Source organism: Bradyrhizobium sp. 142 (assembly GCF_023074015.1).
Taxonomy (GTDB): Bacteria; Pseudomonadota; Alphaproteobacteria; order Rhizobiales; family Xanthobacteraceae; genus Bradyrhizobium.
Map to the genome: position 1 here is coordinate 1 of NZ_JADPKQ010000059.1, position 55,675 is coordinate 55,675.

Sequence of the window (55,675 nt, forward strand, 5' to 3'; positions counted from 1 at the left end):
CGCACGCTCCGGCGCCGCAGCCAGACCGATGGCATGAGGTGGGAGACGATCAGTCGCCTCGCCTGTGACTGCCTCCCCAGGCCCAACATCCGTCATCCTTGGCCGCGAGCACGCTTCGCCGTCACTCACCCGAGGTGGGAGCCGTATGCGGGAAAGCCGCACGTACGGATCTGTGCGGGGGGCGCTCAGCAATGAGCGTCCCTACCGCGACCGCTGCGCTCGCAATGACGGAGAAACATCAGGAGCCCAACATGTCCATCACCGTGTTCATCCGCTACCAGCTCGATCCGTTCCAGCGCGCGCAGTTCGAGGAATATTCAAAACGCTGGCTCACCATCATCCCGAAATGCGGCGGCGAGCTGATCGGCTATTTCATGCCGCACGAGGGCACCAACAACATCGCCTTTGCGCTGATCAGTTTCGAGAGTCTCGCCGCCTACGAGGCCTATCGCGCGCGGCTGCGGCAGGACGCCGAAGGCATGGCGAACTTCCACTTTGCAGAGGAGCACAAATTCATCCTCGCAGAGGAGCGCACCTTCCTGCGCAAGGTGGTATCGTAGGCGAACCACGCATAGCAGGAGACGCCCAATGATCGCCGTGATTTTCGAGGTCTGGCCTAAGCCGGAACACCGCCAGAATTATTTCGACATCGCAGCCGACCTGAAGCCGATCTTGCAAACCATCGACGGCTTCATCTCGGTCGAGCGCTTCGAAAGCCTGACCGAGAAGGGCAAGATCCTGTCGGTGTCGTTCTGGCGCGACGAGGCGGCGGTAGAGGCCTGGCGCAACACGATGGAGCATCGTCGCAGCCAGGCCATGGGCCGCGGCCAGATCTTCGCCGACTACCGCCTGCGCATCGCCAGCGTCATCCGCGACTACGGCATGAACGATCGCGAACAGGCGCCAAAGGACAGCCGCGCCGTGCACGACGCGCACTAGCGCACGCGAAACAGCGTGCCTATGTCTGCGCCGCCAACAATCAGGGAGAGAAACATGCAGGTCACGACCGCGGACAAGCGCGCGACGTTCAGGAAGATGCACGACAGCGGCTGCTTCATCCTGCCCAATCCGTTCGACGTCGGCAGCGCCAAGGCGTTGCAGCATCTCGGCTTCAAGGCGCTTGCGTCGTCCAGCGCCGGCTTTGCCTGGACCATCGGCAAGGCCGACAACCACGTCACCGTCGAAGACGTTTGTCAGCATCTGGCAGCATTGTGCTCGGCCGTCGACATCCCCGTGAACGCCGATTTCGAGGGCGGCTTTGCCGTCGAGCCCGATCGGGTCGGGGAAAATGTCGAGCGCGGGGTGCGCACCGGCGTCGCCGGCCTCTCGATCGAGGATTCCACCGGCGACAAGGACAAGCCGATCTACGAGCGCGCGCTTGCGATCGAGCGCATCAAGGCGGCGCGCAAGGCGATCGGCGACAGCGGCACGCTGCTGGTTGGCCGCTGCGAGGCGTATCTCTGGGGCGTCGCCGACCTCAATCTCGTCATTGACCGGCTCACCGCCTATGCGGACGCCGGCGCCGACTGTCTCTACGCGCCTGGCCTGAAGAGCCGCGAGGATATCGCCGCGGTGGTGAAGGCGGTGCATCCAAAGCCGTTCAATCTCTTGATCGGCGGCTCCGGGCTGTCGTTGCAGGAAGCCGCCGATCTCGGCGTGCGCCGGATCAGCGTCGGCGGTTCGCTCGCGCGCGCCGCCTGGGGCGGCTTCATGCGTGCTGCGAAGGAGATAGCGGAGAAGGGAACTTTCGCCGAACTCGGCAGCGGCTATTCCGGCGGCGAGCTCAACAAGATGTTCAACTAGCGGCAAATGAAAGCGGCGGGATTTCGCCCCGCCGCTTTATTTCGCTCTCCACGTCATGCCTCGCCACCGGGTCTCGCCCTCGGCGAGCCCATAACAGGCTCCGGCGGAGCATCCAATACGCGGCGTCCACTCGACGTAATCTCGACCGCCTCGGAATACTGGATCGTCCGGTCAAGCCGGACGCTGACAGTCGCCGTGTTACTTGGCGCCGTCCGACGGCGCCTGCGTATCCGGGGCCGGCTTGCTCGGCGCTGCACCCGTGGTCATGCCCGGCTGGGTATTGTTGCGCGGCGAGGCCGGATTGGCCGGATTGGTCTGGGCGGACTGTGATGTCGGCGTATTGCTCGCCTGGTTATTGGTGGTCGTGTTGTTCAGGCCATAGAACACGGCGCCCAGCACCAGGGCGACAGCCACGGCAAACAGCGCGACCTTGCCGCTCGAGGCGGGGCCTTCGCCCAGCTCTGGGTCGGCCTGTAGGTTCGCATCCCGCCGCGCCGCACGGAGATACTCATCGTCGGCGAAGTTCGGGCGGTACGGATCGTTGGGAAAACGGTCGTCGGCCATCGATTGGTCTCCTCGCTTATGAGACAGGGACAACCCGTGGATGCGAGATTCAGTTCCGCGGCCTTTATGCTTTCGTCGCATGTTGCTCCCGGGCCGGGAATCGGGGAACCGTTCGTCGGGGAACCGCGGACGTAAGTTCCACGGGATGGGGGAACAGATCGATGTGGAGCGTGCCACCGAGCGATAGCGTGCTGCATGTCTTGGCGCTGGTTGCCTTGACGGCGCAAGGTATGACGGCCGCGCTGGCGGCGGGGCGCCGCAGCATGGACTATGTCGGCGTCTGTCTTCTCGCCTGTGTCACGGCGCTCGGGGGCGGCACGCTGCGCGATCTGTTTCTCGGGCACTATCCGCTGGCCTGGGTCGCGAACCCGATCTACCTCGCTCTGCCGGGTGGGGCGGCGCTGCTGACGATCGTGATCGCGCGGCTGGTGCATCGGCTTAGCCTCGCCTTCATCGTGCTCGATACCATTGGCCTCGTCGTCTTCACCATGACCGGCTGCGATATCGCCTGGCAGATGGATGCCACCCTGCCGATCGTCATTGTCTCCGGCATGGTGACGGGCTGTGCCGGCGGCGTGTTGCGTGACGTGCTCTGCAACGACGTGCCGCTGCTGTTTCGCTCCGAGCTCTACGCCAGCGTCTCGGTGGTGACCGGACTGTTCTACGCCACCGCGTTCGGCCTCAATCTCAACGCCGAACTCTGGACCATCCTGACCTTCATCCTCGGCATCAGTTTCCGCCTGCTCGCGGTCCGCTACAGATGGGAGATGCCGAAATTCTTGTTCACGGAAGATAAGCGGTAGCGTTTCTTTCACCTCTCCCCGCCTGCGGCAGGGCCCTCGCTACGGCTCCTGCTTACGCGCCTTCGCCACCTGCGCCGGCGTCACCAGCGGCGCCGCATTGCCCCAGGAATTGCGCATGTAGTTCGTCACCGCCGCGACCTGCTCGTCGGACAATTGCTTGGCGTAGGCCGGCATTTCGCCGGTATTGGGTGCGCGGGGCGTCGTTACGGTCTTGGCGCCGTCGAGAATGATGCGCAAGGTCGAGGATGGGTTGATCGATTGCAGCAGCGCGTTGGCGGGCAGCGGCGGATAGATCCGCGGCGCACCCGAGCCATCAGCCTCATGGCAGGCGATGCAAAGCCGCGCATAGACGGCCTGGCCTGCCTTCATCTCGGCATCATCGGGCGGCGTCACGATCGGCTCGCGCCGTGCCGGCGGCAGGCTTTTCAGGTACACGGCGATCGCTTGCACATCGGCATCGCTCATCTTCGAGGTCGAGCCCACGACCACCTCCGCCATCAGCCCGCCGGCATGGCTTTTGGCATTGCGTCCGCTTTGCAGATACTCGGTGATGTCCGCGGCGCTCCAGGATTTCAGCCCGCTGCGCGCAGCACCGTCGAGCCGTGGTGCGAACCAGCCGCCGATCTCGCTGCCCGCCAACGCCTGCGCGTCCTTGTCCGCACCAAAATAGTTCTTGGGCGTGTGGCAGGCGCCGCAATGGCCGAGCCCGGTGACGAGATAGCCACCTCTGTTCCACGCCGCGCTCTTTTCCTGGTCCGGCTCGAACAGGCCGGGCTTGAAGAACAAATAGTTCCAGGCCCGCATCAGGCCGCGATAACCGAACGGCCAGCGCAGCTCCGGCAGCTTGTTGCGGCTGGCGACGGGCGCGAGCGTTCCGAGATAGGCGCGGATCGCCAGCGTGTCGTCCTTCGTCATCCTGGTGAAGTAGGGATAGGGGAAGGCCGGGTAGTAGTTTGAGCCATCGGGCGCCACGCCGTAGCGCAGGGCGCGGGTGAAATCGGCATCCGTCCACGCGCCGATCCCGGTCTCGCGGTCCGGCGTCAGGTTCGGCGCATAGATCGCGCCGAAGGGCGTGTTGATGCGCTTTCCACCCGCGAACGGTTTGGCGGGATCGGCGGTGTGGCAGCCCGCGCAGTCGCCGGCCTCGACCAGCGCCTTGCCAGAGGCGATCAACTCGGGCGACGGCTCGCTCGCCGAAGCGGCCTTCGCAACCGCACCGGACAACAGCACGGCAGCCAGAATCGTCCGCATCATCGACCTTCTCCTGCGGCCAATCGCCCCCAGTCGCATGATGGGCGCGTCACGTCGTTTCGCGGTGGCGGGGGTATGGTGACACAAATTGAAAATGGCCGGCACCTTCCGGGCACTAAATTGCGATTTTTACCCGGCGCCGCCGAAGGGGCAGATTTGTGATGCGCAACGTGAAATATCCGACATAGAGTGGCGAAGATGGTCGGCGCGCCCTAGCTAAAAACGATGGGCATCAACGGCTTAACTGGCCAAGCGCCAAAAAGGGCGGAAGAGGACATAATGGGCATCAACCAGGGTCCGATCAGTCTCGATCAGAAATACACCCAGGACACTGGACACGTCTTCACCACGGGCATCCAGGCGCTGGTTCGTTTGCCCATGGCCCAGATCCGGCGCGACCGCGCCAATGGCCTCAACACCGCGGGCTTCATCTCCGGCTATCGCGGCTCGCCGCTCGGCGGCTACGACCAGCAGCTGTTCGCGGCGCGCAAGCATCTTGAGCAGTACAACATCAAATTCCAGCCCGGCGTGAACGAGGACCTTGCTGCCACCGCGGTCTGGGGTTCGCAGCAGCTCAACCTCTCGCCCGGCGCCAAATACGATGGCGTGGTCGGCATCTGGTACGGCAAGGGCCCCGGCGTCGACCGCTGCGGCGACGTCTTCCGCCACGGCAATGCCGCAGGCTCGGCCAAGAACGGCGGCGTGCTGTGTCTGGCCGGCGACGACCACGGCGCAAAATCCTCCACCGTCCCGCACCAGTCCGACCACGCCTTCATGTCGGCGCTGATGCCCTATCTCTACCCGTCCAGCATCCACGAGATGATCGAGATGGGCCTGCTCGGCATCGCGATGTCGCGCTACTCCGGCTGCTGGGTCGGCATGAAGGTGATCACTGAGACGGTGGAAACCACCGCCGAGATTGATCTCACCGACGAGATGAAGCCCTTCATCATCCCCGCCGATTTCGAGTTGCCGCCCGGCGGTCTCAACCTGCGCTGGCCCGACGATCGTTTCGACCAGGACCGCCGCCTCCAGGACTACAAGGGCTTTGCCGCGATAGCCTTTGCGCGTGCCAACAGGGTCAACCGGGTCACCATGGATTCGCCGAACGCCCGCTTCGGCATCATGGCGTCCGGCAAGAGCTATGAGGATGTCCGCCAGGCGCTGCGCGAGCTCGGCATCACCGAGGAGGTCGCCGCCAAGATCGGGCTTCGGCTTTACAAGATCGGCATGCCCTGGCCGCTGGAGCCGGAAGGCGTACGCCAGTTCGCGGTCGGCCTCGAAGAGATCTTCATCATCGAGGAACGGCGCGAGATTGTCGAGAACCAGGTCAAGCAGGAGCTGTTCAACTGGCGCGATGACGTCCGCCCGCGCATCGTCGGCAAGATGGACGAGCACGACAAGCGCTTCCTGACCTTCTCGGCCGAGCTCAGCGTCGCCTCGCTTGCGACCTCGCTTACCGAGCGACTTCTCCGGCTTAACCTCAACCCCGAGATCGCGGAGATGCTCCGCGTCAAGGCCGACTGGTTCAACGGCCGCCAGGCCACGCAAATGCAGGCAACAGCGCCTGTCTCCCGCACCCCGTATTTCTGCTCCGGCTGTCCCCACAACACCTCGACCAAGGTCCCCGAAGGCAGCCGCGCGCTCGCCGGCATCGGCTGCCACTTCATGGCGCTGTGGATGGACCGCTCGACCGAGACCTTCACCCATATGGGCGGCGAGGGCGTGCCGTGGGTCGGCATCGCACCCTTCACCGACGAGAAGCACATCTTCGCTAATCTCGGCGACGGCACCTACTTCCACTCCGGCCTGCTCGCGATCCGCCAGGCGGTCGCTTCCAAGACCAACATCACCTACAAGATCCTCTACAACGACGCGGTGGCCATGACCGGCGGCCAACGCCATGACGGCGATCTCTCGCCGCAGCAGATCACCTATCAGCTCCATGCCGAAGGCATCCGCGAGATCTACCTGGTCTCGGAGGCGCCCGACGCGTATCCCGCCGACACCATCGCGCCCGGCGTGAAGAAATATCATCGCGACGAGCTCGACAGCGTCATGAAGATGTGCCGCGAGTTCAAGGGCACCTCGGCCATCGTCTTCGTGCAGACCTGCGCCGCCGAAAAGCGCCGCCGCCGCAAGCGCGGCCTGATGGAGGATCCGGCGCGCCGCGTGATGATCAATCCGGCCGTCTGCGAAGGCTGCGGCGACTGCTCTGTGCAGTCGAACTGCATCTCGGTCGAGCCGCTGGAGACCGAGTTCGGCCGCAAGCGCGCCATCAACCAGTCATCCTGCAACAAGGATTATTCCTGCGTGAAGGGCTTCTGTCCGTCCTTCGTCACCGTCGATGGCGGCAAGCCGCGCCACCGCGCGCCGGCCGATCTCAGTGACATCGGCGCGCTGCCGGAGCCTGCCTCGCGCCCGACGCTGGACAAGCCCTACAACATCGCCGTCGGCGGCGTCGGCGGCACTGGTGTGCTCACTATCGGCGCGCTGCTCGGCATGGCCGCGCATATCGAGGGCAAGGCCTCGATGATCCTCGACATGTCCGGTCTGGCGCAGAAGGGCGGCGCGGTGCTCAGTCATGTCCGGCTGTCGGATCATCCGGCGGAGGTGACCTGCTCGCGCATCGTCACCGGCACGGCCGATGTCGTGCTCGCGGCAGACGAGGTGGTTGCGGTCGCTAAGGACACCATCTCGCTCTGCGACACCAGCCGCACCCGCGGCATCATCAACAGTCACGTCATTCCCACCGCCGACTTCGTCCTCAACCGCGACTTCAACTTCCAGACCCTCAAGCTGAACGGGCTTTTGGAAACTGCACTGCACAAGGACTCGGTGTTCTTCGATTTCACCAAGCCGGCCGAGCAGCTGCTCGGCGACAGCATCGCCACCAACATGATGATGATGGGCTACGCCTATCAGAAGGGTCTGTTGCCGCTGTCCGCCGAAGCGATCGAGCAGGCGATCGAGGTCAACGGCGTCTCGATCAAGATGAACAAGGAAGCTTTCGGCCTCGGCCGTCTCGCGGTCGCCGACCCCGCGCGCCTTGCGGAGATGCTGAAGGGGACCGACGAGGTCGTCGCGCCCAAGGCACTGAACGCAATGACGTTGGACGAGGTCATCGAGCATCGCACCAGGCATCTGACCGCTTATCAGAACGGCCGTCTCGCCAGGCGCTATCGCAAGCTGGTCGACCAGGTTCGCGATGCGGCGCTGAAGGGCGGCTACGACGATGCGCTTCCGCGCGCGGTCGCGATCAACTACGCAAAGCTGCTGGCCTACAAGGACGAATACGAGGTCGCGCGGCTCTTCACCGACGGCGCCTTCGAAAAGCAGCTCCGCGACCAGTTCGAGGGCGATTTCAAGTTCAACTTCAATCTCGCCCCGCCGATTTTGGCGTCTGGCGTCGATGCGCTGGGACGCCCGAAGAAGCGTGCCTTCGGCCCGTGGATGCTCGGTGTGTTCCGCACGCTCGCAAAGTTCAAGTTCCTGCGCGGCACGCCGCTCGACATCTTCGGCTATAGCGCCGACCGCAAGCTCGAGCGCGACCTGATTGCCGGCTACGAGAAGGACGTCGCCACCGCGCTCGGCCTGTTGTCGCCGCTCACGATCGACACCGCGGTCGAACTGCTGTCGTTGCCCGACCGCATCCGCGGCTACGGCCCGGTGAAGGAGAAAGCAGTCGCGGACGCCAAGACCCGCTACGCCCAACTCGCCGCCGACCTCACGAGCCCACCGCCCGCGCCAAGGCAGATCGCGGCGGAGTAGGGCGTCCTCGTAGGGTGGGTTAGCCGTGCGACTGCGCCAAGCGCAGACCGCTCGGTGTAACCCACCACTTCTGTTGACCGCGGAAAAACGAAGAGGTGGGTTACGCTACGCTAACCCCACCCTACGAATTCCTGTTTAAAATCAACCACCATTCTACTGTGCATGGGGTTGTTTTCGCAAAAAAGAAAGCCCGCTTGTGTCGTCGGGCAAAACACCTTTACGATTTTGCCCGTCGCGAGGCTGTCTAACCGTCACCCTGAGGTGCGAGCGGTGCGGTGCGTAGCACCGCGCTGCGAGCCTCGAAGGGCGACGGCCCGGCTGCATCTCGGCCGTTCATCCTTCGAGGCTCCCTGCACGGTGCTACCCACCGTACAGCTCGCACCTAAGGATGACGGATTAAGCGAAGCACTTGCGCCAACCTGCTGCCTCTCGCCCGACGGAATATTTCCGCGCTTGCCAACAGGACAGCGGCGGTTCAGAAAAAACTGGAAGCAGGAAACGCCAGCGGAGACCTTATTTGACCATCAAGGGCAAGGCCTACATTGCCGGGATCTACGAGCACCCGACCCGGCATGCGCCGGACAAATCCACCGCCCAGCTCCACGCCGAGGTCGCCAAGGGCGCGATCGAGGATGCCGGGATCAGCAAGGACGACGTCGACGGCTATTTCTGCGCCGGCGATGCTCCCGGCGGCGCCTGGCCGATGGTGGATTATCTCGGCCTGAACACCAAAAAGCTCCGCCACGTCGATTCCACCGAAACCGGCGGCTGCTCCTACATCATCCATCTCGGCCATGCCGCTGAAGCTATTGCCGCGGGAAAATGCTCGATCGCGCTGATCACGCTCGCCGGCAAGCCGCGCACCGGGGCGATGCCGCTACGCGCGGCCGGCGCGGAAGCCGACTTCGAGTCCGCTTACGGTGCGACCACCCATAATGCCTATGGCATGTGTGCCATGCGCCATATGCACGACTACGGCACCACCTCGGAGCAGCTCGCCTGGATCAAGGTCGCGGCCTCGCATCACGCGCAATACAACCCGCATGCGATGCTCAAGGACGTCGTCACGGTCGAGGAGGTGCTGAACTCGCCGATGATCTCCGATCCTCTGCATCGCATGGATTGCTGCGTCGTCTCCGACGGCGGCGGCGCGCTGATCGTGACCACGCCCGAGATCGCCAAGAGCCTGAAGAAGCCGCTGGTCAAGCTGATCGGCCACGGCGAGGCGATGAAGGGGCCGCGCGGCGGCAAGGATCTTGACCTCACTTACTCCGCCGGAATCTGGTCCGGCCCGCGCGCCTTCGAGGAAGCCGGCATCACCCCGAAAGACATCAAATACGCCTCGATCTACGACAGCTTCACCATCACGGTGCTGATGCAGCTCGAGGACCTCGGCTTCTGCAAGAAAGGCGAGGGCGGCAAGTTCGTGGCCGACGGCAATTTGATCTCGGGCGTCGGCAAGCTGCCGTTCAACACCGATGGCGGCGGCCTGTGCAGCAACCATCCCGTCAACCGCGGCGGCATGACCAAGATCCTCGAAGCCGTCAGGCAGTTGCGCGGCGAGGCGCATCCGAAGGTGCAGGTCAAGAACTGCGACCTCGCCATCGCCCACGGCACCGGCGGCCTTCTGGGCGTGCGCCACGCCGCCTCGACCGCCATTCTGGAGCGCGTGTGATGAGTGAAGCCAAGAAATATCCCGCCCCGCTGACCAACCCCGAGACCGCGCAATTCTGGGAAGCGGCCAGCCGCGGTAAGTTCATGATCAAGCGCTGCACCGCCTGCGGCGAGGCGCACTACTTCCCGCGCGCGATCTGCCCGTTCTGCTATTCGGACAAAACGGTGTGGGAGGAGAGTTCGGGCGAGGGCACGATCTACACCTACAGCCTAATGCGGAAATCGCCGACCGGTCCTTACGCGATCGGCTACGTCACGCTGAAGGAAGGCCCGTCGCTTCAGACCAATTTCGTAGACTGCGACCTGACGACACTGAAGATCGGCCAGAAGGTGAAGGTGGTGTTCAAGCCGACGGATGGCGCGCCGCTGCCGTTCTTCACGCCGGTCTGACTTCTTCCTTCTCCCCTTGTGGGAGAAGGTGGCGCGAAGCGCCGGATGAGGGGTCTGTCTCCGCGGAGAGACCGTCTGTCTCGAGCCAACCCCTCACCCAAACGAGTTTGTTGCTGATGCCGGTGCAGCCCTCTCCCACAAGGGGAGAGGGCACAGCAACGGGCAGCGGCGCAGAAGAAATCCGGGGAGGTAACCAAGAAAATGTCCGCCAGATACGACGAACTCAAAGCCCTGAAAAACCTGGGTCAGAAATACGCGTACAGCGATCGCGAGGTCATGCTGTACGCCTATGGCATCGGCCTCGGCGCCGATCCGATGGACGAGAACGAGCTCGCCTTCGTCAACGAAGGCACGCTGACGCCGCGGCCGCTGAAGGTGGTGCCGACGTTTGCGTCGGTCGCCGCCTGGGGCGCAGGGCCGGGCGAGATGAATCTCAACCGCGTCATGGTGGTCGACGGCGAGCGCGATATCACGTTCCATCAGCCATTGCCGGCCGCCGCCCACATCATCGCCGACTCCTCGGTGGTCGAGGTCTATGACAAGGGCAAGGACAAGGGCGTGGTGATCAGCCACCAGACCGTGCTGAAGAACGAGAAGGGCGACAAGCTTGCAACCCTCGTTGCCGCGCGCTTCGCCCGCGGCGATGGCGGCTTTGGCGGGCCGAACCTGACCCAGCCCGATCCGCACAAGATTCCGTCGCGCGAACCCGACAAGACCATCGACATCACCACGCGGCCTGACCAGGCGTTGGTCTATCGCCTCTGCGGGGACCGCAACCCGCTGCATTCCGACCCCGAGTTTGCGAAAAAGGCCGGCTTCCCGCGCCCGATCCTGCACGGCATGTGCACCTACGGCATCACCTGCCGCGGCGTGCTCCAGACCTATGCCGATTACGACTCGTCCGCCTTCCGCCAGCACGTGGCGCGGTTCTCCTCGCCGGTCTATCCCGGCGAGACCGTGACCATGGACCTCTGGAAGGATGGCAACGTGATCTCGTTCGAAGCCAAGGTGAAGTCGCGCGGCGTCACGGTGATCAAGAACGGCAAGACGGTGCTGGGTTAGGAGCGCATCGGCGGCCGACTCCGTCGCCCCGTTCTTACGGGGAGAGGGTGGGATGAGGGGAGTCTCCACGAGACCGCTGAAGATCAGTTCGCGGAGACTCCCCCTCACCCGATCGCTACGCGATCGACCTCTCCCCGCAAGCGGGGCGAGGTGAGAAAGAAACAAAAACATGGAGAGGCCACCATGGGACTACTCGACGGCAAGGTCGCGCTGATCACCGGCGCGGGCGGGGGGCTCGGTGAGGCCTACGCAAGGCTGTTCGCGCGGGAAGGGGCATCCGTCGTCGTCAACGATCTCGGCGGCCCCCGCGACGGCTCCGGCGCCGACACCTCTATGGCGCAGCAAGTGGTCGACGCGATCAAGGCCGAGGGCGGCAAGGCGATCGCCAACGGCGCCGACATCTCCACCATGGAAGGCGGCCAGTCGGTGTTCGACGACGCCATCAAGCACTTCGGCCGCGCCGACATCCTCGTCAACAATGCCGGCATTCTGCGCGATCAGACCTTTGCCAAGGCGACCGAGTCCGACTGGGACAAGGTGATCAAGGTGCATCTGAAAGGCACCTTTTGTTGCACTTTGCCGGTGTTTCGCTGGATGCGGGAAAACGGCGGCGGTGTCATTGTCAACACCTCCTCGACCTCGGGCCTGATCGGCAATTTCGGCCAGGCCAATTACGGCGCGGCCAAGGGCGGCATCTGGGGCCTGTCCAACGTGCTGGCGATCGAGGGCCGCAAATACAACATCCGGATCTGGACGCTGGCCCCGGGCGCGCTGACCCGCATGACCGCAGACCTGCCCCGCTATAAGGAGAACCCCGTCGCGGCGCTGGGGCCGGACGGCATCGCGCCGGCCGTGCTATACATGGTCAGCGACTTGTCGGGCGACCAGACCGGCAAGGTGCTGGGCGTGTCCGGACCCCGCGGTGTGCGCGAAATGCGGATGATGGAAATGGAAGGCTGGAAACCGCCGCACACGGGCTGGAAGGCCCAGGATATCGCCGATCATGCCAAGGAGATCTTCTTCTCCGAGGAGCAGATCAAGATGGGCGCGCGGCGGTTTTAGGCCACACTGTCATTTCCGGGCACGACGAACTCGCGAGCCCGGAATGACGAAAGACGACAGGACAGAGAGACCCAATGAAGCTTACCGCCGACGCCAAGGGCACCTTCGCAATCGCGCCGACGCCGTTCCACGACGACGGCCGGATCGATGAGCGCTCGATCGACCGCCTGACCGATTTCTACGAGGAGGTCGGCTGCGACGGCGTGACTGTGCTAGGCATCCTCGGCGAGGCGCCCAAGCTCGATGCCGCCGAAGCCGAGCAGGTCGCTGTGCGGTTCATCAAGCGTGCCAAGAAGATGCAGGTGATCGTCGGCGTCTCGGCGCCGGGCTTTGCCACCATGCGCTCGCTGGCGCGCGCCTCGATGGATGCGGGTGCTGCCGGCGTGATGATCGCGCCGCCGCCGTCGCTTCGCACCGACGACCAGATCGTCGGCTATTACAAACAGGCGGCCGAGGCCATTGGCGCCGACGTGCCCTGGGTGCTTCAGGACTATCCGCTGGCACTGTCGGTGGTGTTTACGCCTGCAGTGATCCGCAAGATCGTCATGGACAATGCGAACTGCGTGATGCTCAAGCACGAGGACTGGCCGGGCCTGGAGAAAATCTCCACGCTGCGTGCCTTCCAGAAAGACGGCTCGCTGCGGCCGCTTTCGATCCTCTGCGGTAATGGCGGCCTGTTCCTGGATTTCGAGATGGAGCGCGGCGCCGACGGCGCCATGACAGGCTACGCCTTCCCCGAGCTTCTGATCGATGTCGTGCGCCTGTCAAAGGAGGGCAAGCGCGACGCTGCGCATGATCTGTTCGATGCGCATCTGCCACTGATCCGTTACGAGCAGCAGCCCGGCGCCGGCCTTGCCGTGCGCAAATACGTGCTGCAAAAGCGCGGCGTCATCGCCTCCAGCGCGCAGCGCAAGCCCAGCGCAACCATCACGCCGGCGGCAAAGGCCGAGGTCGAGTATCTGCTGTCGCGCGTGGCCCGCGTCGACAAGCGTGCCAATCTTGGGCCGCAATCCAGCGCCGCAGGTTAGTTGCATGGCCGAGACATCAGCATCGCGCCCGCGCCCCGCTTCGACCATCCTTCTGCTGCGTGACGGCGCGGGTGCCGACGGCAAGAGCCGCGGCGAAATTGAAATCTTCATGATGGTCCGTCACCATCAGATCGAGTTCAACTCGGGCGCGCTGGTGTTTCCGGGCGGCAGCGTCGATGCCGGCGACAACGAGATCGTCGCCCGGTCCGATCTGTATTCGGGCGGCGAGGGGCTAAGCGAGGCGGACCGCGGTTTTCGGATCGCCGCGATCCGCGAGACCTTCGAGGAAAGCGGCATCCTGCTGGCACGGCCGAAGGGCTCGTCATCGCCGGTCGATGCCAAGCGCGCCGGCGAGATCGCGGACGCGCATCGGGTCGCGCTCAACGAGCACAAGATCAGCTTCCTCAGCATCCTGGCCGACAACGGCCTCCAGCTCGCGCTCGACACGCTCGTGCCCTACGCGCACTGGATCACGCCCGAGGGCATGCCGAAGCGGTTCGACACCTGGTTCTTCCTCGCCGCCGCACCGCCCGACCAACTCGGCGCCCATGACGGCAGGGAATCGACCGACTCGATCTGGGTGTCGCCGCGCGAGGCGGTGGAGGGCGGCGAGAGCGGTCGCTTCAAGCTGCCATTTCCGACCACGCGCAATTTGATCCGGCTTGCCAAGCAGGGCAGCGTCAAGGCCGCGCTCGATCATGCCCGCGGCATGTCCATCGTCACGGTAATGCCGGTCATGACCAAGACCGAAAGCGGCCGCCAGCTCCGCATTCCCCGCGACGCCGGCTATGACGGCGAGGTGTTCGAGGTCGGCGCGCTCGGCTAGAACACTTCGATACGCAACGAACTGTAGGGTCCCTGGCCGCTGTATGGTTCCGTCCCCTGACAGAGGGACGGGCCATGGACAATCGGCAGGATACCAACATCGCCGTCGAGCTCGCGCTGCTGGTCGCGCTCGCAACGCTCTGGGGCGGCTGCTACACGTTCATCAAGCTCGGTGTTGCCACCATTCCACCGATCACGCTGATCGCGGCGCGCACCGCGATTGCGGGCCTCTTGCTGCTCGTCGTGATGCGGGCGCGCGGCATCAGGATGCCGACCGATGCGGCGACCTGGCAGCGCTTCGCGTTCCAGGCCGTGCTCAACAGTGTCATCCCCTGGACGCTGATCGCCTGGGGCGAGCGCCATGTCGACGCCGCGCTCGCCACCATCCTCAACTCTGCCGCGCCGATCTTCACCTTCCTGCTCACGGCCGTGGTCACCCGCCACGAGGCGACGACGCCGCGCAAGCTCGTCGGCGTTGTCGCCGGCATGGCCGGCATCTTGCTGATCGTTGGCGTCGACGCTTTCCATGACATCGGAAGCGGCCTTGTCGCGGAGGCAGCCATCGTCGCTGCCACCATCTGCTACGCCTGCGCCGCGATCTTCGGTCGCAGCTTTAGGGGGCTCGATCCGATGGCCCGGCCGCCGGCTCGCTGCTTGCGGGTGCGGCGGTCCTGATCCCGGCTTCGTTCGTGTTCGAACAGCCCTGGACGGTGTCGCCCTCGCTGAGCTCGATTCTGGCGCTCCTCGCGCTGGCCGTGTTCTCGACCGCGGCTGCCTTTGCGATCTACTTCCGCCTGATCCAGACCCTCGGCTAGTCGGCACCACCGCGCAGGCATATCTCCGTGTGCCGATCGGGGTCGCCATCAGCATCGCCTTCCTTGGCGAAAGCCTCAGCCAGACCGCCTGGATCGGGCTTGCCTGCGTCGTCGTTGGCGTCGCCGCCATGACGATCCCGGCCCACGGGCCCGCCAGCGTTAAAACCTCGTAAATCCGGCAGAAGGGGCCAGCCGAGGACCGCAATTTTAAGGGTTTGCGGCGGCCGAAGCCATGTTCCCCCGGGGCCGCAATACGTCGTATATTGGGCTTCCAGTAGCCCGGTCCCTAAAGCACCAATGCCCGCCGAATCGACGCCGACCCCCGAGAAAAAGCGAATATTTTCGCTCTCCATCGGCCAGCTCACGTTCGGCAGCTTCCTGCTGGTGCTGGCGGTGATCATTGTCACCTCGACCGCGAGCGTGATCGCGATCAGGCACATCGATACCACCTTCGCCGAGTTGCAGCGGCTCCAGAGCGTCGGCGACCTCGCCGAGGACATCGACCGCCGCATGAACGAGCTGCGCCTCGCCGCGCGCGACTTCGTCACCGACCCCGGCGCCGGCATCCAGTTCAAGCAGGTCGGCGAGGCGGCCTCGACGCTCAGCGACATCCTTAAGAAGACCCGCATCGAGCTTGCACCCGAGCAGCAGGACATGATCGACGGGGTCACCGAGCGGCTTGCGACCTATCGCAGCGGCCTGGAGCGGATCTCAACCCTGATCGACCGGCGCGCCCAACTGCTCGCCGGCCTACCGCCGCTGCGCGAACAGTTCGATGCGGCCGTCTCCGGCACCGCCGACCGCGAGCTCGCATCCCGCCTGTCGGAAGCGCAGAGCCGGATCGCGCTCGGACTGCTCGCGCGCAACCCGTCCGCGGCCGAGCAGGCAGCGGAGGGCATGCGGGCGATGGACATCGGGGATCGCGGGCTGAAATCGGCCGTGAACGATTACGCCGAGGCCATCATCGCGGTGGCTGTCAGGGAGCGGCAGATCGCCGACATCGATCGCGAGGTGTTGGGAACCGAGGGCCGGCTGATCGGACGCGTCACCGAATTGCTGCGCGAGGTCAGCGCACGGCGCGGCCACGTGCTGTCGCGCGACTTCGCGCGCACGCTGACCGAGGCAAGGTGGCAGAGCATCGTGCTCGGCACGATCGGCGTGCTGATCGGCATTGCCGCGGCGTTGTTCGTGGTGCGCAGGACGGTGCGACCCCTCGCCCAGATCGCGCGATCCATTCGCGCGCTTGCGGCCGGCGAGAAGGACACCTCGATCCCGTCGGCCGATCTCGACAACGAGATCGGCGACATCGCGCGAGCGGCCGAAGTATTCCGCCGCGCTCTGGAGGAGGCCGACACCGCGCGCGAGGCGGCGGTGCGCGCGCTCACCGAGCAGCGGCTGGCCGAAGAGAGCTACCGCAAGCTGTTCGAAGGCTCGGTCGACGGCATCTATGTGACCACGCCGGCCGGCGACCTCCTCAACGCCAACCCGGCGCTGGCGCGGATGATGGGCTATGACAGCCCGCAGCAGCTGATCGACAGCATCAACGACATCGCTCACACGATCTACGTCCATCCCGAGGCGCGCGCCGAATATCAGCGCCTGATGGCGCGCGACGGCATGGTGCGCGAGTTCGAGTACCAGGTGCGCCAGCGCAGCGGCGATATCCTGTGGCTCTCCGACAGCGCGACCGGCGTGCGGGATGAGGCGGGCAACATCGTCCGCTACGAGGGCACGCTGCGCGACATCACCGACCAGAAGCGCGCCGAAGACGCCATCGCCGAAGGCCGCCGCCTGCTGCAGCAGGTCATCGACACGGTGCCCGCGGTCATCAACGTCAAGGACCGCAATCTGCGCTATGTGCTGATGAACCGCTATATGGCCGGCATCTTCGGCATCGAGCCCGGCGACGCGCTGGGCCGCACCACCGCCGACCTGATGTCGCGCTATGGTGCGGCCAAGACCGACGAGAACGACAAGCGTGTGCTCAGTTTCCGCAAGGGCCTCGGCTTCTACGAGGAAGAGTACAAGGACGCCTCCGGCAACATGCGGCAATGGCTGGTCAACAAGCTGCCGCTGCTCGATGCCGAGGGCGAGATCGAGCGGATCGTCACCGTGGCGCTGGACATCGGCGAGCGCAAGCGCGGCGAGCAGGAGATGCGGAAAGCCAAGGAAGCCGCCGAGACCGCGCTGCGTAATCTGCGCGAGACCCAGGCGTCGCTGATCGAGGCCGAGAAGCTCGCCGCGCTGGGGCGGCTCGTCGCCGGCGTCGCGCACGAGGTCAACAATCCCGTCGGCATCAGCCTCACGGTCGCCTCCGCGCTTGAGCGCAAGACCGCGATCTTCACCGCGGAGCTCGAACGTGGCGAACTGCGCCGCTCCACGCTTAACGACTATCTCCACACCAGCCGCGACGCCTCCTCGCAGCTCGTCGCCAATCTCAACCGCGCCGCCGAACTGATCCAGTCGTTCAAGCAAGTTGCGGCCGACCGCAACTATTCGGATCAGCGCAGCTTCGATCTCGGCGACCTCACCGAACAGGTGGTGATGAGCCTGCGGCCGGGCTTGCGCAAGCACAACCTGACCCTCAACGTCGAATGCCAGCCCAATCTGATCATGAACAGCTATCCCGGCCCGTACGGGCAGGTGCTGACCAATCTGTTCCTCAACGCGGTGGCGCACGCCTTCCCCGACGGACGTCCGGGACTGATCGATATCCAGGTGCGCGAGTCCGGAAAGGACAATGTCGAGATCATCTTCTCCGACAATGGCTGCGGCATGTCGCTCGACGTGCGCCGACGCGCCTTCGACCCGTTCTTCACGACACGGCGCGACCAGGGCGGCACCGGTCTCGGACTGCACATCGTCTACAGCATCGTGACCAACCGGCTCGGCGGGCGGCTCGATCTCGATTCCGAACCGGGCAGCGGCACGCGGATCCAGATGATTTTGCCGCGCACAGCGCCGCTCGAGCAGGCTGCAGAATAGCTAATCGACGTCGGCGAGCTTGTGCAGTGTGGCACCGAAGATCTGGCTGGCCTTGCCGACCAGAGCGGTGCCCGTCATCTCCGCGCGCGTGTCGGTGAAAGTGCCGCTGACGCCGATGCCGACCGGGGCAGGCCCGCCGAACAGCGGATTGTCGTCGGCCCGCGGAGAGGTGTGCCGCTGCACCAGCACCTCGCCCTTGAAGGTGTTGTCCTTCACGCTGTAGCTGCCGGTGTAATAGAGATAGGCATCACCGCCAAGGATCTTGCCGTCGCGAAAAAGAATCACGCCGCTGCCCTTGCCGGCTCGACCATCGAGCAGCGTCACGTGAATCGAGTAGAGGCCGTTCTTCATAACGTCCCGCAGGTCGGTGACCGTCGCCCGAGGCACACCGGTGAAGCTTTTATGCCAAAGCCCACTCCCTGGCGCAACGCGGCAGTTTGCCGTTTGGCAAGCCGGTCGGGACCGTAATTGTCCCGGCTTGTTTGTGACGGCGTTATGACGGTCTCATCAAGAGGCGAGGCCGGTCGTTGCGAATCAGAGTTGGCCCGCGAAATGCATAACCATTGTTGCACTGGCCGCGGGGTGCTGGAGCAAGACCAACGTGAGCAACTGGATCGATTCCGGCGGCGATGAGCCGCGTCTGTACAGTGTGCGTCCCACGAATTGCAAAGTAGAACATCGGCGAATTGGTTGTGCGACACGCTGGCGAAGCGTGGCGAGGCTGGGCTGCGCATTAGCCCTGATTGCCATCGCTGCGCCGTTCGGTCACGCGCGCGACCGCGGCCAGTTCGTCAACACCAATGCCGAATTGAAGGCCTGGTTCGACGGACTGCGAAGCGGCAAGGGGCCATGTTGTTCCGATGCCGACGGGTCGGCGCTCTCGGACTCCGACTGGGACAGCAAGGACGGGCATTATCGCGTCCGCGTCCCGCGCCTTGGCTATGTGCTCGAAGGCCAGAAGCAGGAACTGGTCTGGGTCGACGTGCCCGAAGAGGCTGTCATCTCGGAGCCGAACCGGGTCGGGCGGACCATGGTGTGGCCGATCTACGGCTACACGGGCGTCACCATCCGCTGCTTCATGCCGGGCAGCATGACGTAACCGCGCCGGGCGCCCGTTCGCCCGGCTGACGCCCGATGCGGTTCGCGCCGCGTCAGGTATATTTTTTGTCGCGCTCGAGCAGCTCGATGGAGATGCCTTCGGGGCCTCGGAGGAAGCAGATGCGAACGCCCGGCCGGATCGTGGTCGGCTCGCGCGTGAACGTGACACCCTTGGCCTTGAGCTCCGCAGCAACCGCGTCGATGTCTTTCACGGTGAGGCCAAAATGGTCGAGGCCCTGATGCGGGTGCGGTGGTGGTGGGCTGACGGCGTTGTCGCCCTCCAGCGGAGCGATGAAGATCCTGGCGCCGCCAAGATTCACGTCGATTCGTCCCGGCGCGCGGACGATCTCGCCACCGAGGATGTCTCGCAGCCAGGCTGCGGTGGCCTCCGGATCGGGGCTGCGCAGATGGACGTGATCCCAAGTGACGACTGGCATTTCATTTCCTCCCGGCGGGGTCTTTGCAATGTTGCAGCGCATGGTAGCGAGCCCGGCCGGTGATCGCCACCGTTGTTGCCGGATTCGCATGCGCGCGGGAACCATAGTTTGTCTGCTAGCTTAAAGTAAGCAGTGGCTGGGTCCGCCGTGGAATTGTCGCATCGGTGTTGGACGGATGCACAGGGAAGTGCCTCGGTCGCTGTCGGTGACGCACCCATGAACGCAGGGTTTAACCGGATGGGGTGGGGACGCTGCGCTGGGATCGGCGAGCGTCTGGCGCGCGCGATGATCGCAAGCGTCTCATCTGGCCGAAGTCTGCTGTGGCTGCTGGCGGCCTTCATCGTCGGCTGCGGCGTGTGGATGCTGTTGCCTCTCTCCAAGGGAAGCTCCGCCCAGGGCGAGCCAATGATTCAAGGCGAGCCGATCAACGCGGAGTTGGCCTCTGTCGAGGCGGCGGCTTCGGTCAATCCTGCGGCGGAATTGCCGCCCGCCGCGGCTCAGGCAGCGGCAGAGCTCGATCTCCTCAGGATTTCATCGCAGACTTGGCGCCGTGGCGGCCTCGGCTCGAAGGCGCTGGTAACGTTTACCCTGCGAAACGACAATGATTATGCCATAAGAGATGTCGAAATCGTCTGCGCCTTTACGCGGCGCGATGGCAGCCGTCTGACCGAGCGCACCCGCGTGCTGGCCGACATCGTCAGCATGAAAAGCCGTAAGACTTTTGCGCACGTTCCTGTCGGCTTCGTCAACGTCAATGCCGATCAGGCGAAGTGTTCGCTGGTTACGGCGCGGCGAGCGTAAAGGGCTGTCCAATTCGATAGCGGAAAAGTGACCATCCCGGGCCTTGGTCCAAAAACTTGGCGTTGCCATTTGAACCGAACTGCCGGTGCAGGAACCAATTGATAGAGCGCCGGTTAAGGCGGAGAGCCCGCGCGGGGATGCGGGGGCGGAGCGTGGCCAATGCCCATCTTTCGGTATTTCATTTTTGTCGGTGGAGCGTTGCTCGCGCTGCTGTTCGCGGCGAACTTCGCCCTGCCGGCCTCTCCCGTAGCGGAAGCGGTTGCGACCGCAAACAACGAACAGCCGATGATCCGGATCCGGTCCGATCGCCACCTGCCTGAACGCGTCGTGCTCGACACCACTCAGCCGACGATCGCTGCGCCGGTGGTGAATATGGCCGCTGTGGCTGCGCCCCAGCAGCCGGTCCAGGCCGACGTCCTGGCCGAGATGTCGGCAAAGGCACGGGTGCGCGAGACCTTCGCGCAGTTCACGCAGACGGTCCCGAAGGCCGATGCCGCCTCAGCCAAGAAGACGGACGCCAGGCCGCAGGTTCTGGCTCAGGCTCCGCAGGCCCAGTCCCGGCGCAGGGGCGCCAGGATGCATCCGGCGCCGCAGCCCGGCAGGTCGATGATGCTGGTGGCGCAGCAGCCGCACTTCGGCCTGTTCGACACCACCTGGTGAGCGCTACGTTCTGCACCGGGAGGGGCGAGTAGGGCTTTTTATTGTCGCGCCTCTCTGCTAATTCGAACGCATCGGAACGCTCCCCGCTGCTGGTCCCACAGCACGGTCGGACGCGGTTCAATAGCGGCCCGTCTCCGGGCCAAGGCGCTCGTAGCTCAGCTGGATAGAGCATCGGATTTCGATTCCGAGGGTCGGGAGTTCGAATCTCTCCGAGCGCGCCATTTTGCGATTTTGTAAGACATCGTCGCCGGGCGCCGGAACATGCCGCATCATGCCGCTGACAGCCGCGTGAATCTTGCGGTCGGTCGCCTGGACTAGAAGCCGCTAATCCGCGAGCCCCATGACAAACGCCAAGGCAATTCCGAGCCGAGCCATGTCCTGGTCGCCGATACGCCCGATCCTCTGCCCGATCCGTTCGCGTCTTACGGTGACCGGCTTATCGGCCATCACCTGCGACGTGAGCCGCAATCCGTTTTCAGGCTTGGGCTCAACGGTGACGCGAAAATCCGGAGCGTCCACCAGATCGGAAGTCAACTGGCAAAGCACTACAGAGGCATGGCTCTGCGGAAAGGCGTCAGTCTGCACGATGACCGCTGGGCGGGGCTTGCCATAGTCACCGGCCGCGGCAACAACTACCACGTCACCGCGTTGCATCTGCATCAAACTCTGAGACCGACTCGATCCACTCCAGCGCGTCGCGTTCGCTATCAGGATCGAGACGGGCAACCTGCTTCGCCACCCGTCGTCGCACCGCCCGCGAGCGGGGGTCGGCGACTACGAGACGCAACTCACGCAGGCCCCGTGCGCGCCGCCGCTGCCGCATCATCTTCATCCTCTCGGCTGCCGCCGCCATTGGACTTCTCCATCCGTAACGCGTTACAATGTAACGCGTTACGGACCCGGAAGGCAAGGGTCGGGACTCAATTCGAGACCCAGGGCGTCTCCGCGGGGCGAAGCGCAAGATCGCACCGTCGCAGGTTATCCGGCCGGATCGCCTGCTCGGCCGCAACGTCATAGCGCCACGGCGAACGAGTAGTGCTCATCGTCATGGGCGTGGCGCGCCCACCTTCTCGGGCAAAAGAGCTTCCGCGCCTCCAGCTTTTCGCGGCGGCGTGGTCACCGGCACGTCCTTCGGCCAATCGTCCGTCACCGCCCATGTCACTGAAGCGCGCTTCGCTCGTCGCTGGCCAGGACGCGCGGGCGCACGCGCATAGTCGTAGAAATCGCCAAGTGGTGCGCGATCCGACGAATGCCGCGACTGCGATTTGTGAGGGGGAGCTATTGCGCCAATCAATTGCGGCCATTGCGGCGCTTCCCGCGGCTTACCGGATCCTTGCCACGACGTTGGGCCGATTTTTCTCGAGCCAGGCGACCGCCTCGGGTCCATCGATGACACATTCGAAGGTTTCCCAGGTTGGGTCCTCCAGGGATTCCGATTGCAGTCGCTTCGCCGCATACTCAACGAGGTCGTGCAAGCCTTCGTATCCTCGTCGGCGCTCGAGGGAATCCGCAATCGCCGTACTGGTCCATCCTCGTTGGGCCAGATCGATAATGCTCGGAGCATCAGCTTCGCTGAACCACGGTGTGGCATCGAACTCGATGCAGCGGGCGTTGTCGGCGGTATGGCAAGTGGCGTGGATCATTGGATTCCTCCGTTCGGGCCTGCAGCCTGCGCTGGCATTGAACTTCTTACATCGCTGCTTCGCACGCTCAGGCTTTGACCAAGTCCCCCAGCAGGTTCGCCGCCACCGTCAGCTTGGCGAGCGTCAGGCCGCTGGCAGCAATTTCCTCGACCGAGCGGCGGATACGCGTCGCTTCGGGGTGAGCCGCGAGCCATCTCGCGACGGCCGCATGGCCGGACTGGCCGGTTGCCAGCATATCCGCGGCCAGCCTTCTTTCGGCGCCAGCGATCTGCTCAACGGCGCGATCGATGGCCATACGTTCGAAATAGTCGTTTGCCGGCACGCCGCGCGCGGCGGCGATGATGCGGTCGAGACGGAAATTCGCCTCGACGGCGAAGAAGGTCGCGGCAGCGTCGCCGATGGGGCGCGTGGTGCGCTCGGCAACCGTCACGATGTCGGGTGCCGAGACCAGAGCGTCGAGATCGGCGAGCTCGCCGGCGAGGCCGGCCGGGATACCGGCCTCAGTGAGTTCTTGCCGCCGCTTGCCCCGCCCCGCCTGTAAGTCCGGCGGCAGGGCGGTGTCGAGCCCGGCGACGATCTGGCGGATAGCCGGGCCGAAGCGCGCGACGACGGCCTCCAGTCCGTCCTTGAAATCGACATGGCGCACGTACCAGACCATGCGGGAGAGCAGGAGGTCCTGCACAGAAGCATAGAGGGACAGCTGCAGCTGCCCGTCGATGCAGGTGTCGAGTGCATCGATCGCGTCATTGAGCGATTTCAGTCCGTAGCATTCATCGACCGCCACATAGGCCATGACGATGGTCGGGATATCGGCGTCCGTCTCGTCGATCAGGCGCACGACACAGGCCGGGCCGCCGCGGTTGATCACCGCATTGGCGAGACTGGTCGCGATGATCTCCCGCCGCAGGCGATGCAATTCGGCCGCTCTCGGGAATTTGTCCTGAACCTCGCGCGGAAAATATTGAGATAGTTCGCGGGCAAGATGGGGATCATCGGGCACGCTGGTGGCGAGCACGTCATCGTAGAGGGTCAGCTTGGCGTAGGCGAGCAACACGGCAAGCTCCGGCCGCGTCAGGAACTGGCGGCGCCGTGTGCGCTCGGTGAGCGCTGCGTCGTCGGGCAAATACTCCACCGCGCGGCTGAGCAAGCCACGCTGCTCGAGCGACTGCATGAGGCGGGCGAGGAAGCCGGTCTCGGCCACGCCCTTGCGTTCGGCGAGCGAGAGCGCCAGCGTCTGCAGATAGTTGTTGCGCAGCACCAGCGTGCCGACCTCGTCGGTCATCGCGGCGAGCAGGCTGTTGCGGTCAGCGGGGCTGAGGCGTCCCTCGCGCTCGGGGCGCGCCAGCGCGATCTTGATATTGACCTCGATGTCGGACGTGTTTACGCCGGCCGAATTGTCGATAGCGTCGGTGTTGAGCTTGACGCCCTTCTGCGCCGCTTCAATGCGGCCGCGTTGGGTGACGCCGAGGTTGGCGCCTTCGCCGATCACCCGGGCGCGGACGTCGGCGCCGGTGATCCGAATCGGATCATTGGCGCGGTCCCCGACCTGATCGTCGCTTTCCGCCGATGCGCGAATATAGGTGCCGATGCCGCCAAACCACAGCAAGTCCGCGCGAGCCTTCAGGATTGCCGTCATCACCTCGAACGGCGTGGCTTGCGGCTTGTCGAGATCGAGCAGAGTGCGCACTTCCGGAGCGAGCGGGATCGCCTTGAGCTGGCGCGAGAACACGCCGCCGCCCTGCGAGATCAGCGACTTGTTGTAGTCCTGCCAGCTCGATCGCGGCAGATCGAACAGCCGCTTGCGCTCGGCGAAGCTGACGGCCGGATCGGGCGACGGATCGATGAAGATGTCGCGATGATCGAAAGCCGCGACCAGCTTTGTCGCCGGCGAGAGCAGCATGCCATTGCCGAAGACGTCGCCGGACATGTCGCCCACGCCGACCGCGGTGAACGGCATGGTCTGAATGTCGGTGCCAAGCTCGCGGAAGTGGCGCTTGACTGCTTCCCAGGCGCCGCGCGCTGTGATCCCCATCTTCTTATGGTCGTAGCCCTGGCTGCCACCGGATGCGAAGGCATCGCCGAGCCAATGGTTCTTCTCGGCCGAGATTGCGTTGGCGAGGTCGGAAAAGGTGGCGGTGCCCTTGTCGGCGGCCACGACGAGGTAGGGATCGTCGCCGTCGTGACGCACGGTGGATTCGGGCGGCACGACGATGTCGCCGTCGAGATTGTCGGTGAGCTCGAGTAGCGAGCGAACGAAGACGCGATAGGCTTCGGTGCCTTCCGCGAGCCAGGCGTCGCGACTGGAAGGCGGCGGCAGGCGCTTGGGCACGAAGCCGCCCTTGGCGCCGACCGGCACGATCACGGCGTTCTTGACCTGCTGCGCTTTCACCAGGCCGAGGATCTCGGTGCGGAAATCCTGCGGCCGATCGGACCAGCGCAAGCCACCGCGCGCAACCTTGCCGAAGCGCAGGTGAATACCTTCGACACGAGGTGAATAGACGAAGATCTCGTAGAGAGGTCGGGGAGCGGGCAAGTCGTCGATCCGGCGCGCCTCGAACTTGAAGGAGATCACCGGACGCGGATGTCCATCCTCGCCGATCTGCCACAGATTGGTGCGAACGGTTGCCTGCACCAGGTTGGTGAAGCGGCGCACGATGCGGTCTTCATCGAGCGAGGCGACGGATTTGAGCTGCTCCTCGATCTCGGCAAGCAGAGCCGTCTCGCGCGCCGAGCGCTCGGCATCGGTCGAGGCGAGGCGCGGATCGAGGCGGGCCTGGAACAGCGCGACCAGGGTGGCCGTGATCGCGGAGTTCTTGCGCAGGGTCTCCCACATGTAATCCTGGGTGAACGGCGCGCGGATCTGGTGCAAATAGCGCGACAGCGCCCGGATGGTCGAGACTTCCCGCCAGCCCAGGGCGGTGCGCAGGATCAGGGCATTGTATCCGTCGGATTCGGCGCGATCGGTGACCACCGCCATGATCGAAGCCTCAAGGCGATGGCTGAATTCCGGGTTGATCTCGATGGGCTGGCCGTCACTGGTCTCGATCATCATGTCGTGCAGCCAAACCGGCTCCGGCCTGTTACCGGGCACGATCTGATAGGTGCGTTCGTTGACCACGCGCAGGCCGTGATTTTCGATCACCGGCACGCGGTAAGACAGCGACAGCGGTGCGGCGTCCGAAAACACCTTCAGGCCGAAGCGTCTGGGATCGTGCTCGTCTTCGACGCGGTGCACCGAAATCGTCACCGGGCGGGCTGGCGTGAGCTTTTCGACGGTTGTGATATCGGTGATTGCCTGTTCCGCGCCGAACACCTCGGTATAGCCGCCGCTAAAGGCCCGGGCATATCGGTTGGTGAGCATGCGCGCCCGCATGCCATCGGTTGACGCAGTGAGTGCGGCCTTCAGCTTGTCGGCCCAGGTCGCAGCAATGGCGCCGATCCCGGCTTCGAGCGTGGTGCGCTCGACGACGGGAGTTTTGCCTTCATAGCGCCCGATGATGTAGTGGACGCGCGCAAGCGCCCCTTCAGGGAATGATACGTAGGAGGCGGCCAGGGCCCCGTTGTAGGTCTGCGCCAGGAAGGCAGCGACTCGAGTACGGACGTCGGTGTCGAATTTCTCGCGCGGAATAAAGGTAAGGATGGAGACGAAGCGATCGAACTTGTCGACCCGCGCCAGCGCCCGGACGCGCGGGCGCTCGTAGAGGATCAGGATTTCCATGACGAAATTGTAGAGAGTGTCGACATCGACCTGGAACAGTTCGTCACGCGGATATTCCTCGAGAATATGCATGAGCGCCTTGCCGGAATGGCTGTTCGGGTCGAAGCCGGCGCGCTGCAGCACCCGCGAAACCTTATGACGGACATAAGGGATCTGTCGTACTGAGCGGGTATAGGCACCTGAGGTGAACAGGCCGACGACGCGCAACTCGCCCTCAAGCCGGCCGTCGGGCGTATAGAGCTTGATGCCCACATAGTCCATCCGGATGCGGCGATGGACGCGGCTGGAGACATTGGCTTTGATGACAATCAGCAGGGTCGGTTCGCGCATGAACTCGCGAATTTCCGTCGTCATCACCACCATTTCGCTGCCGCGGCGCAGCACCTTGACGTCGGGATCGCGTAGGATGCCGAGGCCTTCGCCGGTTGTAATGTCGTCGGACGCATCGCTGTCGGGCGAGAAGCGATATTCGCGCACGCCGAGGAAGGTGAAATTGTCCGCGCAGAGCCATTGCAGGAACTGGTTTGCTTCGGCGACCTCGTCGATCGGCAGCGGCGGCGGATTGGAAGAGTAAGTCTTGATCGCTTCCTCGACGCGGTCGCGCATAGCGCGCCAGTCGGTGACGCAGGCGCGGACGTCGTTCAACGTCCTGGTGAGGCCGTCGACCAGCTTCTGGCGATCGGAATCGGCGTCCAGGCGAGTGATGTGGAGATGAATCAGACTTTCGCGCGTGCCCTTTGCTCCTTCCGGCAGTGCTTCGCCGTAGAAGCGCAGCAGCTTGCCCTGATCATCGCGCTCCACGGCGATGATCGGGTGTGCGACAAGGGTGACTTCGATGCCCTGCTCGGCGAGCTCCGTCATGGTGGAATCGAACAGGAAGGGCATGTTGTCGTTGAGAATTTCGAGCACGGAAATCTCGCGTCCGTCGGGCAGCATCGGATTGATGACGCGGATATCGGCGCGGCCAGCCGTGCGCCGCTGCACGTGTTCCCAGGCTTGCTCCGCCAGGAGGGCAAGCGAGACTGCATCGTAATTGGCGAGGTCCTCGTTATTGGTGTAGCCGAACAAAGGTTCGGCAAAGGCCCGGGGGCTCCTGCCCGGCTGCACGTTGCCCGCTGCATCGCGGATCAGAGTTGCCCGTGCCTTGTCGTCACGCCACGCCATAATGTCCTCCATTTGCCGCGCTGTCCGACCGCAGCTGCGATCATCAGCTTGATTCTGGAGTGCAACTCTTCGAGCGCCGCGATCGAGTGTTAGACGAAATCCTCGGTCTCGAAGCTTCGACGGCTTCGGACGACAATACTACGATCCCGCATCGAAAGGCGCACGCTGTCGTGAGACGTGCGGAAATCCTCTGCGACAGCGGGTGAGGCCGAACTCGGCGGCCGACGGCCGTCGAACCATTGGGCAGGAAAAATCACAAGCAATTTCAATTATGTATGAGTGCGCGGTTTGTTCTGAATGGCGCGCCACTCTACGATTTTGCAGGATGCGGCGCGATTTCGCCACCGTCTGCCACTCAGGCGCCAATTGAGCTCATGGCTCCATTGTGTAGGAGCGTCCAGGTTCGAGCACGTAGATGGTCAGAAAGCGGAGCGGGCCTTCCGGGTCACAATTGCGAAAGAGGGTGTGTGGAATATCGGCCCGATCCTGCAATGTCTCGCCTGCTCGATACTGTCGCGGATCATCGCTGCCATAAGCTGACTCGGCAACACCTTCGATGATGAAGACCACTCCCCCAACGGGATGTCGGTGAAGCGGAGCTATGCCACCGGGTGGATAGGTCACCTCAACCACGACGAGTTCCCGATGATCGCCGGGGCAATGGAAGACGTTCGAGAACCTTACGTGTGACACCGGGAAACCCGGCCTGTTGGACACTTGCCTGACCGTCGATGCTTTCACCCATTTGGACACCCTTTCCCGTCGAGCGTCGAGTCGTTGTACGTCGATCAGATCACGGTGCGAATGACCATGCGGACGCCTCACCAAAGCAACAAGGTACCCGAGCGCTGGTTCCGAGCGCGCCAGTGTCTCCGAGGCATCAGTCCCCGAACGATGGCGGTCCAAGCCATGTGGGCCAGGCAGTGGTGTTCGTCGATAGGTGCGATGCGGACATTACGAAGTCGCATGTCCTTGGTGCCGATTCGGCGATAGTTTTCGAATCCCTGCTGCATCACCTGCTTCAGGTGCTCGTCATTCTGACGACACTGACGCCCGCCGGAGACGCAGCGACGAACTTGGCGGTGTATGACGATGCCACCTTGTCCATGTCCACTTCACCCGTGAGCGTCATTCGGAACAGCTTCTCGTAGCGCTCGAACAATTGCTTTACGTTATTCTCCATATGGCGCCTCCCGAAGATCGCTGGCGGCAAGCCAGCGCATTAAGATCACGAAAGGAGAAAGCACATGCTAAAGGACGCGAAAGTGGCAACCCGGCTTCCAGCCAAAGACCTGAATCGCGCGCGGGCGTTCTATTCGGAGAAACTCGGGCTCGAACCGGTCGAACAGCGCGCGGGCGGGCTGCGCTACGTCTGCAGGGCCGGCGAGTTTGCGATCTTCGTCTCGGCGGGAGTGCAATCTGGCTCGCACACCCAAATGGGCTGGGAAGTCGACGACATCGAGGCGACGGTGCGCGAGCTTCGCGCGCGGGGAGTCGAGTTCGAGGAGTATGACCTGCCCGGCCTGAGTACCGTCGATGGGATTGCGGAGATCAGAGGCAACTACCCCAGCAAAGGCACCGGTGAGCGGGGTGCGTGGTTCCGCGACAGTGAAGGAAACCTCCTGGGAATCGGGCAACCGGTTCGGTCTTGATGGTTCGGTTTGGCCGAGGTTTCACGTCGCATCGCGAAATTGATCGGCCAGCCGCCGTGGATCGCAACTGCCGGGCGAGAGGATGATCATCGCATGCAGATTGGTTCTGGGCTCGACGAAATGGCAATCGTCGTTGCCGCGCAGGGCCACGAAGAAGCGCGAGTCCAGATCCACGCCGTTCAAATTGGCCCGCAGGTCATCGGCCATCGAGAGGATCACCATGCCACCCGGCGCGCGATAGGCCGTATCGAGGATGCGCGCAAACGATCGCATCAGGATGATCCGGCACGCCGGCAAGCAGACCACCGCGCGCGCCGCCGCAAATCGCGCAATGTCGAGCGGGATGCTCCTGGCATCCTCCATCAGTTCGGCCGGCTTGAACGCATCGATATCGGCGAAGGTCGCCAGTTGAAGTGCGGAGGAAGGTGTCAGGGCACTGAACAACATTTCGTCAAGCCCGCAGCCGCCGCAATGATGGAGATCATATCAATGGTGAAACATCTTGATTCCGTAGATCATGAAGCAGGCCGTAATATTACGGCGATCATGCGATGTGGCCTGGACTTGAGGCTGTTCGAACGGCCTCGAACACATGGAGCTGGATATGACGGAGACCTCGTGCGTCAACGATCTCCGACCATCGGCCGGCCCAAGGCCAGATCGATGAAATGGACCCGCGTGCACGCAGGGCAGCTGAACGCTTCGAAAGGTCAACCTTCGAGTTTCGGCTGTCTTTCCAGGTGGGTTTGAACATTCATACCCGTCTGAGGGCATTGAAAAACGATGAGGTCCGCCATCGGCAGAGAATGCCCGACGGCGGATTCTTTTCTTTGATCTAGATCAGTTTCCTTAATCTAGATCAGTTTGGAATCGGTCTCAGCGGTCGTGCGGGCCGAATGCGCATCTCTCACATGCGAAAGGGGCCCGAGGGCCCCTCCAGATTTCACCAGCGGCGATAGCGCGGCCCATAATAGCGCGGCCCATAATATCTCGGGCCGTAATAGCGCGGCGGCCCATAATATCCCGGGCCGTAGCCGTAACCATAGGCGTAGTTCGGCCGCCACCAGCAACGCCCCCATTGATTGCAGACCATGCGGACCTGCTCGACGTCCGAGACCTGCGATGTAGCAGGTGCAGGCGCGACGGGCATGGCGGACGCCGCCGACGATGCCAAGACGGCACCGAACATGGCCACGGCGACGAGGCCCATATTGAACTTCATGATGTCTTCCTCCGCTTACGCCTTGCAGGATATCGAAGATGTTCTGCCCAAATTGTGGCGGAACCGAAATGTAATGCTGATGAACAAATCTTCAGCCAGTTCGTCTCAGGCCTGAGCCGGCTTGTCGCAAGCTACCTCAGCTTCGGCCATGGCAAACATCGCCACCATCCTTGATCCTGCGCAATTCACGCTTGGCTTCGTCCCTAGTCTTTTCGCCGTGGGCAGTTCTCTCGAGGCATTCGAGGGAAAGCATCTCCGGCGGTTGCTTCGCCTCCGTCGGAGGGCTGTGTCCGCGGATCGTTTGGAGCAGCGCAATGAACAAGATGAGAATCGACAAGGGCGACTGGCTGGTGGTGTGTGATGGCCGCAAGGCGTCGATTCTGGAGAATCTCGGCGACGGGATTTTTCCGAACCTTCACACAAGGGAGGTGCATGAGCAGTCCAACCCTGCCACCGCCGCGCAGGGGACCGACGCGCCCGGCCGGTTGCATGCCGCGGTTGGCGGTGCGCGCAGTTCGGCCGAGCAGACCGATTGGCACGACGAGGCCGAGCGCGCGTTCCTGCGAAGCCTCGCCGGACGGCTCGATACCGCCGTCAGTTCTGGCGAGACCACGGCTTTGACCATGGTGGCCTCGCCGCGCGCCCTCGGAATGATCCGCGCGGACTATTCGGACGCCGTGCGCGCTCCAGGGCGAAGTCGGCAAGGACCTCGTGAAGTTGCCGGTCTACGAGATCGAGAAGCAATTGCTGCTGTCGGGAGCCGCCAGTTAAGGCTTCCCCCGGGAGACGACGCGCCGGTACCCCTCAGTTGCAGGGATGTCGGCGGCCGTCCTGGCCGACATAGGCAGCCGCGCTCTGGTAGCAGTGGTTGGTCGACGGGCCGTCGTAGTAGGCGAAGGTGCCGGGGGTAACGCCGGGCCCGTAATTGTGCAAATAGCTAATCGGGTAGGGCAGCGGGTTGGTGGAAGAGCGGTGATGCCGGTGATGCCGCGCCTCCGCAAGGCTGGGGGCGAGGGTCACGGCCGAAAGGGCCGCAACCATGGCAACAAGCTTCAACTTGCTCATCTCGATTCTCCGAAACCACACTTAGAGGTCAGCTCGTTATAGCGATTTTCGGCGGGCTGGGCACCCAAGCGGCGGGAAAACCCGGCGATTTCCGTGGATTCCCGGGCGGTGTGACCGAAATGCCGGTCCGCCCCGCGGCCTGCCCATTTTTGGCCTTTTCGGGATGCTTAACGAATTCCCCACACAAGTATGACCAAAGAGAATCTGGTCAAAGATTCCTGCCGGCCCCTTGGGGGTCCTTCGAGGCCGGTCCATTCCTGCAAGGTTTTCACCGTCCCTTTGCCATGCGCATCACGCTCCTGAGCCTGCTGTTGCTCTCCGTTGCTGTCGCCACGCCGGCGCGGGCGGATCTGCACATCACGCGCGACCACGGCGGCTATGTCGAGGAGTACAAGGCCAAGTACGCGCGCGTCCGCGACAAGCGCGAGCGCGTCATCATCGACGGCATCTGCAACTCGGCCTGCACGCTGGTGCTGGGCATCGTGCCGATGAACAAGATCTGCGTGACGCCGCGCGCGAGCCTCGGCTTCCACCAGGCCTATTACGACAAGGCCTTTACCTTTGGCATCAAGGTCACCAGCTCGGAAGGGACGTCGGATCTGATGTCCTACTATCCCGACACGGTGAAGGACTGGATCCGCCGCAACGGCGGGCTCACGACCGACATGAAGAAGATCAAGAACGGGGTCGAGCTCTGGAAGATCATCAATCCCTGTCCGGAAGAGTGGTGAGCGGCTGATCTGAGCTGCCGTTTCCTCTGTCCGTCGTCGTGCAGCGCAACATCTGAGCGCCGCAAATTCGCGTTGCCGCATCGCCTCTGGTCGGGCAATGAAGACGGCAATGAATCATAATCAAGAAAACATGGCCGCACGCGCGGCGCCGATCCTGTTCGTCGTGCTCTGGAGCACCGGCTTCATCGGCACCAAATACGTCATCAACAATGCCGATCCCTTGACCTATCTCGCGATCCGCATGGTGATCGTGGTCGGCTTGATGGCGGTGATCGTGGCGATTGCGCGCCCGAAATGGCCCGACCGCATCGGCATCGCGCACAGCGCGGTCGCCGGTATCCTCGTTCATGGTTTCTATCTCGGCGGCACCGCGATTGCGATCGCGCATTCGATTCCCGCAGGGCTCTCAGCGCTGATTCCGGGCCTGCAGCCGATCCTGACCTCGACCATCGCCAACCGCTGGCTGGGCGAACGGGTGACGCCGGTGCAATGGGCCGGGCTCGTGCTCGGCCTCGGCGGGGTGGTGCTGATCCTGCACAACCGCCCCCTGACCGGCGAAGCCGGGCTCGGCTGGCTCGCCTCAGTGGTCGCCCTGATCAGCATCACGCTCGGCACGCTCTATCAGCGCCGCTACTGCAGCCGCATCGACTGGCGCTCCGGCAACCTGATCCAATATGTCGCTGTCACCATCTTCTTCGCGGCCGGTGCCTTCCTGTTCGAAGACCGCGTGGTGCGCTGGACGCGGGAGTTCGTGCTCGCGCTGGCCTGGCTCGCCGTGGCGCTCTCGATCGGATCCATCGGGCTGCTGTACTGGCTGATCCGCCATGCCGCGGCGACCTCGGTCGCGAGCCTGTTCTACCTGGTGCCCGCGGTCACGGCACTGATGGCTTACGTGCTATTCGGAGAGAAGCTCGACGCGCTTGCGATCGCCGGCATGGCGATGTGCGCGGCCGCGGTGTTCGTGGTCAACCGGCGCCTTTAGCATTTTCGGCGGACACATCCCTGACGTGTATCGGCCGTTTCGTGCTAGGCTGGGACCATTCAATCCCATTTCCTTTTCAACACGGTGATGTCCATGAAGAAGGCGAGACGCGCACTGCTCGGCCGGTCCATGAAGCCGGTTCGGATTGCCTGCATCAACTACGCGGAGCCAACGATCAGCGGTCGCAAGATGAGCGCGCTCACTGCAGCGCTTCAGAAGTGCTACGACAAGCATTTCCTCCCCGTGTGGGGCTATCCGGTCGATCTCTATGCCACGCAAAAGCCGAAGCCGACCGATTGGCAGTTGGTCTATTTCGACGAAGCTTCCCACAAGAACATGCTCGGCCGCCATGAGCTGACGCATCGCCGCCAGCCGATCTCGAAGATCTTCGTCAAGGCCCTGGGCGAAGAGCCCATCAGCGTGGCCGCCTCACACGAGCTGTTCGAGATGGTGCTCGACCCAATGGCCAATCTCTGGGCGGATAAGAACCGGAACACCCAGTATGCCTACGAGGTCTGCGACGCCGTGGAGGAGGATTCTTTCCCGGTCAACGGTCTCCCGATGTCGAACTTTGTCTATCCATCCTGGTTCGAGCCGTTCGAGCATCCCCGCGGCACCAAGTTCGACCACATGGGATCGCTGAAGGCGCCGTTCTCGATGACCGAGGGCGGCTACGTCATCAAGAAGGTCAATGGCAGACGGGTGATCAAGGCGTTCGGCTCGCCCGAGAAGCGGCGAAAGTTCGCGAAGGAGGACCGGCGCGGCCATCGCAGCGAATTCCGCGATCCGCGGGGCGAGCATCATCCAGGCCGGCGCGCATCCAAGCGGCGAGAGTAGGCACTTCGCCGCAAGCCTCCGGGTGCGCCCGCACCCGGAGGCTTGCTCTGCCTATCCTTGGGCTGCGATCAGCGCTTGGCCTTTTTCTTCTTGGCGGCTTTCTTCGGAGCTTTCTTCGGAGCTTTCTTGGCAGCCTTCTTGCCCGCCTTCTTCACGGTCTTCTTGGTCGCCTTCTTCGACGATTTCTTTGCGGCCTTCTTCGAAGCCTTCTTGGCAGCCTTCTTCTTGGAGGCCTTCTTCGGCGCTACTTTCTTTGCGACCTTCTTGGCGGCCTTCCTGACCTTCTTGACGGCGGTGACAGCGGCGTCCTTGGTCGCTTCCACGGCGGTGGTGATCGTCTCCATCGCCTGCTCGGTCACGGGTTTATCGTCGTCCATATCGTCCCCCTCGGTTTGAATGCAGCAACGACGATAGCGGGATTCGAAATTGTGTCAAAGCAACGCTCAAACCTTTGCGGATCTTTGCGTAGGCACCTAACGCCCATTCGCGTGCTTTCGCATGATCGACGATCATCCGGATAGGGCTTGGCGGGTTCGACGCCGACTCGCCAGTACGATCAGTGTCGCCCGCCAGGAGAGTGGATCCGCTTTGCCGGCAGCGCTTGACGCGAGGCCTGGGGCGATCCCGTTCCAGTCGACGGCACCGGCGCTGCTGCCGCGCGCCACGCCCGGGATCACTCTTGCTCCGCCGCCCCCTGGAAAGGGTCGGCGATCCCCGATCTTGGCAAGGCCGGCATCGAGCATCCGCAGCGACCACGCCAGCCATCAGCGCGCCGCGCCGCCCGGTGCCCCTCGTTTACAATTTGTAAAGCATTCCGCGTGCGTTTGGTGCGAACCCTCGTTAATGCGGCCGTAAGCCGATTGCACGAATATGCAGGAATTACGGGGGTGATTCCATTCATGTCTAAACTTGCGACGGCGAAACTCCTGCCGCAATTCAAGCTGGGTACCAAGGCCGTCCTGTGCGCCGTGCTGCTGATCGCCGTGAATACGGCGCTGGTGGTCGGCGCCGGCTATTGGTCGCTCACCACGGCTATCAATGATCGAGCGTTGCGCGACATCGAGGTCAATTTGCGCACGCTGGCGCTTGCCTTTGCCGAGACCGCTCCGGACGCCAGGATCGCCATGAAGGATGGCGCGGTCGCGCGCGCCGAGATCCCCAAAATGCCCGACTTCAGGGATCACGCCATCGTCGATCGCGCGGTGTCCTATGTCGGCGGTAACGCGACCCTGTTCGCGTTCGACGATGCGAGCGGGCAGTTCGTCCGCCGCTCGACCAACGTGAAGAAGGAAAATGGCGAGCGCGCCGTCGGCACCCAGCTTGCCGCCGACCATCCGGCGCAAGCCCTGCTGCGCCGTGGCGAGGCCTACAAGGGGCCGGCCACGCTGTTCGGCAAATCGTTCATGACCGCCTATTTCCCGGTCGCAGATGCAACCGGCAAGGTCGCCGGCATCCTCTACGTCGGTATCCCGATGGCGCAGTTCGAGAGCATGCTGGCCCAGGCGATCGAGAGCATGGGGGCCGCAGCCGGCATCGCCGCGCTGCTGGTCCTGGCCCTCACAATGCTGGTCGTCCGCCGCATTACCCGGCCGCTCACCTCTGTCACGCGCTCGCTGACCGCGCTCGCCGACGGCCAGAACGACGTCGCGAACGATTGCGAGGAGCGCGCCGACGAGATCGGCGAGATCGCCCGCACGGTCGCGGTGTTCAAGAGCAATTCGCTGGAGCGGGCGCGCCTGCGGAGCGAGCAGGCGGCGGCCTCTGCGGCTGCTGCGGAGCAGCGCAAATCCGAGCTGCGTAATTTCGTCGAGGAGTTCCGCGGCAGCGTCGGCGGCATTCTCGACAAGGTCCTGAACTCATCCGGCGAATTCGAGCGCGTGGCCCGGCAACTGACCGACACGGCACGTTCCACGGCCGATCTATCGGCGCAGTCGGCGGGGGCGTCCGAGAACGCCTCCGAGCACGTGCGTTCGGCGGCGACGGCTTCGGACGAACTGAGCCAATCGATCTCCGAGATCACCCGCAGGGTGCAGGAATCGAGCGAGATCTCCGCCGAGGCGGTGCGCCAGGCCGAGGCCACCGACCAGCGCATCGCGCAGCTCTCCGAGGCGGGCGCGCGCATCGGAGACGTCGTCAAGCTGATCACCTCGATCGCCGAGCAGACCAATCTCCTGGCGCTGAATGCCACGATCGAGGCCGCGCGCGCGGGCGATGCTGGCCGCGGCTTCGCGGTCGTCGCCCAGGAGGTCAAGACGCTCGCCGGCCAGACGGCCAAGGCGACCGATGAGATTTCGAACCAGATCGCCAGCATGCAGCTTGCGACCGAGGAGTCGGTCATAGCCATCAAGGCGATCGGCCAGACCATCGAGCGCATCAGCGGCATCGCCGGCTCGATCTCGGCCGCGGTGGAGCAGCAGCGCAGCGCCACCCACAACATCGCCGCCAGCGTCCGCGCCGCGGCCTCCGGCACCGCCGACGTCGCGGTCAATGTCCGTCATGCCGCCAAGGGCGCCAGCGAGACCGGCGAAACCTCGAGCCGGATGTTTGCCTCCGCCCAGGCGCTGTCGGGTGAGAGCGTGCATCTGAAGGCCGAGGTCGACAGCTTCCTCGACCGCGTGGGCGCAGCTTGAGGGCCGGACGTGTGGTCTGACGTCGTCAAGATGGACTGAAGGACCGGTCCCAATGCGCAACGCGCATTGGGGATCTCGACATCCCGGGTTCGTGCTTCGCGCGCCCCGGGATCACTTTTTGGCGGTTGCCAGAGGCAACCGCCAGACGTCACTTCGGCTGTGGCACGATCCGGATGTAGGGTTTCGGCTCCTTCCAGCCCTGCGGATAGATCGTCTTGGCCTCGTCGTTGGAGACCGAGCCTGCGATGATGACGTCCTCGCCCTGCGACCAGTCGGCCGGCGTTGCGACGCGATGCTTGGCGGTGAGCTGGAGCGAGTCGATGGCGCGCAGGATTTCTTGAAAATTCCGGCCCGTGGTCATCGGATAGACCAGCACCAGCTTGATCTTCTTGTCCGGCCCGATGACGAAGACATTGCGGACGGTCTGGTTGTCGGCCGGCGTGCGGGTGAGGGGATCGCCCGAGGTCGAGGCCGGCAGCATCTCGTAGAGCTTCGAGACGTTGAAGTCGGTATCGCCGATCATCGGATAGTTCGGGGCGGCACCTTGCGTCTCCTTGATGTCCTCCGACCATTTGGAATGGCGGTCAACCGGATCGACCGAGAGGCCCATCAGCTTGACGCCGCGCTTGTCGAATTCGGGCTTCAGCTTGGCCAGCGCGCCGAGTTCCGTCGTACAAACCGGCGTGAAGTCCTTCGGATGCGAGAAGAGAAGCGCCCAGCTGTTGCCGATCCAGTCATGGAACTTGATCTTCCCTTCGGTGGTCTCAGCTTCGAAGTCGGGGGCGGTGGCGCCGATCGGGAGTGTCATGGTTTTGCCTCATCGCATTGAATTTGCTTATGAATTCACATTTTGCCGTCACGGGTAGTATAGGGTGTCGTCGCGCTCAAGTGAACCGATTCAAGTAAAATGTGAATTCCTTCTCTGAAAGACCGATTTTCTAGCACCTTTCTGTCACAGGGGCGCGTGCGGCGAAACATCCCCGCCGGAGCCACACGGTCTCGATTGCCCCGACAAAGCCTTTTATGATCCGCATCACGCTCGCCCGAGTTTGATGGAACCAAAATGGTCCTGATAGCGACCAATTGGCAACCATTGGAAAAAGTCGCGATCCCCGTATCGAATCGTTAATCACCCCTTTACGCCCGCATGAAAATGCTGGTCGATCAGAAGAAATCTGGAAGTGAACTATGTCTGCCGCTGCGCCCAAGTCTCTTGAGAAGTCCGCTGAGAAGCCTGTTGAGTTGCCGTCCCTCGAACCGTCTTGCCGCGATACTGCGGCTCACGCGCTGACCATCGTCCGCGACGGTGTGATCACGGGCGAAGGCCCGACGACGAAGGGCCGGGTGCACTTTTCCCGTTCGCTCGATGCCGACGATACCGCCTGGTGCGCCCGCATCCTGACGGCCACAGCCGTCAACGATCAGCCGGTCAGCCGCTCCGAAGCCGAGACGCTGTTCGAGATCAACGAGGCCGCGACCGAGCGTACCGATGGCGGCCGGTTCGACGATTTGCTGGCCAAGGCGGTCGCCCACTATGCCGCGAGCGCGTCGGGCCTGAAGGTGCCGCCGCGCAGCGTCGCGCTGTCGGCAGAGTCCGACATCGAGAGCTGGGCGCCGGCCTATGCCTCCAAGGTCAACACCGAGATGCTGGAGTGGATCGCGGGCCAGATACGCGGCAAGCGCCAGAACAACCGTCGCCTGATGGCGATGGTGGCGACCTTCCTGGGCGCCACCGCGCTGCCTCTGGCGGGCCAATTGCCGAACGTGTTCGACATTGGAATGTGAGATTATCTCGTCTCTTTTGAGGGCAAGAGAAAGCGGCGGGGTTATTTCCCCGCCGTTTTTTGTTTGCCGGGGTTCGGCTCGAGGCCAAGCGTGCGGCCCGGGAAGCCGGCGGAGTCGAAATAGCGCTGGCTGCCGACGCGCTGGACGTTGAGCACGGTCTGAAGACCGTTCTCGGACATCTTCGACTTCTCAACGGCCTTGTAGGCCTTCGGCACGATGCCGTTGGGCAGGGCCTCCGACATCACCCGGCCGACGAGGCTGCCATTGGGTGAGGCGCGCAGACCCATCAGCTGGGCGGCGGTCATGCCGACATCGGCATTGCTGACCGGCAGTTCGCTGACGAAGCCGGCCTTGAAGTCCGGTCCGATCGCGGCCATGAAATTCATGGTGTCGCCGCGGCTGAAGCTGCCATGCATGCCCTGGCCCTGGCGCAGCACGGTGTCGGCCACCTGCACCGAGCAGTTGGTCGGCGCCTCGCCGCAGTCGCTGGCATAGGAGCGGAAATTGACGACGATCGCCGGCGTCGGCGTCGCCGCCTTGCCGCGCAAATTGATGCTCGACAGCGGCAGGGTGCCGGGAAAGCGGCCGAGCTGGTCGTCGATGAACAGGCCGGAGACGTAGTCCTGCTCGAGCAACGCCTTGATGGTCCTGGCCGCCAGCTTCTTATCCTTGCTCGGCAGGTAGATCAGATCCGAGCCGCCATTAGTGGCGACGACGAGGTCGGGCTTGGTCGGATCCTTGCCGAGCACGCCGTTGCCGGCCTTGGGGTGCTTGTTGCCTTCAATCTTCGCGTTCTTGTCGTTGGGGTCGAACAGCGGCAGGTCGAGCGCCTTGGCCAGATCAAGCGCCAGGAAGCCCATCGGCAGAAAATCGTTCGGCGTGTCGTCATAGCTGACCTTGGCCGAGGGGCTGGTCTTGCTCTCCTTGGAGATGGTCGAGAAGCCGTGGTCGGCCTGGATCATCATGTTCGTGCTCGCCGCAAGGCCGAGCTCGTCCAAGGCCTTGCGCAGCTGGGCGAGATTGTCGTCGGCGTTCTTGATGCTCGCCATCGTGCTCGGACCGTTGATGCCCGGCTTGATCTGGTTGAGGCTGTCGCCTTGGTTATGCTGGGTACCATCAGGGTCGCGTGACCAGAACACCAGCACGAACGGCTTGTTGCGCGCCTTGAACATCGGCAACACGACTTTGGTGGCGACATCGGCAAAGTAAGCCTGTTGCGCGACGTTGGCGACCGTGGTGCCGGGCGTCTTGGCGTCGCCCGCCTTGCTGTTGTCGCCGCGCGGCGGGGCGGCGAGGGGAAGGCCGGCCTTGGTGAGCGCTGCCTTCACCTCGTCCGACAGCGCCACACCGTTCTTGCCGCCGGTCGAGTCGTCGAACACGACCGAATGCAGGCCGGGCTGTTCGGGTTTGTCCTTGTGGTCGAACTGGTAGGTCGGACCGACTTTGCCGATCGCCGCGGTGCTGAGGCCCTTGTCGCGGGCCATCTTCAGGATGGTCTCCTCGTTGAGATAGTCGCCCTTGAAATGCTCGTCGATGTCGCCGAGCACGACGTCGTTCTCGATAAAGGGGACCACGGTGTCGCCGGCAGGCGCGGAGGTGTAGTTGGTCCAGATCGTGTTGGAGAACACGCCGGTGTCGCCGAGATAGTGTCCGGTCGACATCGCCGAGCCGTTAGCCATGGTGAAGGTCGGGAACAGCGAATGCGGGTTCTTGAAATTGACGCCCTTGTCGCGGACCTCGGCCATCGCCGGCGCCGTCTCGGGCGTGACCTTCAGGGCGCGCAGCCCGTCTGGGATGAACAGGATCAGGTTACGGGGCGTGTTGTTCTGGGCGGAGGCAAGTCCAGCGCAAAGTCCGGTGGACAGCACTGTCAGTCCGGCGGACAGCAACACCAGTGAACGGCGCATCAAATCTCTCCCTGCGGTGAGGCGGCTCGGTGGCCAACCGCGGCCCCCGCCATCGTTTAGTTTTGCCGCATGACAGTCTTGTTACAGGGGCGGGTCGTCATGCAAGAGGGGCTTGGGAGAGTGAAGAACCCGCCGCTCGTTGGAGCGGCGGGTCCTGTAGTCGAACCTCTACCAGTTGCGGTAGATGCCGGTCAGCGTACCATTGTTATTGCCTTCAGGGCCGACATCGCCCTGCGTCGAGCTAGGCGTGGGATGATTGGCGCCGTTGAGCGCACCGTACGGTGCCGCCACGCCAGGATCGTACATCACGTGCGGCTGCATGGACTCATAGCGGGGACCCCATCCCACGGGATTTCCGAACCGATCGTAGGTCTGCGCCGATGCGGCTCCTGTTCCCGCGATGACCGACGCTGCGATCAGGCATGCGAGCTTCGTTGCATTCTGCATTTCGATGCTCCGTGCTGGTGTCTGGAGCCAACGACCGCACCGCAGCGGCGTTCCCCGAATTCAGCGATCAACTCGAGATCGACTGACGATCAAATGTTTCGGAATTGGGTTGAATTGATGTGGGTGGTAGCTGCCGCATTCTCTCGTGACCGCTAGAGAAGGCGAGGCCTGCCAAGTGCATTCTCCGCGTTTTCGGTGTTCAAGGATGTGTTCGAGAAGCGGCTGCGGTGACGCCGGACGTGAGCGGCCCGTGTGTCTTTGTCGCAGGTCGCGTTAAGATTGGGTCTTAACCAATAATTAATTATATGTTTGCCGAGGCCCGATGGCCCGGCCTAGCGTCACCTCGGGGAGCTGCCGTGTAGCCAACGAGTTGGTGCGTATCATGACGTATAGAATGCACGGGGCGTTACTCGCCTCGCTCAGCGCCGCCGCGCTGCTCCTTGCCGCCAGCGACAGTTTTGCAAGACCCGGCGGCGCCGCGCCGCATGGCGTTGTGGCCACTGCCGCGCCGCCGGTCGCAGCCCGCCCAGCGATCGCGCCGGGCAGCCGGTTCCACCGACGGAACAATCCGTGGGTGTATTGGCCGGGCGGCGGGTTCTTCTACAACGGTGCGGGCTACAGCCAGCCCTTCGCCGATGCAGGGCAGCCGCTCTCCAACGACGTGCGCTACAACTATACCTACGACGTTCCCTGGGACTGGACGCATCGCTTCCCGCCGAACGTCGTACCGTCCGATCGTCCCTATGTGCCGAGCTGTCCCACCGAATCCGTAACGGTGCCCGGCCGCGGCGGCGGTGAGCACACCGTCAACATCATGCGCTGCTACTGAGCGGCGTATTCGCTAGCCCAGCTCAAAGCTGGTCACGCCGAAGACGCGGTCGATCCGCAGCGGCGGGGCCGCTGCGGTGTACATCCGCGCCGTCTCGAACACCGGCTTCAGTCCGAACGACTCCGCAAGTGCGATTGCCTCGCGGTTGACGGCGGGGACATCGAGGAAGATCTCGCCGCTGCCCGCGCTTGCCAGCAAGGCCTGCACGACCGGCTCTGCTGCCGCGCGGTCGTCGGCGACGAGCGGGCCGATCTTGTGGCCTGTCCGGCACTGGCGGATCACGCCCCATCCAGCGAGCTTGCCGTCGCGCAGCAGCGCGCGGCCGTGATGGCCGGGCGCATTGATCCAGGCACGTAGGAAGGCGATGCGCGGGGCCGGGAAGACGGTCGCGTCATCCGTCTCCACCATGGCGAACGGTATTTTGTCCAGCGCGACGATGTCGGTAGGCGGCGGTAGAGATGGTGCCGCAATGGCGCCGCCATGGCGGATATTGGCGTAAGCAAGCTGGAAGCCGGATTTCCTGTAATTGTCCTGCTGCGCCACGACGCCGTCGAGCCCGATCACGCGGGACCCCGCATGCGCAATCGCCGCGTTCCAGATGCGCACGCCGTGACCCGCGCCGCGAAACCCTGCGCGCACGATGTAGAAGCCGAGGAAGGCGAAGCGATCATCGTAGTTGACGCAGGAGACGGTCGCCACCGCCTCGCCGTCGATCTCACCGACGAAGAAGCCCTGCGCATCGGGGATCGCGAAGCAGGCCGCATCCGCAAGGCCCGGATTCCAGCCTTCGGCGGCAGCCCAGTCGACGGCGCGGGAAATCTCCTCTGGGCGAAGGTTGCGGATCTGCAAATCAGTCATGACGGATGCCTTCGACGGTGGACCTGCCGACAAGCCTGGCTGTAGAAGGCCTCATGATAGGCCGGGCCTGCGGCTCGCCTCAACTCCATCGCAAGGGATCATCGGTCATGGCAACAGAGAAAGTCGCACTCGTCACCGCAGGCGGCAGCGGCATGGGAGCGGGGGCTGCGCGGCGGCTCGCGGCCGACGGCTTTCGCGTCGCGATCCTGTCGTCATCGGGCAAGGGCGAGGCGCTGGCCACCGAGCTTGGCGGGATCGGCGTCATCGGCTCCAACAAGTCGAATGACGATCTGAAGCGCCTCGTCGACGGTGCGCTGGCGAAGTGGGGTCATATCGACGTGCTCGTCAACAGCGCCGGTCACGGCCCGCGCGCACCGATCACCGAGATCACCGACGAGCAGTGGCACACCGGGCTCGACACCTATCTGCTCAACGTGATCCGTCCGACGCGGCTGGTGACGCCAGTGATGCAGGCACAAAAGGCCGGGGCAATCATCAATATCTCGACCGCCTGGGCGTTCGAGCCGAGCGCGATGTTTCCGACCTCGGCGGTGTTCCGGGCAGGGCTGGCCGCCTTCACGAAGATCTTCACGGACAATTATGCCACCGACAACGTCCGCATGAACAACGTGCTGCCGGGTTGGATCGACAGCCTGCCGCAGACAGAGGCCCGCCGCGACAGCGTGCCGATGAGGCGCTAGGGCAAGGTCGAGGAGATCGCGGCGACGGTCGCGTTCCTCGCCTCGGACGGCGCTGCCTACATCACCGGCCAGAACATCCGCGTCGACGGCGGACTGACGCGTTCAGTCTGAGCGCCCTTGGGAAGATTTGATCCTCCATGCTCACGCGCTTGTTGTGGCGCGATACGAACGTGCGTTGTGCGCCGTTGCCCGGTGCTGCGGCGAGCGGGATGCGTGGCACTTGGGCCACACTTGATACCTTTCACAGCCGGTGGACCGCATACTGCATCATAGTCCCTATGAACTTCGCCGCAGTCCAAGACGGGAGGCGGTGCGCCGCCTATCCCCAGTCTGCGCCGGATGGTTCCCACCCGCGCGCATTCGAAAACGCGAGATCGATCGCGTGGGGCTTGGAGATTGGAATGAAGAAGTTTTTGCTGGCGGTCGCATCGGTTGCCCTGGGCACGGCGTCCGTGTCCGCTGCGGATTTGGCGGCGCACTACACCAAGGCGCCGATGATGGCGCCGGCCTACAACTGGACCGGCTTCTATGTCGGCGCCAATGCCGGCGGACAATGGGGCAGCGCAGACCCGACCACGTCGACCGTGTTCGATCCCGCCGGCTATTTCGCGACCTCCAGTGTTCCTGCGATTGCGGCGGTCGGCGCCCAGCGCGTCAACAGCTCCAGCGCGACCGGCGGCTTCACCGCCGGCTACAACTGGCAATTCAACAACGCCGTGCTTGGCCTCGAAGGCGACATCAATTATTTCGGCTTCAAGGGCAGCGCGACGGGTTCGGGCGTCTATCCCTGCTGTGCGCCCACCGGTTTCACGGTGTCCTCGCAGGTCTCGGCCGACTGGCTCGCCACCATCCGCGGCCGGATCGGCTTCCTCGCGGCTCCGACCTGGCTGGTCTACGCCACGGGCGGCGTGGCAATCGCCGAGGTGAGGGGCAATTTCAACTTCACCGACACGTTCTCCGCGGCGACGGAATCGGCCGCGATCCGCGATACGCGTCTCGGCTGGACCGCAGGTGTCGGCACCGAATATGCGTTCGGCGGCGGCTGGTCGCTCAAGGCTGAATATCTCTACGTCGATCTCGGCCGCACCACGGCGACCAGCACCAATCTCATGACGTTCGCGGGTGCTGTGCCATCTCCGAGCAACGTCTACACCCACTCGGTCGACCTCAGGTCGAACATCGTGCGCGTCGGCGTGAACTACAAGTTTGGCGGACCGGTCGTCGCAAGATACTGATCGCCATCACGTTTCGTCCTGGCGCGGAAAGCCCTGGCTCAGCCAGGGCTTTCCGTTTTGAAGAGGCCTTCTGTTTTGAACTCATCCTGCGTGCGACGCCACAAGATGCGCCAGTGCGGGCAGGATCTTGTAGCGCGCGATCTCGTGCGGATATTCGCCGCGATTGGCGAGCAGCACGATGCCGATCCGCCGTGCCGGCACGAGGCCGAGATACCCTGTGGCGTTGTTCAGCCCGCCCGGCTTGTCGACAACTGTGACGCCGGGAAGATGCACGGTCTCGAAGGCCATGCCTTGTCCGAATTTCTCGTCGACCCGGAAGGCCTCGTGCTGCGTCATCCGCAGCGCCTCGCGCAAATGCGGCTCGACCGATCGGCCGTCGACGCAGGCCGCCACGAATGTTGCGAGATCCCGCGCACATGAAAACATCTGGCCAGTGCCGGGGAAATCGAAATAGCTCTGCTGGTTGCCGGGCGGACCGGTCGCGGTGCCCTGGTCGGAATAGCCCTGGACGACACGCTGCATCCGGGCTTCGTCCATCACTGCGCGGTCGTCCGCGCCGCGCTCGGGGACGTAAGTCGCGGTCATGTCGAGCGGCCGGAGGATACGCTGCTCGATCAGCGATGCGATCGGCGCGCGGTAGCAGCGTTCGAGCACGAGCTGGAGCAGCACGTAGCCGGCATGCGTGTAGATGCGCTGCTTGCCGGGCGCGACGCCTGCGGGCGGCGTCCAGGCATTGAGCATATCGATGAATTGCGCGCGGCTGAACGCATCGTTCGGCCAGGGCGGATAGTCGGTCGGCAGCAGCAGTCCCGATGTGTGCGTGGCGAGTTCGCCGATTGTGACGCGGCGGATATGGTCGCCCGTGAGTTCGGGCAGGTGTTTCGGCAGGGGATCGTCCAGCCGCAGCTCGCCGCGCAGCGTGCCGAGCGCCACCAGCGTCGCTTCGAACGGCTTTCGCAAGGAGGCGAGGTTGAACAGCGTGTCCGGCGTCACCGGCCGTTTGCTGGCGTCGTCAGCGAAACCGTAATTGAAGAATTCGACATGACGGCCGGCATAAAGCGCGGCGGCGAGGCCGCCCGGATGGGCCGACGTCGCCGTCGGCGCCAGTTCGGCGGCGACGATGTCGCGCATCTGCGCGATCATGTCAGAATCCGCCGATGCGCGGTGCGGCCGGGCAAGCGCGATTGCGAACGGAATGAGCGCGGCCCGGGCAAGTGTCCGGCGGCTGATTTGCGATGAGATGACAATTGGCGGCACGTGCTCTGACGATCGATGCGATGCTGCCCCCGGGGAAGCTTTTAGCTGGGAGCGCGCGGTCTCCCAAGTCACGATTGCGCGCTGTGGGTTCCGCATATGCGGCTCACGAAAATTAGTTAGCCGAAGGGCTAATAATTATTGACGCCGAATTGCGACGAGGTATATAGTTAGCTTTATGGCTAACCAATTATCCCGACTCGACCAGATCTTTTCCGCGCTCGCCGACCCTACGCGGCGGGCGATCGTGATGCGGCTGTGCGCGGGCGAGGCGTCGGTCGGCGAGCTCGCCGATCCCTTCGAGATGGCGCTGCCGAGCTTCATGAAACACATCCACGTGCTGGAGACGAGCGGGCTCGTCCAGTCGGAGAAGTCCGGCCGCGTCCGCACTTGCCGTCTCAGTCCGGACGCCCTTGTCGGCGCAGAAGACTGGTTCCAGCAACAGCGCGCGACCTGGGAGGCGCGGCTCGACCGGTTCGAGGCTTACGTGATGAAGCTGAAGAAGGAAAAGGAGGGGGCGACCGCCAAACGGCCGTCCCGAACCAGCAAACGGAAAGGTGCCAAATGATGACGAGTTCTGCCAACCCGGCTTTGTCCCAATGGTCGCTCGACCGCGAGATCGTGATGTCGCGCGTGATCGACGCGCCGCGCGATCTGGTGTTCGAGGCGTGGTCGGACCCGAAACATCTGCCGCAATGGTTCGGGCCGAAGGGATTCAAGATCGAGACTTTCGAGATGGACGTGCGGGTCGGCGGCGTCTGGCGCTTCAACATGATCGGCCCCGACGGCACGGTCTATCCGAACCGCATGCGGTTCCGCCGCATCGAGCGGCCGTCACTGATGGAAATGGATCACGGCGCCGACCAGGACGACGATCCTGGCCTGTTTCGCTTCACCCTCACGTTCGCCGAGCAGAGCAACGGCAAGACCGTGCTGATGATGCGGCAACTGGCCTCCACCACGGAGCAGCGCGACGGCATGATCGGTTTTGGAGCCGTCGAATACGGCTATGAGACGTTGGACAAGCTCGCGGCGCATGTGAGCGGGATGAAAAGATGACCCACGCTCTCTGTCGCCATGCCCGGGCTTGTCCCGGGCATCCACGTTTCTCGTGCCGCGCGGTTAGGCGCGGATGGCCGGGACAAGCCGGCCATGACGGAGGAGAGACCCCACCGCCTCACGCCGCGCGTTCACACTTCTTCTTCACTCCCCCTTGAGGCCCGCCTCCCGGATCAGCCCGGTCCATTTGCGCGTCTCGTTGTCGATGAACTGGCTGAATTCGGCGGCGGTGCCGGCGCGCACCTCGAGCCCCTGGGCGGTCAGCTTGTCCTTGATCGCGGGATTGGCGAGGGCGCGCAAAACTTCGGCCTCCAACTTGTCGATGATCGCGCGCGGCGTCGCGGAGGGCGCCATGAAGCCGTACCAGCCGGCGGCAGCCACGTTGGGAAACCCCTGTTCGCGCAGGGTCGGCGCCAGCGGGTAGAGCGCGCTGCGCTCAGGCGAGGCGACGCCGAGCACGATGAACTTGCCGCTCTGGATGTAGGGCAGCGCGGTCGGCAGCGCCGTCAGCGTGGCGTCGACGCGGCCGGCGAGCAGCTCGGTGTAGGAGGCAGCGTCGCCGCGGAAGGGGATGTTGAGATCCTTGACGCCGGCGTCCCTGAACAGGAGCTCGCCGGCTAGATGCGCTGCGAGCCCGCCCCGGGCGAGGCGAAGGTCAGCCCGTCCGGCTTGGACTTGCCGTAGGCGATCAACTCCGCAAGCGTCTTGAACGGCGCGCCAGCGCTGATGATCAGGAACAGCGGCGCGGTCACCGCCATGGCAACCGGCTGAAGATCGCTGCGGTCGTAGGTCAATTTGCCGAACAGCGCCTCCGCGGTGGCGTAGGGCGCTGCGACATAGAGAATGGTGTAGTCGTCGCCCGGCGCATGCGCGACCAGATCGTTGGCAATGCGCGTGCCGGCGCCTGGCTTGTTCTCGACGATGAACTGCTGGTGCAGGCTGCGGCCGAACTCTTCGGCGAGAAGGCGCAGCGAGATGTCGTTGGATCCGCCAGGCCCGTAAGGCGAGATCAGCCATACCATGCGCGACGGCCAGGCCTCCTCAGCGCGTGCCGAGAATGGCAGTCCGGAAAAGGAAAAGGCAAGGGTGCCCAGCAATGTTCGGCGCGTAATGGTCATGATGGCCTCCCGGGCGCGGGGTGCCGGACTTCTTGTTCATGTCCTGGCTCCCTTCTTGTTTTGCTTGCGTGTCTTGATAGCGGGCGCTGCGCTGGCGACCGCGCGGATGCTGTCGGCAAGGGCGGCGATGCGCGGGCCGATCTCGCCCTCCAGCTGTCCGGGCTGAAGCCGGAACGCGGGGATGCCGCAATTGATCGAGAACGACTGCCTGGTTTCGCCCGCGTGAAACAGCGGTGCGGCGACGGCGTGGATCGAGGCGATGTATTCGCCCCAGCAGGTGCAGAAGCCGCGGCTTGCGCATTGCGCGAGTCCAGAGCGGTATTTGTCACGGAAGGCCGACCACAGCTCGGCGTCCTCGGCCTCGATGCGCTGTTCGAGCGATGCGGCGTCAGCCGGCGGCAAGGTCGCCGCGGCGGCGCGGCCCATCGCGGTCATCACGACGGGAATGGGCATGCCGATGTCGGGCACGTGCGGGCCGACATCGCCGGAGCGCGCGGTCTCGACATAGATCATCGATGTGCCGTCGAGCAGGCCGATTGAGACAGTGCCGCGGACGCTCTGCGCCAGCTCCTGCATCATGGGCCGCGCAACCTGGCGAAACTGCATGTCGGCGAGCAGCGGATGCGCCATCCGCAAAGCGCGCGCGCCGACGCAGTATTTTGAGCGTGCGGCGTCGTAGCGGAGGTAGCCAAGCTCGGCCAGCGTGTGCGTCAGCCGTGCCACCGTCGGCCGCGGAATCCCCGTCAGCCTCGACAGCTCCATGTTGCCGAGCAGCGTCGTCCCGGCCTTGAAGGCTTCGAGCACCACGAGGCCTTTTGCCAGAGTCGTCGCGAAAGCGGCGTTATCGGCACTCTCGGCCAGCACCGCGGCGGCGGACGAGGAGGCGTGAAGCAATTTGGGGGCGGTTTGAGCCATGCGGACTTCATGAAGCCGGCTGGACTTCTTGTCCAATAAATTCACGTAGTGCGCAATTTTCGTCCACTATGCGGACGAAGCGCCGAAAGCCTCGCACGCACAAAGAGCCCATGAGGAGCCCGCCGCGCACAAATTTTTGTCGTGATTCCCTAGCGGCCTGTGACAGGATTGTTACGACGACGTGTCAAATCGATTACAGCGGAGCTGATCATGTTGCAGTGGCAGGCGCGGTCAAATCCCCTCGCGTGGTGGTGGGGGTCCCTGACGCTTGTCAGCAACGTCAATATCCTTGTCTGGTTCATGCTGTACCGGGAGTTCTATCAGCCCGTCAGCGGCAACCTCGGTGGGCCGCCGGCGATGGGCGTGATGCTGCTGCTCTGCGCCGGCTATGTGTTCGGCTGCGCCTTCCGTTCGTTCCTGCCGCGCGCCGATGTGCAGCGCATCTGCCTGTTCGACACCTGGCTCTCCAGTGTGTTCGTCGGCCGCTCCGTCGCGACGGTCGCCGAAGTGTGCTTCGCCGCGCAATGGGCCATCATCCTACATCAGCTCGGCACCATGGCCGGGGCCGAAACCACGGTGAACATCGCCCTCGTCATCGTGCCCGTGATCATCATCGCGGAGTGCTTCTCCTGGTACGCGGTGCTGACCACCAATTATCTCTTCAACGCGATCGAGAATTCGCTGTGGGCGGTGACCTTCTTCCTGGTCGGGATTGCACTGTGCCGTCTGATGCCGGAATTCCAGGGACCGGTGCGCTGGGCGCTCAGCGCCGGCATCGTCGGCATCGCCTGCTTCCTCGCCTTTCTCGTCACCGTCGACGTGCCGATGTATCTCAGCCGCTGGCGGGCGGCGCATGCCGAGGGCAACAGGCTCCTCGGCTTCCTCGAAGGGCTCCGTGATGTCAGCACGCGCTGGGTGGTGACCCACGACGTCGCGCACTGGAAGGGCGAGCTGACCTGGATGTTCCTGTATTTCAGCGCCGCGGTGTGGTCGAGCCTGGCGCTGTGTGCGCTCTACGCGATGGAAGGCTATCTCACGCGCTATCTGGCCTGATCGAAGCGCTTCATGCCTCGCCAAAATCTGCCTGGGTCAGCAGGCCCTGGCGCAGTGCGAGCCGGACCAGCTCGATGTCCGAACCGACGCCGAGCTTGTCCTTGATCAGCGAGTGCAGATTGGCAACCGTCTTCGGGCTGACGTGAAGCGTTTCGGCGATCTCGTCGGTGCTCCGTTCCGCGAGCAACAGGCGCAGCACCTCGAATTCGCGTGCGGTGAGCACGTCGGCGGCGGAGCTTTCGCCGCTGAGCCGGCTCAGAGCCAGCTCATGGTCGATGTCGGGACTGATGGCGATCTTGCCGGCGAGCACGTCCATGACCGCGCGCACCAGCGTTTCCGGCGCGCTGGTCTTGGTGACATATCCCCTGGCGCCAGCGCGGATCGCCTGCACGGCAAAGCCCGCGTTCTGGTGCATGGTGAAGACCAGGATCTTGGCGGCCTTGTCCCATTGCCGGATCCGCCTGACCGCCTCGATCCCGCCGATGCCGGGCATGCTCAGATCCATGATCACGAGATCGGGTTTGGCCGATTTGAACAGGCGGTAGGCCTCGGCTCCGTCGCACGCCTCGGCCACGACGCGCAGGCCGGGCTGCTTCTGCAACACCGAGCGATAGCCTTCGCGGACGACGGCATGATCGTCGACTAACATGATGGCGTAGTCGGTGCCATTCATGCGGCACGCTCCATGACGGTCGGATGGACCGATGCGGGAATGACGACGTGCAGCGTCGCGCCTCGATCCGCTCCGGTCTCGAAGCTCAGTCGGCCGCCAAGCGCGGCGACGCGCTCGCGCATCCCGAGCAGACCCATTCCCGTCGTCGCGACTGCATCGCCCGGCCGGCCGTCATCGGCGATGCGAAGCGCGATAGTGCGATCGTCATGCGCTGCGGCTTCGCGCGCGGTCAGCTCCAGCGTAACCCGCGTGGCGCCGGCATGCTTGGCCGCGTTGGTGAGCGCCTCCTGCACGATGCGGTACAGCCCGGCGCCGACCGCGGCGGGCAGGCTCTCGAACGCGCCGTCAAACCGGCACTCGAAGCGGGGCTGGCCGCGGCTGCGGCCGTTCCAGCCCGCAACCAGGCCTTCGAGGCTCGCGACGAGGCCGAGCTCGTCGACGTCGGGCGGCCGCAGCCTGAACAGAGCGCCGCGCAGCGTCTCCATCATGCCGGTCGCGGTCCGGGAGATGCCGTCGCATTCCGGTAGCAGGGCGGGACAGTCCTGCGCTGCGGTCTGGTGCGCCGATGCGGCGAGAGCGCGGATGGCCGCGAGGGATTGCCCGAACTCGTCGTGAAGTTCGCGCGCCAGATGGCGCCGCTCCTCGTCCTGCACCACGATCAGCCGGCGGGTGAGCTCGCTGCGTTCGGCGAGCGTGGTGGAGAGACGTTCGGCGAGATAGTTGAAGACGTCGCGGATGGCCGAGAGCTCCGCGAGTTCGAATGGCGGCAGCCGCGCCGTGAGATCGTCGGCGGCCATCCGTTCGAGGCCGTCGCGGATGATCCGGGTCGGACGCAGCGCACGGGCCAGCGCCGCATAGACGAGCACGCACAACAGCGGCAGCACGATTGCAAGCGCCGCAATCAGGCGGCCGGCGTCGTGCCAAGCCTCGGCCGTCTGCACCGCCGGATCGATCCAGGCGACAGCTTCGCCGATCGTGGTGCCGCGGACGGTCACCGTATGTGTGGCCTCGCGGCCGGGATTGAATAGTTTACGGTAAAGCGTGGCGAAGGCTTGCGGCGGATGGCCGGTGGTGCCGGATGCGCCGCCGCAGAAACGCTGGACGGCGTCGCCGTTGCCGGCGCGAAACGCAAGACAAAGACCCGGCGCCATGACCGAGGCTGCGACATTGTCCAGGTCCGGAAATTCGGCGCGGGGATGGTTCACCCACTGAATCTTGTTTTGTTGCAGCTCCAGCGTTCGCGCGGCGAGACCGGCGATCGCGTCGATCCGGGTGTGCACGGATCGATCGGCCTCGATCAGGAAATAGGCCGAGATCGCCGCGAAGCAGAGGGTGGAAATGGCCGCAACGCGCAACGTCAGGCGGAGCTTCAGGTCGGGCTTCAGGTGGTTCCACATCGGCGAGCCTCCTGCGCGGATGATCTTGGTCCGCCGCGACATTAAACGGCAGAACGGCACGGCCGGAAAGCGCCGCCGGCGCTCAGGGAGCAAGATCGTGAAATTTTCCCGGCGGTTGCCGGGACGCGAGAAGCTGCACGCCGGACGTCCCCGGCCTAGCGTCAGGATCTTTCCACCCGCGAGGCCGCACATGTGTCGATCCCTTCTTGTCCCTGTTGCAATTCTCCTGCTCGTCGTCCCCGCGGCTCGTTGGCCGGCGGCGGCCGACGCCAGTGTCGGCGTTGTCATCGACGATTTCAGCTATACCGACACGTCGGCAGAGCCCGCCAACCAGACCGCCGCCCACGAGCGGCGGCTCGCCGCATTCATGGCCGCGTTGCGTCGCCACATCACCGCCGATCGGCGCTATCGGCTTGCACCGTCCGTGCAGGACGGGGCGGCGTTCAAGGTCATCGGCGGCATCCAGAAGACGAGCACGCTGGTGCAATGGGCCAAGGTTGCGGTGATCGACGCCGGGGCCAAAAAGGTCGTGATGGATAAGCTCTATACCTTCCGCGGTGATAACGACGAGGCATGGGAACATGCCGAGATCTTCGTGTCCCGCGAGGTCCTGGCAGCGCTCGCCGCACCGGCGCCGATCGCGCTTGCGGTGTTCGATTTCGAACTCGACGACAACACCGCGGCGCCCGCATCCAGCCCCGCGGCCGCCGACGTGTCCTATCTGGACGAAGCGACGGCGGGCGTGCGCGCCGCCCTCGCGCAATCCGGCCGTTACCGCATCGTCGACGTCAGCGGCGCAGGCGAGGGCGCCGCGAGGAGCCGTAGGCTGCGCGATTGCGGCGGATGCGATCCGGCCATCGCCGGAAAGCTCGGTGCGGATCAATCGCTAATTGGCGTGGTGCGACGGGTCAGCCGGACGGAGTATACGGTGGGCTTTCAGGTGCGCGACGCGCGGACGGGCGCAGTCGTCGCGCGTGGCGACAGTGGCTTGCGCATGGGCGCCGACTATTCCTGGAAGCGTGGCGCGGTGGGATTGGTCAGGGATCGCCTGATCGAGAACCAATAACGCTGGCCGACGCTCAGAACGTCAACTGCACCTTCATCGATTGGGTGCGGTCGCTGGCGAGCTCGAACGCTGCGACCGCATTCTCGAACGGCATGGTGGCCGTGATCAGCGGCTTGACGTCGATCAGGCCTTCGCCCATCAGCCGCACCGCCAGTTCGAATTCGGGATCGAAGCGGAAGGTGCCGCGGAGCTGCAATTCCTTGGCGACGATGGAATTGATCGGCAGCGTCATCTCGCCGCCGAGGCCGAGCTGCACCAGCGTCGCGCCGGGGCGGAGCACGTCGAGCGCGGCGCGCAGCGCAGCCTGGTTGCCGGAGGCTTCAAACAGCGTGTCGAACACGCCCTTGCCGGCGCGCCAGGGATCGAGCGCGGCGGCATTGGTCGCGACGTTGATGGCGTGCGTGGCGCCGAGCCTTTTGGCGACCGCGAGCGGCGCTTCAGCGACATCGGTTACCACAATCTCGGCGGCGCCGCCGAAGCGCGAGACCAGGATCATCAGCGCGCCGATCGGGCCGCAGCCGGTGATCAGCACGCGCTTGCCGAGCAGGGGACCGGCCTGCTTGCCGGCATGCAGGCACACCGCGAGCGGCTCGGCAACCGCGGCCTCCGCCAGCGTCAGTTTGTCGGCGATCGGCACGGCCTGCGTGGCGTCGACCGTGAGGAACTCGCGAAAGCCGCCTTGCACATGCGGAAAGCGCATTGCGCTGCCGAGGAAGCGCATGTCCAGGCACTGGTTGCGCATGCCCTCCTGGCAATGCAGGCACTGGCCGCATGGCTTGCTCGGGTTGACTGCGACGCGGGTGCCCGGCTCCACGTTCGTGACGCCGTCACCGACGGCGGCGATCACGCCGGCGATCTCATGCCCCAGTGCCATCGGCTGCTGGATGCGCACGACGCCGAAACCGCCGTGATGGTAGTAATGCAGGTCGGAGCCGCAGATGCCGCCATTGGCGATCTTGACGCGGACCTCGCCCGATGCGGGCGCCGCATCGGGATAGGTGTCGATGCGCAGGTCTTTCGGTGCGTGGATAACGACGGCGCGCATGGCTTGCTCCGTTTGGTCTTCGCAATTACATCGCGGCGATCATGCCGCCGTCGACATAGATGATCTGGCCGTTGACGTAGGTCGAGGCATCGGACGCCAGGAAGATCGCGGCGCCCACCAGCTCGTCCGGCCGGCCCCAGCGTTTTGACGGGATGCGGCCCATCAGCCAGTTGTTGAAATCGGTGTTGTTGACCAGCGCCTCGTTCATGTCGGTCAGCATGTAGCCGGGTCCGATCGCATTGGCCGTGATGCCGTGCTGGGCCCATTCCACTGCCATCGAGCGGGTCAGGTTCTTGATGCCGCCTTTAGCGGCCGTGTAGGGCGCGATGGTGGGACGCGCAAGCTCGCTGCCGAGCGAGCCGATGTTGATGATCTTGCCGTGCTTGCGCGGGATCATGCGCTTGGCCGCTTCGCGGCCGATGACAAAGGCGCTCGTGAGGTTGGTCTCGATCACCTTGCGCCATTCGTCTGTGGTGAACTCCACCAGCGGCTTGCGGTGCTGGATGCCGGCGTTGTTGACGACGATATCGACGGCCAGGCCTTGTCTGTCGAAATTCTCGAAGGCAGCGACGATCGCGGGCTCGTCGGTGACATTGAACGCAGCGCCTTCGGCTTGATGCCCGGCGGCGCGAAATTCGGCGACGGCCTGCTCGACGCGCTTGGGATCGACGCCGTTGATGATCAGCTTGGCGCCGGCCTTGGCCATGCCCTCGGCGATGGCGCGTCCGAGGCCGCGGGAGGAGCCGGTCACGAGCGCTGTGCGGCCGGAAAGGTCGAAGAGGGCGGTGCTCATCTCAAGATTCCCTAGGCGTTGGAGCGGCGCACGGTAAGATCGCTGCGGTCGAATACAGCGGGCAGGAGGTCGATGCCGAGGCCGGGGCCTTCCATCGGGAAGACATAGCCGTCCTTTATCACAGGCATGGTGGTGACGAGTTCATTGTACCAGCCCTTGTAGAAGGCGCGTACCGATTCCTGGATCAGCGTGTTGGGCTGGCTGAACGACATGTGGATGGCGGCGACGAAGCCGATCGGGCCTATGCAGTCGTGCGGCGCAAAGGGACGGTGATAGGTCTCGGCCATCGCCGCGATCTTGCGGCCTTCGGTGAGGCCGCCGGTCCAGCACAAATCCGCCATCACCACATGCATGGCGTCGCGGTCGAGCATGTCCTTGTAGGGGAAGCGCGATCCCAGCGTCTCGCTGGCGCAGACCCAGACGTCGGTCGAGCGGGCATATTCGGCGAGCGCCTGCGGCGAATTCATCCGAATCGGGTCTTCGTACCAGGTCGGCTTGTACGGCTCAAGCGCGCGCGCGATCTGCTTGGCGGTCGGCAAATTCCACAGCGAATGGAGTTCGACCATGATCTCCATCTTGTCGCCGACGGCTTTGCGGATCTTCTCGAACGGCTCGATGGCCTGCTTCATCTGGGCGGCGGTGATGAACAGCCCCTTGTTCTCCTGCGCCGCCGGATCGAACGGCCAGATTTTCATCGCGGAGATGCCGCTTTCCAGCAGGCTCTCGGCGAGCGCATCGGCGCGGGTCATGAACGCATCGAGATCCTCGTAGGGGCCTTCGGCGGTGCCGATGTTCCAGTTCGAGACCGGGCTGATGTTGGTGGAGCGAACATATTTGGTGCCGGCGCAGGTGTTGTAGATGCGCTGC

The 55,675-nt window shown here is 64.1% G+C and carries 51 protein-coding genes, 1 tRNA gene and 5 pseudogenes (1 of these 57 cut by a window edge); 31 read left to right on the forward strand and 26 right to left on the reverse strand.

Annotation, left to right across the window (positions count from 1 at the left end):
- The first annotated feature begins 251 nt into the window (after positions 1–251).
- From IVA82_RS06415 to IVA82_RS06425, 3 genes are read left to right on the forward strand one after another with little or no spacing between them, the layout of a single operon-like run.
- Entirely contained in the window at positions 252–560 is a 309-nt protein-coding gene (locus tag IVA82_RS06415) for an NIPSNAP family protein (RefSeq protein WP_247380914.1), read from the forward strand.
- 28 nt (positions 561–588) lie between these two features.
- On the forward strand, positions 589–939 hold the full coding sequence (locus IVA82_RS06420; protein WP_247380785.1) for an antibiotic biosynthesis monooxygenase: 351 nt from the start codon (positions 589–591) through the stop codon (positions 937–939).
- A 54-nt stretch (positions 940–993) separates the two neighbouring features.
- Complete coding sequence (locus tag IVA82_RS06425) at positions 994–1,803, forward strand: isocitrate lyase/phosphoenolpyruvate mutase family protein (protein ID WP_247380787.1); 810 nt, start codon at positions 994–996, stop codon at positions 1,801–1,803.
- A 198-nt stretch (positions 1,804–2,001) separates the two neighbouring features.
- Here IVA82_RS06425 and IVA82_RS06430 read toward each other — a convergent pair whose 3' ends face one another.
- On the reverse strand, positions 2,002–2,367 hold the full coding sequence (locus IVA82_RS06430) for a hypothetical protein (protein ID WP_247380789.1): 366 nt from the start codon (positions 2,365–2,367) through the stop codon (positions 2,002–2,004).
- A 161-nt stretch (positions 2,368–2,528) separates the two neighbouring features.
- Between IVA82_RS06430 and IVA82_RS06435 the strand changes: the two genes are divergently transcribed.
- Positions 2,529–3,170, forward strand: coding sequence for a trimeric intracellular cation channel family protein (locus IVA82_RS06435; protein WP_247380792.1), 642 nt, complete (start codon positions 2,529–2,531; stop codon positions 3,168–3,170).
- Positions 3,171–3,209: 39 nt separating this feature from the next.
- Here the strand turns inward: IVA82_RS06435 and IVA82_RS06440 are convergent, their stop codons facing one another.
- Entirely contained in the window at positions 3,210–4,421 is a 1,212-nt protein-coding gene (locus IVA82_RS06440) for a c-type cytochrome (RefSeq protein WP_247380917.1), read from the reverse strand.
- Between the two features lie 279 nt (positions 4,422–4,700).
- Here IVA82_RS06440 and IVA82_RS06445 point away from each other — a divergent pair, with 279 nt between their 5' ends.
- The 9 genes and pseudogenes from IVA82_RS06445 to IVA82_RS06485 all read left to right on the forward strand — a co-directional run bounded on the left by IVA82_RS06445 (position 4,701) and on the right by IVA82_RS06485 (position 18,033).
- Positions 4,701–8,192, forward strand: coding sequence for an indolepyruvate ferredoxin oxidoreductase family protein (locus IVA82_RS06445; RefSeq protein WP_247380795.1), 3,492 nt, complete (start codon positions 4,701–4,703; stop codon positions 8,190–8,192).
- Between the two features lie 517 nt (positions 8,193–8,709).
- Entirely contained in the window at positions 8,710–9,867 is a 1,158-nt protein-coding gene (locus IVA82_RS06450) for a thiolase domain-containing protein (RefSeq protein ID WP_247380798.1), read from the forward strand.
- Positions 9,867–10,256, forward strand: a complete 390-nt coding sequence (locus tag IVA82_RS06455) for an OB-fold domain-containing protein (RefSeq protein WP_247380801.1) — start codon at positions 9,867–9,869, stop codon at positions 10,254–10,256. Before IVA82_RS06450 ends, IVA82_RS06455 begins: the two co-directional genes overlap by 1 nt.
- 201 nt (positions 10,257–10,457) lie before the next feature.
- Complete coding sequence (locus tag IVA82_RS06460) at positions 10,458–11,318, forward strand: MaoC family dehydratase (RefSeq protein ID WP_247380805.1); 861 nt, start codon at positions 10,458–10,460, stop codon at positions 11,316–11,318.
- 183 nt (positions 11,319–11,501) lie between these two features.
- Entirely contained in the window at positions 11,502–12,380 is an 879-nt protein-coding gene (locus IVA82_RS06465; protein WP_247380808.1) for an SDR family oxidoreductase, read from the forward strand.
- A gap of 74 nt (positions 12,381–12,454) precedes the next feature.
- Positions 12,455–13,408, forward strand: coding sequence for a dihydrodipicolinate synthase family protein (locus tag IVA82_RS06470; RefSeq protein WP_247380810.1), 954 nt, complete (start codon positions 12,455–12,457; stop codon positions 13,406–13,408).
- 4 nt (positions 13,409–13,412) lie between these two features.
- Positions 13,413–14,234: an NUDIX hydrolase gene (locus tag IVA82_RS06475; RefSeq protein WP_247380813.1), complete on the forward strand. Its 822-nt coding sequence runs from the start codon at positions 13,413–13,415 to the stop codon at positions 14,232–14,234.
- Between the two features lie 74 nt (positions 14,235–14,308).
- Positions 14,309–15,221: pseudogene (locus IVA82_RS06480) on the forward strand (EamA family transporter).
- A 124-nt stretch (positions 15,222–15,345) separates the two neighbouring features.
- Complete coding sequence (locus IVA82_RS06485; protein WP_247380816.1) at positions 15,346–18,033, forward strand: PAS domain S-box protein; 2,688 nt, start codon at positions 15,346–15,348, stop codon at positions 18,031–18,033.
- Here the strand turns inward: IVA82_RS06485 and IVA82_RS06490 are convergent, their stop codons facing one another.
- Positions 18,034–18,384, reverse strand: a complete 351-nt coding sequence (locus IVA82_RS06490) for a GrlR family regulatory protein (protein WP_148737778.1) — start codon at positions 18,382–18,384, stop codon at positions 18,034–18,036.
- Positions 18,385–18,634: 250 nt separating this feature from the next.
- On the opposite strand from IVA82_RS06490, the gene IVA82_RS06495 reads away from it, so the two are divergent.
- Positions 18,635–19,132: a hypothetical protein gene (locus IVA82_RS06495; RefSeq protein ID WP_247380819.1), complete on the forward strand. Its 498-nt coding sequence runs from the start codon at positions 18,635–18,637 to the stop codon at positions 19,130–19,132.
- 52 nt (positions 19,133–19,184) lie between these two features.
- Here IVA82_RS06495 and IVA82_RS06500 read toward each other — a convergent pair whose 3' ends face one another.
- Positions 19,185–19,568: a VOC family protein gene (locus IVA82_RS06500; protein WP_247380823.1), complete on the reverse strand. Its 384-nt coding sequence runs from the start codon at positions 19,566–19,568 to the stop codon at positions 19,185–19,187.
- 216 nt (positions 19,569–19,784) lie between these two features.
- Between IVA82_RS06500 and IVA82_RS06505 the strand changes: the two genes are divergently transcribed.
- The 3 genes from IVA82_RS06505 to IVA82_RS06515 all read left to right on the forward strand — a co-directional run bounded on the left by IVA82_RS06505 (position 19,785) and on the right by IVA82_RS06515 (position 21,250).
- Positions 19,785–20,369 (forward strand): hypothetical protein, encoded by a 585-nt coding sequence (locus IVA82_RS06505; RefSeq protein WP_247380825.1) that lies wholly within the window; start codon positions 19,785–19,787, stop codon positions 20,367–20,369.
- Positions 20,370–20,528: 159 nt separating this feature from the next.
- The gene (locus IVA82_RS06510; protein ID WP_247380829.1) at positions 20,529–21,029 is read left to right on the forward strand and encodes a hypothetical protein; all 501 of its coding nucleotides are present in this window, start codon (positions 20,529–20,531) and stop codon (positions 21,027–21,029) included.
- 144 nt (positions 21,030–21,173) lie between these two features.
- Positions 21,174–21,250, forward strand: a tRNA-Arg gene (locus IVA82_RS06515).
- 103 nt (positions 21,251–21,353) lie between these two features.
- Here IVA82_RS06515 and IVA82_RS06520 read toward each other — a convergent pair.
- The 6 genes from IVA82_RS06520 to IVA82_RS06545 form a co-directional block, all read right to left on the reverse strand.
- The gene (locus IVA82_RS06520; RefSeq protein WP_346658666.1) at positions 21,354–21,689 is read right to left on the reverse strand and encodes a type II toxin-antitoxin system PemK/MazF family toxin; all 336 of its coding nucleotides are present in this window, start codon (positions 21,687–21,689) and stop codon (positions 21,354–21,356) included.
- Complete coding sequence (locus IVA82_RS06525) at positions 21,670–21,882, reverse strand: antitoxin MazE-like protein (protein ID WP_235939300.1); 213 nt, start codon at positions 21,880–21,882, stop codon at positions 21,670–21,672. Before IVA82_RS06525 ends, IVA82_RS06520 begins: the two co-directional genes overlap by 20 nt.
- 469 nt (positions 21,883–22,351) lie before the next feature.
- Positions 22,352–22,672 carry a hypothetical protein gene (locus IVA82_RS06530; RefSeq protein WP_148737766.1) on the reverse strand — a complete coding sequence of 107 codons (321 nt, stop codon included), beginning with the start codon at positions 22,670–22,672 and terminating at the stop codon, positions 22,352–22,354.
- A gap of 67 nt (positions 22,673–22,739) precedes the next feature.
- Positions 22,740–27,566, reverse strand: a complete 4,827-nt coding sequence (locus IVA82_RS06535; protein WP_247380831.1) for an NAD-glutamate dehydrogenase — start codon at positions 27,564–27,566, stop codon at positions 22,740–22,742.
- Between the two features lie 360 nt (positions 27,567–27,926).
- Positions 27,927–28,187 carry a cupin domain-containing protein gene (locus tag IVA82_RS48910; protein ID WP_247380832.1) on the reverse strand — a complete coding sequence of 87 codons (261 nt, stop codon included), beginning with the start codon at positions 28,185–28,187 and terminating at the stop codon, positions 27,927–27,929.
- 388 nt (positions 28,188–28,575) lie between these two features.
- Entirely contained in the window at positions 28,576–28,737 is a 162-nt protein-coding gene (locus IVA82_RS06545) for a hypothetical protein (RefSeq protein WP_247380834.1), read from the reverse strand.
- A gap of 64 nt (positions 28,738–28,801) precedes the next feature.
- Between IVA82_RS06545 and IVA82_RS06550 the strand changes: the two genes are divergently transcribed.
- Complete coding sequence (locus IVA82_RS06550; protein WP_148737760.1) at positions 28,802–29,206, forward strand: VOC family protein; 405 nt, start codon at positions 28,802–28,804, stop codon at positions 29,204–29,206.
- 69 nt (positions 29,207–29,275) lie between these two features.
- Here IVA82_RS06550 and IVA82_RS06555 read toward each other — a convergent pair.
- A pseudogene (locus IVA82_RS06555) lies at positions 29,276–29,653 on the reverse strand (AraC family transcriptional regulator); the annotation flags it as partial.
- A gap of 496 nt (positions 29,654–30,149) precedes the next feature.
- A complete protein-coding gene (locus IVA82_RS06560; protein WP_247380837.1) occupies positions 30,150–30,428 on the reverse strand; it encodes a hypothetical protein in 279 nt (92 codons plus the stop codon).
- 314 nt (positions 30,429–30,742) lie between these two features.
- Between IVA82_RS06560 and IVA82_RS06565 the strand changes: the two are divergent.
- Positions 30,743–31,199: pseudogene (locus IVA82_RS06565) on the forward strand (host attachment protein).
- Between the two features lie 33 nt (positions 31,200–31,232).
- Here IVA82_RS06565 and IVA82_RS06570 read toward each other — a convergent pair.
- Positions 31,233–31,493: a hypothetical protein gene (locus IVA82_RS06570; RefSeq protein WP_247380839.1), complete on the reverse strand. Its 261-nt coding sequence runs from the start codon at positions 31,491–31,493 to the stop codon at positions 31,233–31,235.
- A gap of 284 nt (positions 31,494–31,777) precedes the next feature.
- On the opposite strand from IVA82_RS06570, the gene IVA82_RS06575 reads away from it, so the two are divergent.
- The 3 genes from IVA82_RS06575 (at position 31,778) to IVA82_RS06585 (ending at position 34,043) form a co-directional block, all read left to right on the forward strand.
- Positions 31,778–32,224, forward strand: coding sequence for a hypothetical protein (locus IVA82_RS06575; protein ID WP_148737985.1), 447 nt, complete (start codon positions 31,778–31,780; stop codon positions 32,222–32,224).
- 109 nt (positions 32,225–32,333) lie between these two features.
- Positions 32,334–33,206, forward strand: coding sequence for a DMT family transporter (locus tag IVA82_RS06580; protein ID WP_247380842.1), 873 nt, complete (start codon positions 32,334–32,336; stop codon positions 33,204–33,206).
- A 93-nt stretch (positions 33,207–33,299) separates the two neighbouring features.
- On the forward strand, positions 33,300–34,043 hold the full coding sequence (locus IVA82_RS06585; RefSeq protein ID WP_247380845.1) for a hypothetical protein: 744 nt from the start codon (positions 33,300–33,302) through the stop codon (positions 34,041–34,043).
- 68 nt (positions 34,044–34,111) lie between these two features.
- On the opposite strand, the gene IVA82_RS06590 is transcribed toward IVA82_RS06585, so the two are convergent.
- Positions 34,112–34,420 carry a histone gene (locus tag IVA82_RS06590; protein WP_247380848.1) on the reverse strand — a complete coding sequence of 103 codons (309 nt, stop codon included), beginning with the start codon at positions 34,418–34,420 and terminating at the stop codon, positions 34,112–34,114.
- A 522-nt stretch (positions 34,421–34,942) separates the two neighbouring features.
- Here IVA82_RS06590 and IVA82_RS06595 point away from each other — a divergent pair.
- The gene (locus tag IVA82_RS06595; protein WP_247493192.1) at positions 34,943–36,673 is read left to right on the forward strand and encodes a Cache 3/Cache 2 fusion domain-containing protein; all 1,731 of its coding nucleotides are present in this window, start codon (positions 34,943–34,945) and stop codon (positions 36,671–36,673) included.
- A gap of 148 nt (positions 36,674–36,821) precedes the next feature.
- Here the strand turns inward: IVA82_RS06595 and IVA82_RS06600 are convergent, their stop codons facing one another.
- Positions 36,822–37,481, reverse strand: coding sequence for a peroxiredoxin (locus IVA82_RS06600; RefSeq protein WP_148737740.1), 660 nt, complete (start codon positions 37,479–37,481; stop codon positions 36,822–36,824).
- A 380-nt stretch (positions 37,482–37,861) separates the two neighbouring features.
- On the opposite strand from IVA82_RS06600, the gene IVA82_RS06605 reads away from it, so the two are divergent.
- Entirely contained in the window at positions 37,862–38,458 is a 597-nt protein-coding gene (locus IVA82_RS06605) for a hypothetical protein (protein WP_247380850.1), read from the forward strand.
- 41 nt (positions 38,459–38,499) lie between these two features.
- Here the strand turns inward: IVA82_RS06605 and IVA82_RS06610 are convergent, their stop codons facing one another.
- Both IVA82_RS06610 and IVA82_RS06615 read right to left on the reverse strand, forming a co-directional pair.
- Positions 38,500–40,365, reverse strand: coding sequence for an alkaline phosphatase family protein (locus IVA82_RS06610; RefSeq protein WP_247380852.1), 1,866 nt, complete (start codon positions 40,363–40,365; stop codon positions 38,500–38,502).
- Positions 40,366–40,533: 168 nt separating this feature from the next.
- Positions 40,534–40,812, reverse strand: coding sequence for a hypothetical protein (locus tag IVA82_RS06615; RefSeq protein ID WP_247380855.1), 279 nt, complete (start codon positions 40,810–40,812; stop codon positions 40,534–40,536).
- A gap of 382 nt (positions 40,813–41,194) precedes the next feature.
- Between IVA82_RS06615 and IVA82_RS06620 the strand changes: the two genes are divergently transcribed.
- Positions 41,195–41,641, forward strand: a complete 447-nt coding sequence (locus IVA82_RS06620; protein ID WP_247380858.1) for a hypothetical protein — start codon at positions 41,195–41,197, stop codon at positions 41,639–41,641.
- Positions 41,642–41,653: 12 nt separating this feature from the next.
- On the opposite strand, the gene IVA82_RS06625 is transcribed toward IVA82_RS06620, so the two are convergent.
- Positions 41,654–42,499 carry a GNAT family N-acetyltransferase gene (locus IVA82_RS06625; protein WP_247380871.1) on the reverse strand — a complete coding sequence of 282 codons (846 nt, stop codon included), beginning with the start codon at positions 42,497–42,499 and terminating at the stop codon, positions 41,654–41,656.
- A gap of 107 nt (positions 42,500–42,606) precedes the next feature.
- Between IVA82_RS06625 and IVA82_RS06630 the strand changes: the two are divergent.
- Positions 42,607–43,311, forward strand: a pseudogene (locus IVA82_RS06630) (SDR family oxidoreductase).
- Between the two features lie 290 nt (positions 43,312–43,601).
- Positions 43,602–44,435, forward strand: coding sequence for an outer membrane protein (locus IVA82_RS06635; protein WP_247380874.1), 834 nt, complete (start codon positions 43,602–43,604; stop codon positions 44,433–44,435).
- An 81-nt stretch (positions 44,436–44,516) separates the two neighbouring features.
- On the opposite strand, the gene IVA82_RS06640 is transcribed toward IVA82_RS06635, so the two are convergent.
- Positions 44,517–45,578 carry a serine hydrolase gene (locus IVA82_RS06640; RefSeq protein ID WP_247380877.1) on the reverse strand — a complete coding sequence of 354 codons (1,062 nt, stop codon included), beginning with the start codon at positions 45,576–45,578 and terminating at the stop codon, positions 44,517–44,519.
- 289 nt (positions 45,579–45,867) lie between these two features.
- Here IVA82_RS06640 and IVA82_RS06645 point away from each other — a divergent pair, with 289 nt between their 5' ends.
- Together IVA82_RS06645 and IVA82_RS06650 are read left to right on the forward strand one after the other, a co-directional pair.
- Positions 45,868–46,257 (forward strand): metalloregulator ArsR/SmtB family transcription factor, encoded by a 390-nt coding sequence (locus IVA82_RS06645; protein ID WP_247380880.1) that lies wholly within the window; start codon positions 45,868–45,870, stop codon positions 46,255–46,257.
- Positions 46,257–46,748: an SRPBCC family protein gene (locus IVA82_RS06650; protein ID WP_247380923.1), complete on the forward strand. Its 492-nt coding sequence runs from the start codon at positions 46,257–46,259 to the stop codon at positions 46,746–46,748. The genes IVA82_RS06645 and IVA82_RS06650 overlap by 1 nt, the downstream gene beginning before the upstream one ends.
- Positions 46,749–46,892: 144 nt before the next feature.
- Here IVA82_RS06650 and IVA82_RS06655 read toward each other — a convergent pair.
- Both IVA82_RS06655 and IVA82_RS06660 read right to left on the reverse strand, forming a co-directional pair.
- Positions 46,893–47,866: pseudogene (locus IVA82_RS06655) on the reverse strand (tripartite tricarboxylate transporter substrate binding protein).
- Positions 47,867–47,902: 36 nt separating this feature from the next.
- The gene (locus IVA82_RS06660; protein ID WP_247380883.1) at positions 47,903–48,781 is read right to left on the reverse strand and encodes an IclR family transcriptional regulator; all 879 of its coding nucleotides are present in this window, start codon (positions 48,779–48,781) and stop codon (positions 47,903–47,905) included.
- A gap of 210 nt (positions 48,782–48,991) precedes the next feature.
- Between IVA82_RS06660 and IVA82_RS06665 the strand changes: the two genes are divergently transcribed.
- Entirely contained in the window at positions 48,992–49,834 is an 843-nt protein-coding gene (locus IVA82_RS06665; protein ID WP_247380885.1) for a hypothetical protein, read from the forward strand.
- Between the two features lie 10 nt (positions 49,835–49,844).
- Here IVA82_RS06665 and IVA82_RS06670 read toward each other — a convergent pair whose 3' ends face one another.
- Together IVA82_RS06670 and IVA82_RS06675 are read right to left on the reverse strand one after the other, a co-directional pair.
- Positions 49,845–50,507 (reverse strand): response regulator transcription factor, encoded by a 663-nt coding sequence (locus tag IVA82_RS06670; RefSeq protein ID WP_247380888.1) that lies wholly within the window; start codon positions 50,505–50,507, stop codon positions 49,845–49,847.
- Positions 50,504–51,904, reverse strand: a complete 1,401-nt coding sequence (locus IVA82_RS06675; protein WP_247380891.1) for a histidine kinase — start codon at positions 51,902–51,904, stop codon at positions 50,504–50,506. Before IVA82_RS06675 ends, IVA82_RS06670 begins: the two co-directional genes overlap by 4 nt.
- A 190-nt stretch (positions 51,905–52,094) precedes the next feature.
- Here IVA82_RS06675 and IVA82_RS06680 point away from each other — a divergent pair, with 190 nt between their 5' ends.
- Positions 52,095–52,970: a DUF3280 domain-containing protein gene (locus IVA82_RS06680; protein ID WP_247380926.1), complete on the forward strand. Its 876-nt coding sequence runs from the start codon at positions 52,095–52,097 to the stop codon at positions 52,968–52,970.
- Between the two features lie 13 nt (positions 52,971–52,983).
- Here the strand turns inward: IVA82_RS06680 and IVA82_RS06685 are convergent, their stop codons facing one another.
- The 3 genes in view from IVA82_RS06685 to IVA82_RS06695 are tightly spaced (at most 25 nt apart) and all read right to left on the reverse strand, a layout consistent with a single transcriptional unit that may run on beyond the window.
- Positions 52,984–54,015: an L-idonate 5-dehydrogenase gene (locus IVA82_RS06685; protein WP_247380893.1), complete on the reverse strand. Its 1,032-nt coding sequence runs from the start codon at positions 54,013–54,015 to the stop codon at positions 52,984–52,986.
- A gap of 25 nt (positions 54,016–54,040) precedes the next feature.
- Positions 54,041–54,808, reverse strand: coding sequence for an SDR family oxidoreductase (locus IVA82_RS06690; RefSeq protein WP_247380896.1), 768 nt, complete (start codon positions 54,806–54,808; stop codon positions 54,041–54,043).
- Between the two features lie 11 nt (positions 54,809–54,819).
- Positions 54,820–55,675, reverse strand: partial view of a mandelate racemase/muconate lactonizing enzyme family protein gene (locus IVA82_RS06695; protein ID WP_247380900.1) — the 3' portion only. 344 nt of this gene lie beyond the right edge of the window; the window shows 856 of its 1,200 coding nt (coding positions 345–1,200); its start codon lies off the right edge, out of view; its stop codon occupies positions 54,820–54,822.

What these genes read in the sequence shown, in the direction of transcription:
- IVA82_RS06415 (WP_247380914.1), top strand. Translation starts at nt 252, where the DNA reads ATGTCCATCACCGTGTTCATCCGCTACCAGCTCGATCCGTTCCAGCGC.
- IVA82_RS06420 (WP_247380785.1), top strand. Translation starts at nt 589, where the DNA reads ATGATCGCCGTGATTTTCGAGGTCTGGCCTAAGCCGGAACACCGCCAG.
- IVA82_RS06425 (WP_247380787.1), top strand. Translation starts at nt 994, where the DNA reads ATGCAGGTCACGACCGCGGACAAGCGCGCGACGTTCAGGAAGATGCAC.
- IVA82_RS06430 (WP_247380789.1), bottom strand. Translation starts at nt 2,367, where the DNA reads ATGGCCGACGACCGTTTTCCCAACGATCCGTACCGCCCGAACTTCGCC.
- IVA82_RS06435 (WP_247380792.1), top strand. Translation starts at nt 2,529, where the DNA reads ATGTGGAGCGTGCCACCGAGCGATAGCGTGCTGCATGTCTTGGCGCTG.
- IVA82_RS06440 (WP_247380917.1), bottom strand. Translation starts at nt 4,421, where the DNA reads ATGCGGACGATTCTGGCTGCCGTGCTGTTGTCCGGTGCGGTTGCGAAG.
- IVA82_RS06445 (WP_247380795.1), top strand. Translation starts at nt 4,701, where the DNA reads ATGGGCATCAACCAGGGTCCGATCAGTCTCGATCAGAAATACACCCAG.
- IVA82_RS06455 (WP_247380801.1), top strand. Translation starts at nt 9,867, where the DNA reads ATGAGTGAAGCCAAGAAATATCCCGCCCCGCTGACCAACCCCGAGACC.
- IVA82_RS06460 (WP_247380805.1), top strand. Translation starts at nt 10,458, where the DNA reads ATGTCCGCCAGATACGACGAACTCAAAGCCCTGAAAAACCTGGGTCAG.
- IVA82_RS06465 (WP_247380808.1), top strand. Translation starts at nt 11,502, where the DNA reads ATGGGACTACTCGACGGCAAGGTCGCGCTGATCACCGGCGCGGGCGGG.
- IVA82_RS06470 (WP_247380810.1), top strand. Translation starts at nt 12,455, where the DNA reads ATGAAGCTTACCGCCGACGCCAAGGGCACCTTCGCAATCGCGCCGACG.
- IVA82_RS06475 (WP_247380813.1), top strand. Translation starts at nt 13,413, where the DNA reads ATGGCCGAGACATCAGCATCGCGCCCGCGCCCCGCTTCGACCATCCTT.
- IVA82_RS06485 (WP_247380816.1), top strand. Translation starts at nt 15,346, where the DNA reads ATGCCCGCCGAATCGACGCCGACCCCCGAGAAAAAGCGAATATTTTCG.
- IVA82_RS06490 (WP_148737778.1), bottom strand. Translation starts at nt 18,384, where the DNA reads ATGAAGAACGGCCTCTACTCGATTCACGTGACGCTGCTCGATGGTCGA.
- IVA82_RS06500 (WP_247380823.1), bottom strand. Translation starts at nt 19,568, where the DNA reads ATGCCAGTCGTCACTTGGGATCACGTCCATCTGCGCAGCCCCGATCCG.
- IVA82_RS06505 (WP_247380825.1), top strand. Translation starts at nt 19,785, where the DNA reads ATGAACGCAGGGTTTAACCGGATGGGGTGGGGACGCTGCGCTGGGATC.
- IVA82_RS06510 (WP_247380829.1), top strand. Translation starts at nt 20,529, where the DNA reads ATGCCCATCTTTCGGTATTTCATTTTTGTCGGTGGAGCGTTGCTCGCG.
- IVA82_RS06520 (WP_346658666.1), bottom strand. Translation starts at nt 21,689, where the DNA reads ATGCAGATGCAACGCGGTGACGTGGTAGTTGTTGCCGCGGCCGGTGAC.
- IVA82_RS06525 (WP_235939300.1), bottom strand. Translation starts at nt 21,882, where the DNA reads ATGGCGGCGGCAGCCGAGAGGATGAAGATGATGCGGCAGCGGCGGCGC.
- IVA82_RS06530 (WP_148737766.1), bottom strand. Translation starts at nt 22,672, where the DNA reads ATGATCCACGCCACTTGCCATACCGCCGACAACGCCCGCTGCATCGAG.
- IVA82_RS06535 (WP_247380831.1), bottom strand. Translation starts at nt 27,566, where the DNA reads ATGGAGGACATTATGGCGTGGCGTGACGACAAGGCACGGGCAACTCTG.
- IVA82_RS06545 (WP_247380834.1), bottom strand. Translation starts at nt 28,737, where the DNA reads ATGGAGAATAACGTAAAGCAATTGTTCGAGCGCTACGAGAAGCTGTTC.
- IVA82_RS06550 (WP_148737760.1), top strand. Translation starts at nt 28,802, where the DNA reads ATGCTAAAGGACGCGAAAGTGGCAACCCGGCTTCCAGCCAAAGACCTG.
- IVA82_RS06560 (WP_247380837.1), bottom strand. Translation starts at nt 30,428, where the DNA reads ATGAAGTTCAATATGGGCCTCGTCGCCGTGGCCATGTTCGGTGCCGTC.
- IVA82_RS06570 (WP_247380839.1), bottom strand. Translation starts at nt 31,493, where the DNA reads ATGAGCAAGTTGAAGCTTGTTGCCATGGTTGCGGCCCTTTCGGCCGTG.
- IVA82_RS06575 (WP_148737985.1), top strand. Translation starts at nt 31,778, where the DNA reads ATGCGCATCACGCTCCTGAGCCTGCTGTTGCTCTCCGTTGCTGTCGCC.
- IVA82_RS06580 (WP_247380842.1), top strand. Translation starts at nt 32,334, where the DNA reads ATGAATCATAATCAAGAAAACATGGCCGCACGCGCGGCGCCGATCCTG.
- IVA82_RS06585 (WP_247380845.1), top strand. Translation starts at nt 33,300, where the DNA reads ATGAAGAAGGCGAGACGCGCACTGCTCGGCCGGTCCATGAAGCCGGTT.
- IVA82_RS06590 (WP_247380848.1), bottom strand. Translation starts at nt 34,420, where the DNA reads ATGGACGACGATAAACCCGTGACCGAGCAGGCGATGGAGACGATCACC.
- IVA82_RS06595 (WP_247493192.1), top strand. Translation starts at nt 34,943, where the DNA reads ATGTCTAAACTTGCGACGGCGAAACTCCTGCCGCAATTCAAGCTGGGT.
- IVA82_RS06600 (WP_148737740.1), bottom strand. Translation starts at nt 37,481, where the DNA reads ATGACACTCCCGATCGGCGCCACCGCCCCCGACTTCGAAGCTGAGACC.
- IVA82_RS06605 (WP_247380850.1), top strand. Translation starts at nt 37,862, where the DNA reads ATGTCTGCCGCTGCGCCCAAGTCTCTTGAGAAGTCCGCTGAGAAGCCT.
- IVA82_RS06610 (WP_247380852.1), bottom strand. Translation starts at nt 40,365, where the DNA reads ATGCGCCGTTCACTGGTGTTGCTGTCCGCCGGACTGACAGTGCTGTCC.
- IVA82_RS06615 (WP_247380855.1), bottom strand. Translation starts at nt 40,812, where the DNA reads ATGCAGAATGCAACGAAGCTCGCATGCCTGATCGCAGCGTCGGTCATC.
- IVA82_RS06620 (WP_247380858.1), top strand. Translation starts at nt 41,195, where the DNA reads ATGACGTATAGAATGCACGGGGCGTTACTCGCCTCGCTCAGCGCCGCC.
- IVA82_RS06625 (WP_247380871.1), bottom strand. Translation starts at nt 42,499, where the DNA reads ATGACTGATTTGCAGATCCGCAACCTTCGCCCAGAGGAGATTTCCCGC.
- IVA82_RS06635 (WP_247380874.1), top strand. Translation starts at nt 43,602, where the DNA reads ATGAAGAAGTTTTTGCTGGCGGTCGCATCGGTTGCCCTGGGCACGGCG.
- IVA82_RS06640 (WP_247380877.1), bottom strand. Translation starts at nt 45,578, where the DNA reads ATGATCGCGCAGATGCGCGACATCGTCGCCGCCGAACTGGCGCCGACG.
- IVA82_RS06645 (WP_247380880.1), top strand. Translation starts at nt 45,868, where the DNA reads ATGGCTAACCAATTATCCCGACTCGACCAGATCTTTTCCGCGCTCGCC.
- IVA82_RS06650 (WP_247380923.1), top strand. Translation starts at nt 46,257, where the DNA reads ATGACGAGTTCTGCCAACCCGGCTTTGTCCCAATGGTCGCTCGACCGC.
- IVA82_RS06660 (WP_247380883.1), bottom strand. Translation starts at nt 48,781, where the DNA reads ATGGCTCAAACCGCCCCCAAATTGCTTCACGCCTCCTCGTCCGCCGCC.
- IVA82_RS06665 (WP_247380885.1), top strand. Translation starts at nt 48,992, where the DNA reads ATGTTGCAGTGGCAGGCGCGGTCAAATCCCCTCGCGTGGTGGTGGGGG.
- IVA82_RS06670 (WP_247380888.1), bottom strand. Translation starts at nt 50,507, where the DNA reads ATGAATGGCACCGACTACGCCATCATGTTAGTCGACGATCATGCCGTC.
- IVA82_RS06675 (WP_247380891.1), bottom strand. Translation starts at nt 51,904, where the DNA reads ATGTGGAACCACCTGAAGCCCGACCTGAAGCTCCGCCTGACGTTGCGC.
- IVA82_RS06680 (WP_247380926.1), top strand. Translation starts at nt 52,095, where the DNA reads ATGTGTCGATCCCTTCTTGTCCCTGTTGCAATTCTCCTGCTCGTCGTC.
- IVA82_RS06685 (WP_247380893.1), bottom strand. Translation starts at nt 54,015, where the DNA reads ATGCGCGCCGTCGTTATCCACGCACCGAAAGACCTGCGCATCGACACC.
- IVA82_RS06690 (WP_247380896.1), bottom strand. Translation starts at nt 54,808, where the DNA reads ATGAGCACCGCCCTCTTCGACCTTTCCGGCCGCACAGCGCTCGTGACC.